Origin of the sequence: Neptunomonas sp. XY-337 (assembly GCF_004959845.1) — a bacterium.
In the GTDB taxonomy this organism is placed as follows: Bacteria; Pseudomonadota; Gammaproteobacteria; order Pseudomonadales; family Balneatricaceae; genus Neptunomonas; species Neptunomonas marina.
The window spans coordinates 57,672-115,342 of sequence record NZ_SPLL01000007.1 but is presented as its reverse complement, the minus strand read 5'-3'; the positions used below and the strand labels follow the sequence as shown (position 1 = coordinate 115,342).

Sequence of the window (57,671 nt, the reverse complement as noted above, 5' to 3'; positions counted from 1 at the left end):
GCAGAAAATCTTAGCCAGTTACTGAAAGACGCCAGCATTCCTCACGCGATCTTCTCTGATACGGTGCCCGAGCCAACCGAAGACTCAATCACCGCCGGTGTCGAAACCGTAAAAGCAGGTTACGACGCGACAACGCCCTTCGACAGTATTATCGCACTCGGTGGCGGCAGCCCGATTGACTCTGCTAAAGCGATCAGCATCCTTGGCAAGTTTGGTGGCCAGATGCGCGACTACAAGTTCCCCCGCGATGTGAGCGAAGAGGGCTTGCCGGTCATCGCTATTCCGACCACCGCGGGCACAGGCTCAGAGGTAACCCGCTTTACCATCATCACTGACGATAAAGTGGACGAAAAAATGCTATGCGTGGGGCTTGGCTTTATGCCCGCCGCTGCGCTCGTTGACTACGAGTTAACGCTCTCTGTTCCGGCACGCGTCACTGCCGATACCGGCATCGATGCCTTGACGCACGCGATGGAAGCTTATGTCAGCGCCAAAGCAAACCCTTACAGCGACCAGCAAGCCTTAGCAGCCATGCGCTTGATCGGGCCAAACCTTCGCAATGCCTATTTCGAGCCACATAACCACCCCGCGCGTGAGGCGATGATGCTGGGATCGACGCTGGCGGGCATCGCCTTTTCAGCAGCCTCCGTTGCGCTAGTGCACGGGATGAGCCGCCCCATCGGCGCGTTTTTCCATGTTCCTCATGGCATGTCTAACGCCATGCTACTGCCAACGATTACGGCGTTTTCAATCCCTGCGGCAGTCTCACGCTATGCCGATTGCGCGCGCGCAATGGGTGTGGCTCAAGCGCAAGATAGTGATGATGTCGCCAATGAAAAGCTGCTGACTGAACTACGCGCAATCAATAAAGAGCTAAGCGTACCGAGCTTGGCGGAGTTCGGTGTTGCAGAGGCCGAATTTTTTGAGATTCGCGAAAAGATGGCAGAGCAAGCACTCGCCTCCGGATCACCTAACAATAACCCCCGTGTACCGACGGTCGCCGAAATGGTCGATCTCTATGAACAGGTATGGAATCAGGAGTAATCCATATGACAACGCCTATCGGCAACTTTATCAACAACCAGCTCACCCCAAGTGATTCAGGCCGCACAGCGGCGGTCTTTAACCCCGCAACGGGACAGCAGTCGGGCAGTGTGTGTTTAGCTTCAGCAGATGAAACACGCGCTGCGATTGCCGCAGCACAAACCGCATTCCCGGCATGGTCCAAGACACCACCGGTGATCCGCGCCCGCGTCATGTTTCAGTTCAAAGCGATCGTTGAAGCGCGTCGCGACGAGCTTGCGAGACTCATCTGCTTGGAACACGGTAAAGTGTTCTCCGACGCCCAGGGTGAGATCACCCGCGGCCTTGAGGTCATCGAGTTTGCATGCGGTATTCCACACCTTTTAAAAGGTGAGCACAGCCTAAATGTTGGGCGCGAGGTTGATTCGCACTCCATGATGCAGCCACTCGGCGTATGCGCTGGTATCTCGCCGTTCAACTTCCCCGCTATGGTGCCGCTTTGGATGTTCCCTGTCGCGATCGCATGCGGCAATACCTTTGTGATGAAGCCTTCAGAGAAGGATCCAAGTTCAACGCTATTGCTGGCGCAATGGCTTGCTGAAGCAGGGCTGCCTGAGGGCGTATTCAACTTAGTCAATGGCGATAAAGAAGCGGTTGATGTGTTGCTTACCGATGAGCGCGTGCAAGCGGTTAGCTTTGTGGGCTCAACCCCTATTGCCGAGTATATCTACGCAACAGCCTCTGCACATGGTAAGCGTTGCCAAGCCCTTGGCGGTGCGAAAAACCACATGATCGTAATGCCAGACGCAGATCCAGACCAGGTCGTGAACTCACTGATGGGAGCGGCTTATGGGTCGGCGGGCGAGCGCTGTATGGCGATATCAGTAGCGGTTTGCGTGGGAGATGAGGTCGCTGACCACCTCGTTGAGCGGCTGCAAGGTGAGATAGCAGAGCTACGCGTAGGCCCGGGGTTCGGTACTGAGCCCGAGCCGCATATGGGGCCAGTTGTAACTCAACAGCATCAGCAGAAGATCCTCTCCTATATTGATGCGGGTGTCGCTGAAGGCGCCAAACTACTGGCGGATGGCCGCGATTGCCAAGTGGCAGGACATGAGGAGGGGTTCTTCGTTGGCCCAACCTTGTTCGACCATGTCACTACCGCCATGTCGATCTATCAAGAGGAGATCTTTGGCCCTGTTCTGGTTGTGGTGCGCGTAGCGGACTTCGAGACCGCGCTGCAGATGATCAATGATCACGAATATGGCAACGGTACAGCCATCTTTACCCGCGATGGTGATGTGGCTCGCCAATTTGAGGAAAACGTCAAGGTGGGTATGGTCGGTGTCAATGTACCCATTCCAGTACCCATGGCCTTCCACTGCTTTGGCGGCTGGAAGCGCTCAGCCTTTGGGCCGCTAAATATGCACGGCCCTGATGGTGTGCGTTTCTTTACACGCATGAAAACGATCACCAAGCGTTGGCCAACCGGAATTCGCTCGGGGGCTGAGTTCTCAATGCCAACAATGAAGTAGCGCTAAGTATGCAGGTGGCCTAAGTGTCACCTGCACAATCTGCGATATACTGGCACTTTTTATCGTGAGGATGTTAACGCGTTTATGAGTAACCAACGCCGCGAAAAAGGCTCTTCCATTGTGCGCGTACTTGAGATTATCGAGACGATTGCGCAATCAGAGCAGCCGCTCTCCTCTGCGGACCTTGCCTATCAACTCGATATTCCCCGCGCCACGGCACACCGATTAGTGCAAACACTCGAGTCTGAGGGGTTTATCCAGACCAACATGCGTGGCAACCTCATCCCCGCCGACCGTTTCCATAAGGTTGCCCTCGGGGTTTTATACACTGGCCGCTACAAGGCCCAACGCCGCGCAATACTGGAAAACTTAGCCCAGCAAACCGGCGAGACCTGCGGCATCTCGATTCCTGATGGCACCGAGATGATCTACTACGACAGAGTAACCTGCAATTGGCCCATTCAAATCCACCTGCCAGTGGGTACACGCTCGCCCGCTTGGTGCACTGCTAGCGGCAAGCTCTACTTGAGTACCCTTTCTAAAGCGAAAGTGGAAAAGTTACTCCAGCTTCTACCACTGGAACAGAAAGCGCGGAACACGTTGATCACCCCTGACGCGTTGATGGATAACTTAGTGACTATCTACGAGGCCGAGCTCGGCACTGATAACGAGGAGTTTATCGATGGTATGGTGGCGTGCGCCGTACCGATCAGAAATGATCGCGGCCAACTGATCGCCAGCTTATTTTGCCACGCGCCCGTGATTCGTAAGAGCTTGGACGATTTGATGGCGTATGCGCCCGTCATGCGTAAAGCGGCCGATGAACTGAGCCAAATCTTCAGTAGCTCCAATAAAAACCGGCTCGACCAATAACAAAAAGGGTGTTGCTGCACCGAGGCAAACAACACCCGATGGTGTGCGCTACAGCAGCGCACACAACCTAGGAAAATGATCTTCAGTAACCTTAGCGGCTAGCTAACCAAGCCTCTAGCTCATCTGCACCGCCAATGTGTTGGCCATCGATATAGACTTGCGGCGTTGTGCCTTGGCCAGAGATCGCATTCAAAGTTGAGAAGCTCACTCCATTTTTACCCAGCTCGATCTCTTCGTAGCTCAAACCGCGCGCTGTCAGCGCTGTTTTAGCACGTGTACAGTGGCCGCAACCGGGTTTCGTCAACATCGTTACGCGCTTAGGTAACTCACACTCTGGGTTTAAGTAGTTCAGCATCGTATCCGCATCGGACACCTCGAATGGGTCGCCCGGAACGTCGGCTTCGATAAACATCTTCTCGATCACACCATCGCACACCAGCATGGAGTAGCGCCAGCTGCGCTTGCCAAAGCCAAGGTCGTGCTTATCAACCAACATACCCATACCCTCTGAGAACTCACCGTTGCCATCAGGGATGAACGTGATGTTTTCCGCATGCTGATCTTCAGCCCAGCTGTTCATGACGAATGTATCGTTCACAGACAAGCAGATAATGCTATCGATGCCCTCTTTTTTGAAAACAGGCGCTAACTCGTTGTAGCGCGGTAAATGGGTACTCGAACAAGTTGGCGTGAAGGCACCTGGCAATGCAAAGACGATAACGCTTTTGCCTTTGAACAACTCGTCCGTGGTGACATTAACCCAATCATTACCCACACGCGTTGGGAAAGTGACCTGTGGGATTGTTTGACCTTCGCGATTCTCTAACATAAAAAGCTCCTTTGGATTTCAATGGGCCGCGCCATAACTCGCTACCGTTAGACACACTATAGACCGCTGGTTTCACAAAATGTAATTAATTAAAATTAATCCATTAATAGATATTAGCTATTGAAAGCGCGAATCTGACCGGGAGGCACCCCCATCACCTGACGAAACACGCGGCGAAACGCTGTCTCGCTCTGATAACCAAGCCGATCTGCGATTTGCGCCACGCTCAGCTCACGAGCCCGCAAGTACTGATAAGCCAGTTGCATACGCCACTGCTTCAAATACTCACCGGGGGGACACCCCACTACCGCTTTAAAGTGCTGGCTAAAAGCGGTGCGTGACATACCAGCCGCTTGCGCTAATGTACTTAAGCTCCAAGCCTGTTCAGGTGTATCATGCATGCTCACCAATGCACGCGAGAGCCGAGGATCGCTCAAACCACCAATAACCCCCGATGTCACCTCCATAGAGCCCACCACAACGCGCAACATATGGATCAGCAGCACATCCATAAGATGGATAAGTACTTGCTGATAACCACAATGCGCCCCCTCTACCTCTTGGCATAGCAGCGTCAAAATCGGCGCCAGCTCGGGTTGTTCACTTGCAGCCGGTATATGCAATAGCATCGGCAATGATTCGAAAACCATATTCAGGTGCATAGGGCCGAAGCGATAGCTCAACGCTAGCCAACATGATCTCTCACTGGCCAGAACCTCTGCCGCATCCGCATTTGGCAGCCAAATCAGCTCACCCTTAACGACCGTATGCTGTTGGTCGTCGATAGAGATATTTAACTCACCCTCAAGTACATATAACGCCTGCGAATGCACTTGATTTAAGCGATCGGAACGATGCTGCAGAGCGCCAAGGGTCGTGCCCTTTAAAAAGCGAGCATCGCTGGGTTGGGGCTGAAACAGTGCTAGCAGAGAAGTCAGACGATCCATAAAAAACCTGTACGATTTGATACAAAATACGGATTAAATGTATCACTAAATACATAAAGAAGCAGCTAGACTAAGAACACTTAACATCATAGAGGTACCACATCATGACACCACTTATTCCTCGCCAAGCTGTGCCAGCATTGGATATCAATACCCTGAACGGGCCTTGGTCACTGGCCGATCAAGCGCCAGGCCACTTCACAATGATTGTGTTCTATCGCGGCCTACACTGCCCTTTATGCAAACTGTATCTACGCGAGCTGAACCGTACGCTGGATGAGTTTTCACAACGCGGCGTTAACGTGATCGCCCTTAGCAGCGATACCAAAGAGCGCGCTGAAACGGCGCATAATGAATGGGGCATCGAGCACATTACGCTCGGCTATGAGCTATCCGATGAGCAAGCGATCGCGTGGGGGCTGTATCGCTCAGAAGGGCGCGGCAAAACATCGATAGGCATTGAGGAGCCTACGCTGTTCTCAGAACCGGGGCTGTTCCTCGTGCGACCAGACGGCACTCTGTACTGGAGCCAAGTCAGCACCATGCCGTTTGCACGACCACACTTCAAAGAGATCCTCACCGCGCTCGATTTTGCCATCGATAAGGGCTATCCAGCACGCGGTGAAGTGGTTTAACAGCGATCAGCTTTGCTGACGCTTTAGATAGGCCGCTCTACGTGCCTGTGACTGCGCAAGAATCTTTTTGCGCATCGCAGGTGTTGCCGACGTCCACGCGAGAATTTCATCAATGGAGCGATAGCAGCCAAGACAAATATCCTCACGATCTAAACAGCAGTTGCGTACACAGGGCGATGTGTATGCGTCTTCATCCATTGCATTACCTCTCTATTTCCCAGAGAAGCCTCCCATCATGCCGCGGATCGCAGCAGGTACATCAGCAGGCAGTACGATTGTCTTAGCATTGTCTGATGTCGCCACTTCCTGCAGCGCATCCACATACTTCTCACCTAAGATATACATCACGGGCATTTCATTATCTTTAATCGCCTCGGAAACACGCTCAATAGCCACTTGGCTCGCTTTAGCTAACACCACTTGTGCTTCTGCATCTCGGCGAGATGCCTCTAAACGCCCTTCGGCTTCAAGGATCGCGGCAGACTTCTCGCCATCGGCACGCGTAACCGTCGCACGGCGCTCACGTTCTGCAGCCGCTTGCTCTTCCATCGCACGCTGCATTGTACCCGAGGGTGTAATATCTTGGATTTCAACGGTTTTTAGCGTGATACCCCAATCCGAAATATCATCCGAGATACCGCCTTTAAGTTTTGCTTTAATCTGCTCACGCGAAGAGAGCGCATCATCCAAACCCATCTCACCGATGATCGAACGCAAGGATGTCTGCACCAAGTTTTGAATCGCAATAATATAGTTCTCTACACCATAAACAGCTTTCTCTGGTGCAACGATATTGATGTAAGCCACAGCGTTAGCGATGATTACCGCGTTGTCGCGGGTGATTACCTCTTGCGAGGGAATATCCAGAACAATATCTTTTGTGGTCACTTTATAAGCCACCTGATCCATATAAGGTACGATCAGATTAAGACCCGGCCCCAGCGTACAATTATATTTGCCCAACCGCTGCACAACCCACTTGGAACCTTGGGGAACAATCTTGACCCCCATCGCCAACGTGATGATCACCAAAAAGAGGACAACACCTGCAATACTTAAGCCTTCCATAGTACAAACTCCGCAAATAAATTAACGCTTTTCAACCAGTAACGTATTACCCGACAGCTCAATGACGCTCACGCGATCACCCAGCTCCACGTCACTGCTACAAATAAACTCCCACTCATCATCGCCCAGCAGCGGTGTGGTAAAGCGCACGCGCCCGCGATGATGCTCACCAGGGCGGCGGATAACCTGCCCCACTTGCCCAGCAATCGCTTCCTTTGCCATCCCTGCGCGTGTCTTATCGCGCATTTTAGGGCGCAGCAGTAAAAACCACAGCCCAGCCAGGGCAGACGTCAAACCGGCCCAAATCGCCACCTGCCAACTGAGTGAGAGATCAGGGTCGACTGCTAATACGCCGCCCACAATGATCGCCGCGATACCAAACCAAACGATCGTAAAGCTTGGGATAAAAATCTCTGCAGCAATCAGCAGCATCCCTAGCACCAACCAGTGCCAATACAACACCGTGCCTTCCATCGTATGCATGACTCCTTTCTAAAATGTGACAAGCACACCTCTCGTAGCTGCGCTCGCCGTTAGACGAACCGTCCAATCTAAGATCAGGTATCAAGGTTCGTCACCTGATACCTGACGGTACTACATAACTCTTGCCGCGCGTACCCATTTTCCGGCAAGAGTTGAGGTCAGCCGGTGCTTTCTTGCAGTTCCCTGCTTGCTACCGGAGGCTCTGTTTTCGCACTCTCGTTGCTCGGTTTTACCGCAATATCCTGCTCTTGCGGCACCGGAGCGACATGCTTACCCAACCGGTACAAACCCACATCATTGAGTAAGCGATCATCCAGATGAGCGGTGGACTGATACGTGTAGTGGTTTTCAATAGCCTGCTTGCAACGCAGATAAGCCGCAGTAAAAAGGCCTAGAAATGTCATAACGGACTCCTTAAATAAAAGAGCCGGGATAACTTCTACAGAGGGGATTAACCAAAAACGCCGCGAAGTTATCCGCGGCGTGAGTGAAATTAGGACCTAGCCGCAAGACACAAAAAGCCGCGCTTCCAATGCACCATCGAAGCGAAGCGATGGGAAATAGAATTGGCGTTTAAGCGTGTCATGGCTAGCAAAGTCCTTTTGAGAGTAAATAACCACTTGCAAATGTTTTGCAAGAACGATCCATTAGAGATACTGCAGCATTAGCTGTCAACTACTTTTTCTAGGAAATGCAATAACTTCTCGCCCCGTTTCCAGCATTTCGCTAAACTAGCGCCCTGTTTTTATCCCCTATCGACCATCAATTCATCGGTGTTTTATGTCCGCTTTCGGCTCTCTGGGACTGTGTCCTGAACTTCAATTCACGCTACAAGAGCTGGGCTACCGCCAGCCTACCCCTATTCAGGAAGCCGCCATTCCCATGGTACTTGAGGGGAATGACTTGATTGCCGAAGCGCAAACAGGAACCGGGAAAACCGCAAGCTTTGCGCTGCCAATGATTGAGCAGCTGAGCCGCCAACCTCAAGGCCCTGAGTACTATCCGATCCGCGGCTTAGTGCTGGTACCTACTCGTGAGCTGGCAATCCAAGTTGCTGACGCGACACTAGCCTATGGGCTAGCGCTCGGAATGCGCGTTATCTCCATTTATGGCGGCGTGCGCTTTGATAACCAGATTCGCAAAATGAAGCGCGGCGCAGATATTTTAGTGGCAACGCCAGGGCGTTTACTCGAGATGCTACGCCAGAAGAAATTCACGCTCGATCACTTGGAGTTTTTAGTGCTCGACGAAGCTGATCGCATGTTAGATTTGGGTTTCATCCATGACCTCAGGGCGATTTTATCCTTCACCCCCGCACAGAAGCAGACTCTCCTCTTTTCGGCGACCTTCACACCTGCGGTCGAAAAGCTCACCGACGGGCTCTTGAATGCTCCCGAGCGGGTCAGTGTTGCGCCGCGTAATGCCACCAGCAAAAAGGTCACCCAGCACGCATTTGCTATCGACAATCGCGACAAAACCGACATTCTGAGCTACCTGATTACGGGCTGTGGCTGGCAGCAAACCTTAGTTTTTGCTCGCACTAAACGCCGTGCCGAACAAGTGTCACAAGCCCTGCAAAAAGAGGGAATCAATGCCGTTTCCATCCACGGAGATAAAAATCAACGAGAGCGCAGTGCAGCGCTCGCTGCATTTACAGCCGGTGAAGCCACCGCTTTGATTGCAACGGATGTAGCGGCGCGAGGGCTTGATATTGAGGGACTACCCCGGGTTATCAATTACGATATTCCGCAGCAAGCCGAAGCCTATGTCCACCGTATTGGGCGCACTGGACGTGCAGGACAAACGGGCATCGCGTTCTCGTTTTGCTCACCTGATGAAAAAGCACTGTGGGCGGATATCGGCCAATTGATTGGCAAACAGATACCGCTGCAACCCGTTCCGCTGGTCGAAAACGGTAAGCTGGTGATGCAATCAGCTCCCCCTGCCCCGCGCCGAGGCCAAAAAAATCGGCGCCCTAAACCTCATAAAGCGGCTAACAAACCAGCAGCAAAGGGAAAAGCCCAGAGCGCCAACAAGCCAACCCGCCAAAAGCCAGCGGCTGATACTAAGCCTGCGAAGAAACCGGGTGCTCGCCGCTCCCTCTTTAAATAGACCTGAAACGCGAGAGACACCATGGGTTTGTGGATCCCTTTTACGCTCTTTGCAGCGTTTATGCAGTCTTGGCGTAACGCCTTTCAAAGCCAATTAAGTAAAGAGGTGAGCACTGCGGGCGTAACGCTCGCCCGTTTTATCTACGCAAGCCCACTGGCTGTATTGTATTTGGTTATGCTGTATCAAGTATCGCCGGCCCCGCTACCCACCGTCACCACCAAGCTTAGCGTGATGGTCATACTCGCTAGCGTGTCACAAATCGTGGCCACCGCACTCATGGTGAAACTGTTCCAGTTACGTAATTATGCTATTGGTGTTGGGCTGGCAAAAAGCGAAGCAATTATCGCTGCCACACTCGGGGCGCTATTCTTTGCCGCCCCCTTAAATATGCTGGCATGGGTTGGCGTTATTGTTGGGGGTATTGCGGTGTGGCTGATGAGCGCGGCGGGTTCTTTTAAAACGCTCTCATGGCGTACCGTGCTGCTCGGTGTTGGCAGCGGCCTTGCGTTTGCACTGACCACATTATGGGTCCGTGAGGCCAGCCTGATACTTGCTTTGCCTTTTCCACACGGGGCTGCATGGGTGCTAGTCGCGGTGATTTCGCTGCAAACATTAATGCTGCTAGCTTGGATCGGCTGGCGTGAGCCTGAAACGTTACACGCGCTTTATCAGCGCCCCAAGAAGACATTTTTGATCAGTTTATGCAGTTGTTTAGGCTCTCTAGGTTGGTTTACCGCTATGAGCTTAGAAACGGTTGCATTGGTCAAAACGCTGGGGCAGGTTGAAGTGCTATTTACCCTCCTAATATCAGCACGTTTTTTTAAGGACGCACTCGCCCCTCGCGATCTCTTAGGGTTAGGGCTGATTGTGGCTGGTGCCGTTTGCGTTATCATCGCTTAGCAAATCATTGTGCATTGCAGCAAAATAAATCACTTACAGGTCAACTAGTTAATTAACAAAATATCTAAGTAAATAAAAGACTTAGACTAACGGCCATTGGCCGGGCCCTAAATGCTGTGCTATTTCTATTTGCAAGGCCACCTCGTGTGCCTATAAAATAATCAAAAATTGTGCACCGCAAAAAAAATGGCCTGCGTTGTTGTTCCTATGCTTTGGCCTGACTAAACCAACACTGGTGAGGATTCTTCTATGCTGTATCAAGTGCACCATGCCATGAATCAATCCGTTCAGCCGATCCATCTTTGGGCGCAGGCATGGAAAAAACAACTCAAGCTTCCTTGGATGCTTCCGTTTACATTTAGCTCGGCAACGCGCACAACGCTAGCCACGCTTGAGCTGATCGAACGACTGACCGATAACTATGAAAAGCCTGCATTTGGCTTAAATGAAACGACTATCAATGGTGAAACCGTGCGTGTCCGTGAAGAGGTGGTTCATTCACTACCCTTCTGTGATCTGTTGCACTTCCGTCGCGCTGGCAAATACAAGCAGCCCAAAGTGCTCATCGCAGCCCCGATGTCAGGGCACTATGCAACGTTGCTACGTGGCACAGTTGAGCAATTTTTACCAGATCACGAGGTATACATTACCGACTGGCAAAATGCTCGTGACGTACCGCTGCGCGAAGGCGGCTTTAGCTTTGATGACTATGTTCGTTATCTTATTGAGTTCTTAGATCACCTTGGCCCTGACACACACTTAATCGCCGTGTGCCAGCCAAGTGTGCCAGCAATTGTCGCTACCACAGTGATGGCTGAGCGAGACAATCCAAACCAACCACGTTCGCTGATCTTAATGGGCGGACCAATCGATACCCGCGTTAACCCAACCGAGGTCAACGATTACGCGTCAGGCAAAGACTTAGAGTGGTTTGAAAATAACGTCATCTGCACCGTTCCGGGCGACTTCCCAGGGGCAGGCCAAAAGGTATATCCAGGCTTTATTCAACTATCTGGCTTTATGAGCATGAATATCGACAGCCATGTTCGTAAGCACTTTAAGTTCTTCGGTGACTTAATCAAAGGCGATGGTGATAGCGCTGAAGCACACCGTAGCTTCTATAACGAATATCTCGCGGTGATGGACCTGCCCGCTGAATTTTATCTAGATACGATTAGACGCGTATTTCTGGAACATCGTCTTCCTAAGGGCGAAATGACGTTCGAAGATAAACTCATCGATACGAGTAAAGTCACTTTTCCTTCACTACTCACCATTGAAGGTGAGGATGACGACATCACAGGTAAAGGACAAACCAAAGCGGCACATGATGTATTGAGCGGTCTACCAGAAAAGCAACGCCAACATTATGTTCAACCCGAGGTTGGCCACTATGGCATTTTCAACGGACGTCGCTTCCGCGAAGAAGTGGCACCAACCATCAAGACATTTATCCAAAACTGCGGCAAATAAGCCCACATCCTCCGCGCTCATGCGCGGAGGCTCTTTTTATCCGAATATCTCTCTTGCCCCACCTCGAAACAAAAAAAGACTCCTTTAAAAGACAGTTTTATATAAACAAAGAAGTCGTCCGCACAATTTAAAATTAACAAAAGATTAACAGAAAAAAATATATTCAAAAAAGCAGAAACTTTCGAACAAAAATCAATATAAACAACAAACAAGCATTTTATTTAAAATCCTCTTCTATACTGAATCTCACACTTTTCACCTCAAGTTTAAATTCGTTTTGCCGAATTAATAAACACTAATAAACCCAATAAAAAGTGACCATATGAGCTCAGTAAAATTAAAACCTCTGTATTTTGCTCTGTCTGCGGCACTCTATGTCCCTCACGGGATGGCTGTAACAAACACCAACGTTGTTAAAAGCCTTAACGCTGCTTCCAATCCAATCGACTCGGGTGAGATCTTTGCTTATAACATGGCATGGAGTTGCCCTGGTTCTGTTAGCCCTGCTGACGACTGCTTGAATATGCGTATCGCTGACACGCTGCCTGAGTATGTTCAAGCAACGGCATTGCCATCATCTGATGGCAAGCTTGCCAAGGTGTGTGTACAGGCACCTCTGGCGCCATTACCCGACTTTTCCAGCTGCTCCCAACCCGGTGTCAGTACCTCTTCACCGGTGGCAGCCGGATCTACGCTTCACTTCGTGTTTAACAGCCGTATCACGGCAGGTGATTCGGGCTCTCTCACACTAGAGACCCGCTTTGAACCAGGTAGCACTCCAGATGGGCGTTCGGTCACCAACGATGCAACGATCACCGCCGAATGTGATAGCGCAGCAGATCCCGGCTGTAGTGATCCAGCGCCTCGTACCAGCACCAGCGACCCGATCACAGCATCAGCAACGGATGAGACATCTATCGTCAAATCCGTGCTTTCTGAAGGTGCCATCACGTACGATACCAGCTACCGCATTCGCGTTTGTCCAAGCAGCGATAACATCGGTTTTATTACGCCTGAAAACCTAGTGATCGAAGATACACTACCGGACGGCGCAAACTTTGTTTCAGCATCTGTTGCGCCAAATAGCGGTACAGGCACCGCAGGTGACCCGCTCACGTGGGAGATCATCAGTTTATCCAGCTGCCAAAATATCGATGTTGTCGTTAACTATCCATCAGGCGGCACCAACACAACCGGGGCTAGCAAAACCAATACCGCCACCCTCGACTACGAGATCAACAGTACGCCCGCGACAACACTGTCAGATGATGCTGTTATCACCCTAGACAACCCAAATCCGTCTATTTCAGCATCGAAAAGCGCCTCCGATCAGTTCGTTAACCCTAACCAGACGATGAGCTACACCATCACTGGGCGCAACAACGGTAACATCCCCTTGGGGATGACGATTGCAGACACTATTCCAAACCAATGCGATGTCACCACACTCGACGTGCGCAATGCTGATACCTATATCCTCAACATTGATACTAACGGGGATGGCGTTAGCGACCGCACCGATACCGAAGCCGACGCAGGTAGCACACACACCTATTCAAGCGGCGACATTACCTTTTCAGTAGGTGAAACGCTGATTAGTTTTAGCGCAGCATTCGGTAGCGCGGGTTCGCCTTCCGTGCCATTTACAGGCAGTAATAGCCGTTCAGTCACCATCGCTTGTGATGTGATCAACCCAGGTATCGATGGAAGCACCATCACCATGCCTGCACCTATCACAAATACCGCAACCATCGATGGTGCGAACGGCGGTGATGTCGCTCCGCAGCAAACACCATCCCGCACCATTACACTGCGTGACCCTGCTGCAAACCAAACCATTGCACCTGATGCGATCAAAACGCAAAACCCATCTGGTGTCATAACGCCTGGGAATAACGCAACGTTTGAAATCGCGATGACCAACAGTGGTAACTACTCGTCTGCTCCGGAGCAGGCGGACTTAACCGACCCAGTCTTTGCAGACCTGCTACCAACCGATATGAGCTATGTCAGTTCAACCATCGTAGGTTCAGCCCCTGCAAGCTGTGCAACACCACCCGATATTAATGTCATCAACGACTACAACAGCACTGGCCGAACTCTAGTCATTTGGGATTGGACGGGTAAGAGCTGTACTCTCAGCCGCGGAGAAACCGTCACTTATAACCTGGTATCCACCGTTGGCCCAACTACGCCAGCGGGCAGTGTGACCAACAATGTGGCCTTCCTTGGTTCTAGTAACACCGAAACACGCGGTACCGAGCAGTGTTCAGTATCGGGCGGTTTTGTTGCAGACACACTAACAGGCACACTTGATGGAGCCACAGGTACAGCTGATGCAAGCCAGCTCTGTCATGCCGGCAGCCGCTCATTTACTGTGCAACGTGTTACCAATGTTATCTCCCGAAAAGCGGTACGCGGCTCTTTGGATAACACATGGTTATACAATGCGGATGAGCCAAACAATGTTGGCCGTACTCACCATGAAGGTGGCGTTTTCTGGCGTTTAGAAGTGGAAAACACGGCAAATATTCCGCTGGATAACATCGAGCTAATCGACATCATGCCGTTTGGTCCAGATATCAGCCCAGATGGCACCTCAAATACAGGTGTCGGTACAGGTGCAGCTTTAGATAGTACCTGGGACCCTAACTTCGTGAAAGATATTGACCTCTCTTCAGCGCCCGCGGGCACTAAGGTCTACTACACACAAGCAATTAATCCTTGCCGAGCGAATATTGTTAATGCAGCTGGCTGTAACCCAATGACAACACTACCGGACGGCACACCGCTCTCCAGCGAAGCTGTCATTCCAGCGGCGGGAGCACCGGGTGAATGGTCCGATGTTTTGCCCAACATACCTAGCCGAGTTCATGCGTTCCGTATCGTTTACCCAACGAGCTACGAACTGCCACCGGGTGAAACACTGGTATTTGAGTACTCCCAGTTTGGGATCGCTGATGCACCAATCACCGACTGCCCAGCCGCAGCCAACTCTTCGTGCTCAAACATCGCTTGGAACACATTTGGCTACAGCTATGAAGAGGCCGATATCAACCTAGCTAACGCCTCTGCGCCAACGCGTGTAGGTATTGTGGTACAGCCGATTCCAGCAGGCACCGCTGCGCTGGGCGATTTCGTTTGGCACGACACGAACGAAGATGGCGTACAAGACAATGACGAGCGTAGCAACGGCATCAATGATGTACTGGTACAACTCTTCCGTGACCCGAACGGTATTCCTAATGATGGTGACGAAGTACTTGTTGTTGATACCAACACCATTAACCACCCCGTTACAGGTCTACCAGGCTACTACCACTTCTCGGGTCTGACGCCGACAAGTGGCGGTGAGCGCTATATCGTACGCTTTGGTATTCCAAATGGTATGACTGGCTCTCCACAAGACAGTACGAGCGATGGCAACGACTCAGACGGTGCTCAAAATGGCACCATGTTTGAAGTAACAGGCATTACGCTAGCAAGCGGTGAAGACCGTCTGGACATCGACCAAGGCTATTTCGCAAACCCTGCGATCTTTAGTATTGGTAACCGTGTTTGGTTGGATAGCAACGCAGATAGCATCGACAACGATGGCGTTGGTAATGCAGCTGAGAGCAGCACAGGGCTGGCCGGTATTACTGTTGAACTATGGGCCGCTGATGGCTCTGGCACTGCCCTCGCAACAGCAACAACCAACAGCACGGGCCACTACTTGTTCCCTAACCTGAGTGCAGGTGACTATCGCGTTGTTATTCCAGCGGCTGCGAAACCTGCTGGCCTATTTGCAAGCGGTGTCTCGATCACCAATGCCGGTTTGCAAGAGTCTTCGCCAGTTTCGGGCAACAGCGATATCGATGTGCATGATCACGGTGAAGAGATCAGCGCACCGGTTGGTAATATCCCTGCCAATAGCATTGTGAGCTCCACTGTGACACTCGGCCCACTAGCGGGTGAGCCTATTAACGAAGCCGGCACAGATGGCCCTGAACAAACACCTGGCTACTATGACTTTGCTCCAGATAACCGCAGCAACCTATCCGTTGACTTCGGCTTCTATGCGCTAAGTGTGGGTAACCAAGTATGGTTCGATACCGACAACAATGGTGTACGTGATCCAGCCGAGCTGCCCGTTGTGGGGGTAACAGTGGAAGTGCTTAACCCTGATGGTTCCGTTGCCGGTTCAAGCGTCACGGATGCCAATGGTTTCTGGCGTGTTGATGGCCTACCCGCTGGCAGTGGCTACCGTGCACGTGTCACCGCCGCAGCCTTCGGTGTTGGTGCCCCACTTGAGGGTTATGTCAGCAGTACGTGGCATGCGCTTAGCGTCGATCTTGATAAAGATACCTACGATCATGGCCTAGATAGCGATACCCCTGAGGTAGACGGCATTCGCACACTGCCCTTTACCCTATCGCCTAGTAACCTACCTACGACAGAAGTCACAGGTAGCGGCCAAGGCGCTAACGGTAGCAATGGTGATAACGCTGATAACCTAACCGTGGACTTTGGCTTTACCCTGCCGGGAACACCACAAACGCCAGACTCGCCTATTAAGATGCCACCAACGCAAATTCCAGTCATGCCACTCTGGGCATACGGAATCCTAGCGGGCTTACTGGGTTTATTTGGCCGCCGCAAACTGGCGAATCGCTGATAAGCATTGCTAATTAAATAAGCAAAACAAAGGGGCTATACAGCCCCTTTTTTATTATCCTCGTTTCAACTTGAGGGCTTAGCTAGAGTCCTACATCGGCAAGGCGTATGATGGCAACTCCCTATCTCGACCTTACGCAAGGAGCGTGCCGTGGCTTCCATCAATCTGTCTAGCATCCATCAGTATCCGATTAAATCATGCGCCCCCGTTTCGATGACGCGTGCTGTTATCGATGAGCTGGGGGTCACAGGTGATCGCCGCTACCTCGTTGTTGATGCCACCGGAAGATTTATCACTGCACGCAAACACCCAAAACTGATCCAGCTACAGGCAACACTGTTTGATGGCGGCATTGCGCTCGCAGCTGAAGGTGCAGCAACACTGTTCCTGAACCAACGTGACTTTCCCGACCATTACCGTCCTGTGACCGTTTGGAAGCAAACAATTGAGGCGCAAAGCTGTGGTGCGTTAGCCGACAACTGGATTAGCACGTTTCTTGGCATTGAGTGCCAGCTCGTCTTTTTTGGACCCCGCAGCTTACGCCCCATCCGCAGACAACCTGAGCGCCAAGTCAGCTTCGCTGACGGCTACCCACTCTTGCTGACATCCACAGCATCACTAGAGTGGCTGCAAGAGCGCTGCGCTGAGCCCTTTGTGATGGAGCAATTTCGTCCCAATATTGTTGTCACCGGTAACGAGCCATTTAGCGAAGATAGTTGGCAGATGATCCGCATAGGGGAGGTCACCTTTCAGGTTTTCTCACCCTGTGAGCGCTGCAAACTGACCACTCTGCCGCCGCGCAGTACAACTTTCAACCCAAAGCAAGAACCGCTACGCACCATGCTCACTTATCGTCGAGCTCACGAGGGTGGCGCTTTGTTTGGGCAAAATGTTATCGCCCAAAACAGTGGAGTTATTGAAGTCGGTATGCCGGTAGAGGTTCTCGAAGCGGCACCGGTCGATATTGTGCGTGCAGTAGACAACTAAGCCAGCCTTCAATAGATAACGCTTAAATCACAGCTCACGGCTTCTCAATTGTCGTGATTCACTCTATTATGTAACCAGTTACGTAATAAGATACATTATATGAAAAACCATGACATCATGCGCCAGTTCGGCAGCCTATCGCTGGGCAGCCGCCTCAAGCGTCTATCTGATCAACTGTTCCAAGACGTGATCGAGATCTATCAGCGCAGCGACATACCGCTAAGCCCAACCTATTTCCCGCTATTTAACTTGCTGGCACAGCACGGTAGCGCGAGTGTCACGGAAGCAGCAGAGCAGCTTAACGTTAGCCACCCCGCTATCAGCAAGATGGCGCGCAAGATGCTGGCCGAAGGCTGGCTCTGCAAAACACCAGACCCCAAGGACGAGCGCCGCCAACTCCTTGCGCTGTCTTCCCAAAGCGAACAGCTATTAGTTTCCATACAGCCTGTCTGGCACGAGATACGTCACTACCTAGATAGCCTGATGGCACAGCACCAACACTCGTTACTCAACGCACTCGATGAGTTCGAAAATGATCTTCGTAAGCACGGCTTCGTTGAACCGGTGTTGCAACAACTCGGTCAGCAGCGCGCCGTCGCGCAAATTGAGATACTGAATTGGAGCCCAGAGTACCGAGAGCACTTTCGTAGTCTCAATCTCGCTTGGCTGGATAAGTACTTTGATGGCGAACTCACTGAACACGACCGTAGCGCACTCGATGAACCTGAAAGTTACTATCTATCTCGGGGCGGCTACATCTGGTTTGCACGTGTAAAAAACGACATTGTTGGCTGTGTCGCTTTGGCTTGCCATGGCAATGGCTGCTTCGAGATCTCGAAGATGGGGGTAACCGATCAGCTACAAGGCTATGGCATTGGACGCCAGTTGTTGCTAACGGCGCTAGATAAAGCACGTACTTTAAACGCCACTCACCTTTACTTAGAAAGCTCAACCAAGCTCGAGCGCGCTATCGCTCTCTATCGGCACATGGGTTTTCGCGAGATGCCCCATCCTAATGGGCGCTCGATCTATCCCCGTTCCGATATCTATATGACACTTCAGCTTCATCAGGAGGCCCATTGATGACAACGGCTACCTCTGTCGGCGCATTACGCAGTGCCGAGTTCATCGCCGGTGCAAAGGCCACGTTCCCACTGATCGTTGGCGCGATTCCGTTCGGAATTATCTTCGGTACATTAGCCGAGCCAAGCGGGCTATCTGCACTGGGTGCACTAGCGATGTCACTATTTGTTTTCGCAGGTTCTGGGCAATTTATCGCGCTGGGGTTATTGGCTGCCGGCGCATCGATCCCCGTCATTATTGCTACAACATTTATCGTCAACCTCCGCCACTTGCTCTATGCCGCTAACCTAGTGCCCAAGGTACGCCACCTGCCGCAAAGGTGGCGCGTGCTTATGGCTTTTGGGCTTACGGATGAGACCTTTGCAGCCGTCAGCAGCCGATACCTACGTCGTGACGATATCGAGACAGCCCATTGGTTTTATCTAGGCTCTTTTTTGGCCATGTACGGTAACTGGGTGCTTTGCACTGCCATTGGTGTCGCACTGGGAGAGCTCTTTCCTGATATGACCCAGTGGGGGCTAGATTTTGCGATGTCCGTCACGTTTATTGGCATGGTTGTCCCTTATTTAACTTCACGTCCGATGTGGGCTGCTGTCATCGTGGGCGGCATGATGGCGATCGCGACCGCGGCACTGCCACATAAGCTTGGCTTAATTATCGCGTCACTGTGCGGTATTGCCGTTGGCCTATCTCTTTTCATGCTTGAAAAGCGCAAGCAACAAGATTTGGAGAACCATTTATGAGCAGCGCAGAACTCACGCTGATCTTCGGAATGTTCGTCGTTACGTTTGGGGTACGCTATGTGCTTTTCGGTATGGCTGGGCGCATCCACTTCCCGGCATGGTTAAGTAGCGCATTGGGGTTTGTGCCCCCAGTGGTGCTAACCGCAATCATTGTACCCGCTGTACTGATGCCCAAGGGCACACTTTGGGTAAGCCCCAATAACCCCTGGTTACTCGCTGCCCTATTCGCTTTTCTGGTAGCACTCGTACGCAAAGACTTACTCACCACCATTGTGGTGGGCATGCTCGCGTTTATGCTGCTGCGCTTTGGTATCGGGCTATAGTTTTCAACATGAAAAAACACCGCAATTGCTGCACATGCGCAGCAAATAAAACCACAATTATAGATATATGCAAAACATAACATCTATTAAAAACAAAAATAACCTAAAAAATCTCACCAATCTGGTGCTAGTCTGAATAACACATTGGAACAAGGCGCACAGTGTGCGGTTCAAAAAGAAGAAACCACCATAGGAGAGATCATCATGCTCATCGGTGTACCTAAAGAGATTAAAAATCACGAGTATCGTATCGGCATGACGCCTGCTGGAGTGCGTGAAGTAATTGCCGCTGGTCACGAGGTTATGATTCAGCGCGATGGCGGAGCCGCTATTGGCTTAACGAACGAACAGTACGAAGCCGCGGGCGCGAAGATTATTGATACTGCTGAAGAGATTTTCGCCACAGCAGATATGATCGTTAAGGTCAAAGAGCCGCAGCCAAACGAGTGCAAGATGCTCCGCTCTGGTCAGCTGCTCTTCACCTATCTCCACTTGGCTCCAGACCCAGAACAGACCCGTTTGCTGGTTGAGTCTGACGCGGTTGCAATCGCTTATGAAACCGTCACCGATAACCACCGAGGTTTGCCGCTACTCGCCCCAATGAGTGAAGTCGCTGGCCGCATGGCTATTCAAGCCGGTGCTCACTCGCTCGAGAAAGCACAGGGTGGTTTGGGCACGTTACTCGGCGGCGTACCTGGCGTTGCCCCTGCCAAAGTCGTTGTCATTGGTGGTGGCGTTGTGGGTATCAACGCAGCACGCATGGCGATGGGCTTAGGTGCTGACGTTACCGTTCTTGATCGCTCGTTGCCGCGCCTGAAGCAGCTAGACGAACTATACGGACCGCAGCTCAAAACGCTTTACTCCAGTGCAGAATCGATCGAAACAGAGGTGGTACAAGCCGACCTCGTTGTTGGTGCCGTACTCATTCCTGGCGCCGCTGCACCCAAATTAGTGACACGTGAGCATCTTAAGAAAATGAAGAATGGCTCAGTGCTGGTTGATGTGGCTATTGACCAAGGCGGGTGCTTCGAAACCTCTAAAGCGACCACACACCAAGAGCCTATCTATGAGGTCGATGGTGTCATTCACTACTGCGTTGCAAACATGCCGGGCGGTGTCGCTCGTACATCGACCTTCGCACTGACGAACGCAACGCTACCGTTTATTCTGAATCTTGCCAATAAGGGTTATCAGCAAGCGCTTAAAGATGACGAGCATCTGCGTAACGGCCTCAACGTTCACCGCGGCAACGTCACCTACCAAGCGGTTGCAGAGGGCCTTGGCTACCCTTACCAAAGTGCTGAAGAGGCGATCGCTTAAAGCACGTCTCATTTCAGCTTCCACAAAAAAGCCCAGCATCGCTGGGCTTTTTTAGTTTCAACACGCCGGTTAGTTCAGACGCTCAAAGACCGTCGCAACCCCCTGCCCCATGCCGATACACATTGTGGCTAAGCCCAACGTGCCGTCCTGTTGTTCAAGGACATTCAGCAGTGTTGTTGAGATACGCGTGCCTGAGCAACCTAGCGGGTGGCCCAACGCAATCGCACCACCATTCAAGTTAACGCTATCTTCCATGCGATCTGTCAGCTTCAACCCCTTCATGACCGCCAACGCTTGCGCCGCAAAGGCCTCGTTGAGCTCGATATAGTCGATATCCTGCATCGATACACCAGCACGCTTAAGCGCCTTCTGTGACGCAGGTACTGGCCCATATCCCATGATGGATGGATCACAGCCCGCCACCGCCATAGAACGAATCACAGCACGCGGCTTCAAGCCTAGCGCTTCGGCTTTCGCGGCTGACATCAGCAACATCCCAGATGCCCCATCAGAAAACGCGGAAGATGTACCAGCCGTTACAGTACCGACTTTAGGAACAAAGGCAGGCTTCAACTGGGCTAGCCCTTGCGCGGTGGTCTCGGGACGGATCACCTCATCGTAATCAAGCAGTGTTTTGAAACCACGCTCATCATGCCCTTCGATAGGGATGATCTCGTTGGCAAAGCGGCCCGCTTGCGTGGCTTCGTGTGCCAAGCGTTGGGAACGCGCACCAAACTCATCCTGCATCTCTCGGCTGATACCGTTCATTTTACCCAGCATCTCAGCGGTGACGCCCATCATCAGTGCTGCTTTCGCCACCTGCTTGGACATCTCTGGATTAACATCGATACCATGCAAGATGTCTAGGTGCCCCATATGCTCAACGCCACCAACCAAGAATAGATCGCCGTTGCCGGTCATGATCGATTGGGCAGCACTGTGCAACGCTGACATTGACGAGCCACACAAGCGGTTAACCGTTTGTCCACCAATCGTATGCGGTAGGCCACCCAGCACCAAGGCGTTACGCGCGATGTTAAAGCCTTGTTCTTTCGTTTGGTTAACACAGCCCCAAACCACATCTTCGATCTCAGCGGCCTGTACCGCAGGGTTACGTTGTAGCAACGCGTTCATCACCGCTGCTGATAGCGCTTCGGCACGCATATTGCGGAACGAACCGCCTTTTGAGCGTCCCATCGGCGTACGCACTGCATCAACAATGACAACATCATTTGGTTTTAAGCTCATCGTTATTTCTCCCCGCCGAAGTAGGTTTGTCCTGCCGCTGCCATCGCCAGCATCTTCTCTGTAGGTTGGTAGAGTGGTCCTAAATGGCTGTAGTTTTGCGCTAACTCACAGAACGCAGCCAAGCCCATCTGATCTAGATAGTGCAGCGCTCCGCCACGGAACGGTGGGAAGCCAATCCCATAGATCAAGCCCATATCCGCCTCCGCCGCCGAATCCACAATACCCTCTTCGAGGCAGCGGGCCGTTTCGATACACAGCGGTATCATCATACGAGCGATGATCTCCTCATCAGCAATATCAGCCGCATCGCCAAGCACGCCCGCTAACAGCTCATCCACTTTCGGGTCATCTAGCTTCTTCGGCTTGCCTTTACGGTCGGTCTCATAACGATAAAAACCTTCGCTGTTCTTCTGGCCAAAGCGGCCGAGCTGGAACATCCGGTCGATCACATTCTCGCCCTCATGCTCCATACGGTTAGGGAAGCCCGCCGCCATCACGCGATCTGCATGATGCGCAGTATCAACACCCACCACATCCAGCAGGTATGCAGGCCCCATCGGCCAGCCGAAACGCTCCATCACTTTATCGACTTTGCGAAAATCAGCGCCATCGGCAATCAATGCTGCAAAACCACCGAAATAGGGGAACAAGATCCGGTTCACAAGAAAGCCTGGGCAGTCGTTAACCACGATCGGCGTTTTACCCATCGCTTTGGCATAGGCCACGGTTTTGGCGATGGCTGCTTCGCTGGTTTTCTCACCACGAATCACCTCCACCAAAGGCATTTTGTGAACAGGGTTAAAGAAGTGCATGCCACAGAAGTTTTCTGGGCGTTTAAGCGCCTCGGCCAGAGCAGTGATCGATATTGTCGACGTGTTGGAGGTGATAATCGCATCCTCAGCAAGATGCGCTTCAACATCTGCCAGTACCGACTTCTTCACCTGCTCGTTCTCAACCACCGCCTCTACGACCAGATCAACCTGCTCGAAGTCACCATAGCTTAGTGTGGGAACAATACGGTTCAGCGTTTGAGCCATCTTCGCAGCGTCGATACGGCCGCGCTTGAGCTGCCCGGCAAGCAACTTGTTAGCCTCGTCCAAACCAAGCTGTAGCGCATCGGTGCGGATATCTTTCATCAAGATTGGCGTGCCCTTGGATGCCGACTGATAAGCCACACCGCCACCCATAATACCAGCGCCTAGCACCGCTGCCTGACGTACGGGTTCTGCTTGCGACTCATACTTTTTGCTCACCTTCTTAACGTGCTGATCTTTTAGAAACAGCCCCACCAGCGAGCGAGTTACCTCATTACGGGCCAGCTTCGCGAACCCTTTCGCCTCCACTTCTAGCGCTTTGTCGCGTGTCAGCGTACAGCCTTTTTGAACCGTCTTGAGCACTTGCATAGGCGCAGGGTAATGAGGGCCTGCTTTCGCGCCGATAACCCCTTTCGCGGACTCAAAGGCCATCATCTGCTCAACCGTGTTGAGCTTAACAGGCGAGTTTTTCTCGTCACGGCGTGCTTGGTAATCGAAACGGCCTTGCATACACTGGCGCACCAGATCGATGGCAGCCTCCAAAACGAGTTCGTGTTTAACGACAGCATCAACAGCCTGATCTTTGAGCGCGGCCTTTGCGCGTTTCTCAGCGCCGGTACAGATCCACTCGTTCGCGTTATCGATACCGATGAGACGCGGCAGTCGAACAGTGCCGCCCCATCCGGGATAGATACCTAGCTTCACCTCAGGTAGGCCAACCTTCGCTTGTTCCGACATCACCCGATAATCGGTTGCCAGCGCTAGCTCAAATCCGCCACCCAGCGCTAGACCGTTAATCGCGCTTACCGTCGGAGCGGGCAAGTCTTCGATACGGTTAATGAGCTTCTGAAGGCCCATCAGGTGGGTCACGATCGTTTCTTCATCGTGATCAAACATCGCATTGAATTCGGTGATATCAGCGCCAACAATAAAGCTCTCTTTGCCGCTGGCAAAAACTACGCCGCCAAGGTCAGATTGTTTACTCACAATCTCTATCGCCTGCTCTAGCTCTGCAAGTGTCGCGCTACCTAGGGTGTTCACGGCATCAGACTTAGCATCGAAGATGACGCCGTAGATCCCTTCATCAAGCGCTTTAACTTGGATTGCTTGGCCATCCATTAACATAGGAAAACCCCACTCGTTAGTGTATCTGTTTATTTTTTTAAGGATTCAGTCAGTCTATCCACTCATAGCGGCTAAACAATGACACTTTCCTCCAGCATAACTGACGTTACGATTCAGTAGCCCTTTGCGGGGCAAAATCCGTTACAAAGAGCAGATCTTAGACTGGCATTTTTATTCAACATGCCTTGTGTAACACCATAGCAAAGACGCTCATGCCACCGCATGGAAATCAGTAAAAGAGCACCACCACAGGCAACGCAGAAAGCCTATTTCAATGCACGGGTAAAAAATCTGTGGATAAGATTTTCGTACAAGCCCTTGACTTGAGATAACACCAGTAATGACGCGGCTTTATCGAACATAATAAGTTTCTAATAAAAAACAAAGAACAACTGATCAATTAATAACCATAGCTCTACTACATTCGTTGCTATTTTTGCTACTTTTTTTCATTCATAGGATTGACATTTAATTGCAGTAAAAGCGCGAAAGACTTTTCAGAAGAAACTGAAAAAAACCCCATTGACATCCAAACAGGCAACAAAAATAAATCTTAAGCCATTGATTTAAATATACTATTTCGTTTTTCAAAGGAGTCAAAACTTACCCACAGAAGTTGTGAACAACTTAGGTAAAATCCTCTGCATAACTCCCGCAGGGCCTATCATTACGCGCTTTTACCATACCGAACACTTGCTGAACGCTCTTAGTGGCTGTCTGGCTGCTCAGTCAGGGTTCCTAAAAAAAATGACCGTTTACAGGTATAAAAATGTTGCCTAAGCAATACAGTTAGTAAGATCTACGCCTGTTGCAGTCTCGTAACATATCCCCACTTTCTGGGGATAACTCAATGAATAACTTTTTCCTTAAACGCTCATCATCGCCCTAATTTACTGTGAGATTCAGCGCATTTTGTGCCCTTTTGTCACCACGCAAAAAAAAGCGTGTGACCTATACAGGGCACACGCTCAAGTGACGTTGTATTGCAGGGTGTTTAGATATCAGAAAAAACGGGGGCACGTTTCTCCATAAAGGCGCTGAAAGCCTCTTGTGCCTCTGCCGAGGACAAGCGAGCAGCAAACTGCTCGATCTCAGCTAGCAACACTTTCTGTAACAGCTCGCCTTGATGCTCACGCAGCATCGCTTTACTTTGACGCACAGCAGCCGGTGCCAGCGCCACCAGACTCTGAGCCGCGGCCTGTGCATCGGCCATTGGGCTATGCGACGCTGCATTGATCAAGCCAAGCTGTGCAGCGCGCTCGCCAGAGACGGCGTCGCCCTTCACCAGCAGTTCAAATGCCAATCGATGCCCTAGCTGCTGCGGTAAGAGTAAACTCGTGCCACCTTCCGGTACTAAGCCAAGACGCGCGAAGGGCAATTGTAACTTAGCATCGGCTGCGGCATAGACGAGATCACAGTGCAACAGCATCGAGGTACCGATACCAATAGCATCGCCCTCGACAGCCGCGACCAGCGGTTTAGTGAAGGTTGAGATGGTCTGCAAAAACTGCGTTGGCGCAGCAAGTGCCGCGGGGTCTTGTCGCGATGCCGCCGCAACAAACTCGACGATATCGTTCCCAGCAGAGAAGCAGCCGCCCTCCCCAGTTAAGATCACCGCCCGCACCGAGCGCTCCTCCTGAGCACCGCGCAACGCTTCAGTCAACGCCTGATACATCTCTAACGTCAAAGCGTTACGCTTCTCTGGACGAGCAATGGTAATGGTCTGGATCTGACCCTCTTGTGAGGTTTTAATACTCATGAAACCTCCCGTTGCGGCTTGAGCGCGTAACCACGGCTGAGATTGGCAAAATCGACGGTTGCATCAACATATTCGCTGTGTAGGTCCGCCACCAGCTTCGCCACTGGCGGTACATCATCGATAGACCCCACACCTTGACCCGCAGACCAGATAGTTTTCCACGCTTTTGCCCCCTCTTTTGGCGCGGTTAGCTCCTCACCAAGGTTGATCTCTTTGGGGCTGGCGTTCTGTTCACCTGACGCTTTGCCCGTTTTAGGATCAAGGCCAGCAGCAACAAGGCTTGGAGTCAAAAAGTTAGCAGGAATGCCGGAAATTTCTGGCGTGTAGGTGATGTCAGCTGCATCTGAGTCCACGATCATCGCTTTGTACTCGGCAACGGCTTGGCTCTCTTGCGTATTGATAAAGCGCGTTCCCATATACGCCATATCCGCGCCATGCATCTGCGCGGCAGCAACATCGCGACCCGTAGAGATACAGCCGGCCAAGATCACGGTGCCGCTGAAGAACTGGCGAATCTCATTCACAAATGCGAAGGGGCTTAAGACACCGGCGTGTCCACCCGCGCCACCACAAACAGCGATCAGGCCATCCACTCCGGTGGAAGCCGCTTTCTTAGCATGGCGCAGGTTAGCCACATCATGAAACACTTGGCCACCGTAGCTATGCACCGACTTAACTACCTCAGGCACAGCACCCAATGATGTAATGATAAGTGGCACTTCATGTTTTACACACAGCGCGAGGTCCGCCTCCAAACGAGGATTTGACCCATGCACAATTAAGTTGACACCAAACGGCGCGGCTTTCTGGCCGGTGCTCTCCTCGAACGCCGCCAGCCGCGATTTGATATCCACCAGCCAGGCTTCAAAATCTTCGCTAGAGCGCTGGTTTAGCGCAGGGAAGGTGCCAATCACACCCGCTTTACAACTTTCTACAACAAGGTCAGGGCCTGAAACGAGAAACATAGGTGATGCGATAACAGGCAAGGTAAGATGTTCTTGAAACTGACTCGGGATACTCATTCAATTGACTCCAGAGGTTTTGAGGATTGATATAGTTCAGGCAGGTGACGTTTAACCACCTCACCATCTTGCGCCCAACTGCGACAGCTATTGAGCAGAAAACGTGAGCCAACGCGCAGCACATCATCACCCAGCGTTGGCCACAGGCTTTGAATGGCGGTTGTCGCCAGCACGGGTAACAGTTCGGTGATATGGGTACAACCTGCAACACCCGCGACTCGGTCTTGGGCTTCTTTGTGCCAGCCGGGACCAATTTGTGCGCCCACTAAGCGCCCAAACGCTTTCGCAGCCGCAGGGCAGTTTTTAAAGGGGGAGGCATCGATAACGGCATCTGCCGAGACGATGGTGAAGGTTGCGTCGATCGTGAGGCGAGCGGAGATATCGTGAAATGGCTCACCTGCCGAGACAAAACCACCGCGCTCCAAGTTATCAACCGGCGCGGTTTTAACATCGGTCATTCGGGCTTCAATATCCCAAAGGCCATCATCACGCTGGTACCCATCGCTAATAATCTGGCGCCGATGAGTTAATTGGCGCCTCATAGGTTTTGCTAGCGGCATTGAGGTCCCTCCGGTTCTAGTCAGCAAGCAACGCTCAACACCGCCAAACAAACGCCGCAAGGCGCCGGCCATGCTAGCTTGCCGGCGTATCCTTCAACATGCGACGTAACACCTTACCCACATTGGATTTAGGCAAATCGTCAACAAACTCGATTTGGCGCGGCACCTTATAGTTAGTTAAGCGTTCTTTGCACCACCGAATGATCGCTTTCTCATCCAAATTGGTATCTTTACGCACCACATAAAGCTTCGGCACCTCGCCACAACGTTCATCCTTTACGCCAATCGCTGCGCACTCCACAACACCTTCGTGAGAGGTCACAACATCTTCGATCTCGTTTGGATAAACATTGAAACCAGAAACGATGATCAGGTCTTTGGCGCGGTCAACGATACGCAAACGGCCATCGTCGTCCTGTACCGCAACGTCCCCAGTGATCAGGTAGCCATCATCGGTAAAAGATGCGGCCGTTGCATCATCACGCTGCCAGTAGCCCTGCATCACTTGCGGACCTTTCACACATAGATCCCCCGGCGTACCCGCCTCCACCGGCTTACCATCCGTTCCAATGATGGCAACGTCGGTTTCAGCCAACGGCCAACCGATAGTGCCTACTGCAATCGCATCCGGCGGGTTGATGGCTACCGCCGGGGAGGTTTCGGTCAGGCCGTACCCCTCCATAATTTCGCAGCCTGTCGACTTACGCCACGTATCTGCCGCGGCATGAGTGAGGGCCATACCGCCAGAGATGGTGATAATCAGTTTAGAGAAATCGACTCCCGCAAAACCTTCGTTATTACATAGCGCAACGAATAACGTATTAAGGCCAATAAATGTGGTGGGCTGCCAACTGTTTAGCTCTTTAACAAACCCTGGAATATCGCGCGGGTTGGCAATCAATACGCTATGGCCACCATCCTCCATTATCACGAGGGACAGCGTGAACGCGTAGATATGATAAAGAGGTAAGGGGGATATCGCCGTCTCCGACCAACCCTCTTTTGCTCGGCTGATCAACTCGCGTCCTTGCAACATATTGGAGATTAGATTGCCATGGGTCAGCACCGCTCCTTTTGATACGCCCGTTGTACCGCCCGTGTATTGCAAAACAGCGGTATCGCTGGTGTCAACGGTCACCGGAGTTGGCGCTTCACCTTCATACTTCAGCAGCGCTTCGCGCAACGGCTGCTCCATAGGCAGATCGTATGCAGGCTCCATTTTCTTTACGTATTTAATTGCAGCATTAATCAGCGTGCGCTTAAGGAAGCCATGCAGATCACCCACTTGGGTGACGAAGATATGCTCGATACTGGTTTTATCGATAATCTTCTCAGCGTTATGCGCCATGCTGGCATGGATAATCAGCGCCTTGGCACCAGAATCAACAAACTGATGCTCCAACTCTCTTGGTGTGTAAAGCGGGTTGGTGTTCACGATCACTAAACCCGCCCGCATCGCACCGAACAGAACGATGGGATACTGAATCAGGTTTGGCAGCTGTATCGCGATGCGATCACCCGGCTGTAAATTGGTCTCTTTTTGCAAATAAACAGCAAAAGAGTTGGCTAAGCGATCTAGCTCGCCATAGCTCAGCGTTCGGCCAAAGCTGGTAAACGCTGGTTTATCTGCATAACGTTGACAATGGCTGCCGATAACATCCAGTAACGTTTGATAGCCGCTGGGGTTCAGCGATTCCGGAATCCAACTCCCACGAGTGTGATCCATAGGTAAGCCCCCTTTTGATTATTCTTATATGTGGGCAGAGACTGGCTCTGCTTCACTCATCCCGTACTAAGTTACAGTATCTACTATATTAGAACGGAATAAAAAGAAGCAGCTAAGTCCTGTACTACGCTCGGTATTAGCGTGTGCGACCTTTAACTTAAGCCACCGGGAAAACCGATGCTAAGCGAGTCGCCAACATAATATCGCCGTCCGCTTTGATGCGTCCCATCATAAAGGCCTGCATACCATCGGTTTCACCAGACATCACTTCAGCGAGCGTGTCAGCATCCATGTGTAGTGTGACGCTTGGGTCGTCATGCTCACCCTGCGCAACATTACATTCACCATCAGCCACTGCCACATAGTAGGGCTCGCCATCAGTGATCTGATACTGAAAAACCGCATCCAAACCTGCCGCGGCGCCGCTATCAAAGTTGTTTTGCATCTGTGTGAAAAGAGCATTTAGGTCAGACATGTTATATCTCCATCAATATCGTTAAACGCGGGTACTCCGCTATTGGAGTACCCAGACACTACGTTTTAATTAAAAGGCAAAGTCATCTGGCGCTAACGCCATCAACGGATCAATATCAGCTTTGACAATTTCGGCGTGGCTGCGCGTACGTGGCAGTATCCGCTTGTAATAGAAGTCAGCGGTTGTGATTTTGGCGTTGTAGAAGCCCGCCTCAGAGCTGCCATCGGCAAGCGCTTGGTGTGCCACCAGCGCCATCTGCGCCCAGAAGTACGCCAACACCACATAGCCCGAGTACATCAGGTAGTCGACAGCTGCTGCCCCGACCTCTTCGCGATCTTTCATCGCTTTCATGCCAACCTGCATGGTTAACTCGCCCCACTCTTTATTGAGTGCTGCAAGCTCTTTCACAAGATGGCCAATATGCTCGTCATCCGCATGGGCTTGGCAGAACTTATGCACGATTTTCGTGAAGTTTTTCAGCGACTCGCCCTGCGTCATCAGAACTTTACGCCCCAAGAGATCCAATGCTTGGATCTGTGTCGTGCCCTCATAAAGCATCGCGATTCGTGCATCACGTACGTTTTGCTCCATGCCCCACTCGCTAATAAAGCCGTGGCCACCGTAAACCTGCAACGCATGGTTCGCGGACTCAAAACCTACCTCGGTGAGAAACGCTTTCGCAATCGGCGTTAAGAACGCCAATAGCGCATCTGCATCGGCTTTCTCTTGGGCTTCGGCTTGCTTGGTTTTATCCACCAACAGCGCGGAGTAATAGATCATCGCGCGGCCACCTTCAGCAAACGCCTTTTGCGTCATCAGCATATTGCGCACAGCAGGGTGAACAATAATTGGATCAGCGGGGCCATCGGTGTTTTTCGCGCCACTCAACGAGCGCATCTGTAAGCGATCTTTCGCGTAGACCAACGAGTTCTGGAAACCCCACTCAGTGTGTGCAAGTCCCTGAATCGCAGTGCCTAAACGTGCGGTGTTCATAAAGGTGAACATGCAGTTCAACCCTTTGTTCGGCGGCCCGATCAAAAAGCCCGTCGCGTTATCAAAGTTCATAACACAGGTCGCGTTGCCGTGTATGCCCATCTTGTGCTCGATCGAGCCACAGGTAACGCCGTTACGCTCACCACTCTCTGGCATAAACTTCGGTACGATAAATAGCGAAATACCTTTCGTACCTTCTGGTGCATCAGGAAGACGAGCCAGCACAATATGGACAATGTTCTCAGCCATATCATGCTCACCTGCCGAGATAAAAATCTTCGTGCCCGATAAGCTGTAGCTGCCATCAGCATTGGGCTCAGCTTTCGTGCGCAACATCCCAAGGTCAGTGCCGCAGTGTGGTTCTGTTAAGCACATCGTGCCGGTCCACTCGCCACTCACCAATTTCGTCAGGTAAGTTTCTTTCTGCTCAGGGCTACCATGCTCAGTTAAAGTGTTCATCGCACCATGACTCAAGCCGGGGTACATACTCCAAGACCAGTTGGCGGTACCCACCATCTCATTGAGAATCGTGCCGATCGACTCAGGCAAGCCTTGACCACCATGCTCAGGATCGTGCGCCAATGATGGCCAGCCGCCCTCCACATATTGTTGGTACGCTTCTTTGAAGCCTTCAGGGGTGGTTACTTCACCCTCATTAAACTGGCAACCTTGTTGGTCGCCGATCTGGTTTAGAGGGGCTAATACGCGCTCAGAAAACTTGGCACCCTCTTCAAGAATGGCATTCACCATATCGGGGGTCGCCTCTTCACAGCCAGGGAGCGAGGCATAGTGTTCCTCAGCCGCTAGCACTTCGTTGAGCACGAACTGCATATCACGCAAGGGGGCTTTATACTCAGGCATGGCGCTTCTCCGCTTGTTATTATCTACGTTGGGTCCATTAAGTTGATGGACATAAGCATCGCCGAACTGTTCCTGCTGACCAATAACAAAAGATGCCAATATCACTAGCATTATCTGTCAAACTGCCAAAAATAGGCGCAATAACAACAATTAACCAATTTCGTTCAATAACAATTTACTTCATAACCATTTTCAAAACTGTTCATCACCGCCCATGCGTCACGCTATGAATCGCGCTAAAATAGCCACTCACTACGGAGACGTTATGCACCATCTTGTTGTTATTGGCTATGTTTGGCCTGAACCCAACTCCTCAGCAGCTGGGTACCATATGCTATCTCTTATTCGGGCGTTTCAAGACTGGGGCTGGCAGGTCACCTTCGCAAGCCCTGCGGCGGCGGGCGAGCACCGTTTCGCACTGACAGAGATTGGCGTTGCTGAAGTGAGTATCGCGTTAAACTGCAGCAGCTTCGATAGCTGGATCAAAGAGCAGGCGCCTGATGCTGTGCTCTTTGATCGCTTTATGATGGAGGAGCAATTTGGCTGGCGTGTTGCGAAAAACTGCCCGCAGGCGCTACAGATCCTCGATTTAGAAGACCTCCACAGCTTGCGTGACGCGCGCCAGCAAATACTCAAGCAGCAGCTGCGTGATGGGCCAGTTGCGTTTCCCATGCTGATGGATCAAGCTCAGCTTTATCCACAGATGGCCAGCAGCGATATGGCAAAGCGTGAGATTGCCGCCATCCACCGCGCTGACCTAAGCCTCGTGATTTCACACGCAGAGCTGCAGTTGCTCACCCGTGAGTTTCATGTTCCACCGCAGCAACTGCTGCACTGCCCTTTTATTCAGCCGCCAGCGCTGGCTGATACACCCAGCTTTGCAAACCGCCAGCACTTCGTTTCTATTGGCAACTTTCGCCATGCCCCCAACTGGGACGCAGTACGCTGGCTAAAAGAGTCGATTTGGCCACAGATACGGCAGCAACTGCCGCAAGCACAGCTGCATGTTTATGGTGCGTATCCACCCAAAAAAGCCACGCAGCTTCATAACGAACGTGACGGCTTCTTGGTGAAAGGCTGGGTTGAAGATGCCCACCAAGCGATTGCCGCAAGCCGTGTGTTGCTGGCGCCATTGCGCTTTGGAGCAGGCATAAAAGGCAAACTGCTTGATGCGATGCGCACCGGAACCCCCTCAGTAACGACCCCGATAGGTGCCGAAGGGATGCTAACAAGCGCCGACTGGCCCGGCGAGGTGTGCGATACCGCCAGCCATTTTGCGGATGCAGCGGTTACGCTGTACAAGGATGCAGACCGCTGGCAGCAAGCCCAGCAAACAGGATGGAGTGCTCTAGAAAAACACTTTGATGCTGCACTCATCCGCTCACAGCTGTACGCGCGTATTGTAGCGCTAATCCAGCCTGATCAGCTTGCGCAACACCGCGCCCAAAATTTTACCGGCCAGATGCTGCAACACCATCAACACCGCAGTACCCAGTTTATGTCGCAATGGATTGAGGTGAAGCAGCAACTGAGCGATCTAAAAGCAGACACTCAAACGGATTAACTACGCCTGCCGAGGATCTGTCGCCACTGCGATCTCGCGTGACTGATGCTGATCACGAAACGCGTGCAGCGCCGGGTAATCTGCCAACACAAACAGATTACGAAAATCACACCAATCCAATAAGCAGTAGAGGCAGATAGCCAGATAATCCCACTGAGCAAACTGCCCCTCTTGTACCGCGGTTTCCAGTAGCGGCAACACCTGCTGTAGGCGCTCATCCTGCAAGCGCGTTACCAGCGTTTCATCGGTTGTCTCGATCCCTGAACGCATCACCATCATTTTGATAACAAACGCATCGTTGGCTGCATCAATCAGCGTCATGGTGTTTTCTTGCTCCCAACTCAAAGCCGGTAGTGCCAGCTTGTCGGTCAGATAACGATAGATCACACGAGAATCAAACAGCGTCTGCTCACCATCCACCAGCACAGGGATCTTCATGGCAGGGGTGAACTTCTCCAGCGCGACGCGCCCCTCTGGAGAGTAGATATCTAACGCGGTAAACGTATAGTCGCGCCCCTCCAACAACATACGGGTACGGCGAACATAAGGTGATGGGATAGAACCTACTAACTGCATTGGAATCTTCTCCTGATACATAACAATAGGAACACAGTGCAGCTTACGGATGTGTCATATATCCGTCACATTAATATGCTGCAATGCGCCTCCTCTGAAAACAATCACCTTACCTTAGTTTGCGACGGATTGGACTCTATGGGCGACCATAAACTGATTTTTGTCGGTCCAGTGGGCGCAGGGAAAACCACGGCGATCGCAACATTAAGCGATCACGACATCATCTCTACCGACGCAAAAGCGACTGACATCACAGGCCAGCGAAAAGCAACCACCACCGTGGCGCTGGACTACGGTAGCCTGAAAGCAGGCTCCCAAAAGATCAAACTCTACGGCGCACCTGGGCAGATCCGTTTCAGTTTCATGTGGGATGTGCTCGCCAACGAGTTAGCTGCCGATACGGCTGCGGTGATATTGATGCTGGATAACACCCGCAACGCACCACAACGGGATCTCGCTTTCTACGTTAAGGAATTTAAAACGCTTATCGAGGACTCGCAGCTTATCGTTGCGATTACCCACACAGACGAAAAGCCAACACCCACCCTAGCCCACTACCGCACTTGGCTTGAAAAACTGGGCGTTAGCGCATCGGTGCTCTTTGCCGATGCCCGCGATCACGAGCAGCTACTGCAGTTATTGCACAAAGCACTACCCGAAGTCGTCGCCGCTCCAAATATGCCAGTGATTCCCACGAATCATGATGCAACGCAGTCAGCGCCAGCGCCTTATCAAGAGAGTATTAAAATGAAAGACACTATTCTCAACGACGTGATGAAAATACGTGGCGTGACGGGCGCCATCTTGGCAAATCCAATGGGTGATATTCTCAATAGCAGCAATGAGGACCCGGCCCTTGAGGAGTATCTGGGCTATATCGCGGGCATGATCCCCGCGTTTCAAAGTGCCTCATCCTTCGATACCGCACGCAGTATCCACCTCAAGAGTCAGCAAGGCGAAAGCCTAACAGTGTTCATCGAACAAGAGCAGATTCTTGGCGTGCTATCGGCACAGCGTGCCTCACTGCGCTCTGTCAAACAGCAGGTCGAAGACCTATTACAGTGGAGTTGATCCGGTGAAACTACTAGAAGAGTTCCAGTTACTAGGCGGCGTACGCCACGTTTGTCTTGCTGAGCAAGGGGAAGTAGCACTCTCGACATTTCCAAGCCTACTCAACGAGAGTTTAGCGGGAGCAGCCCGCGTGATGAACATGATGCTATCCAGCACGCCTGATAAGCACAGCGGTTTCTCAGAGGTGCATATCGAGATGGATGACTCCCAACTGATGGCTATCACCCTAGATGACACACACCAACTGATACTGATGACAGATCGTGAGATCAACTACGCCCTTGTTGGCACGGCAGTACGTGCCGCCAAACCGCGTTTACGGCAACTGGCGCAAACCGCCACCACAGGACAACCGCAAGTAGCCCCAGTAGATGCGCCAAAAGAGCCACCAAAGCTCACCGAGATCGCACAACCCAGCGCAGCTCATGCAGAACCACAACAACGCTTCAACCAGCATATCAGCGCCCTTGAGCCCCTGCTTGCTGAGTTTGTGGGCCCAGCAGCCAAAGTGCTGTTGCAACGCGTACGCAGCAGTTGGCCACAGGGGGAGAGCAATCTCAGTGTGCGAGACCTCCCCGCTTTTTGCCAACAACTCGCTAAATACCTAGATACCGACGAGCAGCAGAGCCAGTTTCTGCGTAAAGCTCGCACCTCCCTACAAGGAAACGTGTCATGAAATCGATTCGTCACCGCCTAGAGCGAGCGTTAATGATCGCCGCGCTCGTACCTGTACTGTTAATTGCGATCTACGTTTATTTTGCCACGCAAAATACCCTCAAAGATTCTGGCGTACGCAACATCGAGCAGCAGGTCGCACTGCTTGCCAGTAGTGTGCAGGCGACGCTCAAGCATGTTCCGGGCGATCTTTTTTATCTGCGTGACTCCAACTCTTTTCACCATTATGGCCGCGCATTGGTGATCAATGATGCCGCTACGCTGGAGAAATTAGGCCGTAATATCGCGCGCGACTTTCTCAGCATCGCAAAGAACCGCCGCATCTATAACCAACTACGCTTTATCGACGCGAACGGCCAAGAGCGGATCCGCGTGGAGCATGATGAGTCAGCAGGAACAAGCCGCATACTGCAGCCAGAGCAACTACGCGATAAAAAAGACAGCCCCTACTTTATCGCGGCCACTGAGCTTAGTTTAGGGGAGTTCTCAATATCAGAGATCAACCTCAACCGCGAAGATGGCCGGCTAGAGGAACCTGCAAAACCAACCATCCGTTACGCTACACCGGTGTTTGCGGTAGGTGACCGCTTGGTGGGCGTGCTTATCCTGAATGTGGATGCGAATGCGTTTCTACAACCGATCAGTACCACCAGCGAACCGGATGGCCTAACCTTCGCACTCGTTAATGACGCGGGGTTCCTGCTGAGCAGCCCGCGCAAAGAGCTGAACTGGGGTGGGCCAGATGACTTTGCTCACGGCTTTAATGTGCAAGACTTACTGCCAACCTTACCACCAGCCAACACGCTTTCCGAGCAAGGGTCTATTGAAACCGGCGAGCAGCTGGTTAGCTACCAAACCATCAGAACGGCAATTAGCGGCCAGCCTATTGGCCAGCTGATCGGCTTCGCACCCAAGTCGTTTATCCTGCAGTTGCTGGACTCGTTCTTAATTGTGTTTGTGCTGTTTGTTGCGTTGGCCTTAGTGATCGCGGCGATCATTGCTCGCCTGACCTCTCGCACCTTAACAGCGCCACTGATCAACCTGACTGAAGCGGCTGAAAAGCTCAGCAAAGGTGAGATCGATACCCCTATCAACGTCACCAGTGACGACGAGATCGGCTCACTTGCTGCAGCATTTGAGCGGCTGCGCAGCTCCATTAAACTGCTGATGAAACTAGGCTAGGCGTCTTGGTTTATTAAGGCGGCAATGCCTTGCGTATGGGCCGCCTTAATAACCAGCACGTCGCAACTCAAACGATCCAAAATACGCTCGGCGGTGTTGCCCAGCAAAGCACCGGCGATGCCCTCTCGGCCATGGGTGCCAATCACCACTAACTTGGCCTGCTCTTGCTGAGCCGCTGCGGGTATCCAGTACTCGGGAGGGCCTTCACCAATCAGTGGCGCGGTACTAGAAAGCGATAACTTTGCCAACGTCGTGCTGATCATTTGCTCCGCGTTTGCACCTAGCGTTGTCGCGCTCTGGCTTTGGGCATCAGAGGAGAGCATAGGCGGCGGGTAAGCACCCACAACACGGCAGTGCGCCTGTGCTTGATGTGCAATAAAACTACCTAAGCGCAACACATCGTGGCTTAAGTGATCGTCTGCAAGCTGCGCAGTCGGATCTACGGCAGCCAAGATAGTCCCCTGCTGCCAACTCATGTCGTGCTTTACCAAAAGCACAGGACAAGGCATCCGTCTAAGGAGCTGCCAATCGAGCGGCGTCCAAAAGTCCCGGTGGCTCTCATCGCAGCCTTTGATAATCAGCATCTGCTGTCGAGTTTGCCAGCACGCCTCTATCTCATCGAGTAATTTAGAGGCGTTACTGTAGTGCTGCTCCACCGCAATACCCGAGACAATAATTTTGGCCACGATCTGCATGATTGGCCGATCCGGTAAGACGCTCTCGCGCCACATAAGATCTAATGATGCGCCGGTTTTCTGCGCGATCAGCAAACTGCGCTGTAACGCCGTTTCAGCTAACGGCGAGCTATCAAGCACCACCAAAATACGCGAGTTAACTGCCATGATTATGAATCTCCCTCTGGACGGCGCTCACGGCGCAACAGGCAAGTCAAAGCGGGAAGCAAGATCAACGCACCCAGCATGTTCCAAAGGAACATAAAGGTCAGCAAAATGCCCATATCGGCTTGGAACTTAATCGGCGAAAACACCCACAACACCACACCTATCGCTAGCGTCAGCCCCGTAAATGCCACAGAGGAGCCGGTGGTTTTCAGCGTTTCAAGGTACGCATCGGGTAGCGAGCGCCCCTCAAGCAAAAAGGTGTTCAAGCGCGAATAGATATAGATCCCGTAATCCACACCAATTCCCACACCTAAGGCAATTACCGGTAGCGTGGCCACCTTCACCCCGATACCCATCGCCGCCATCAATGCCTGACATAAAATAGAGGTCAACATCAACGGCGCGATAATACAAACCACCGTGCGCACCGAGCGGAACGTCAGCAAGCACAGTAAGCTCACAACGCCATACACCCAAGCCAGCATCTCGTATTGAGCACGGCTGATCACTTCATTCGTGGCCGCTTCAAAACCGCTGTTACCCGCAGCCATCTCAAAGGAGATGTCCGAGCTGTTGTGCTGCTGCGCAAACCGCTCTACCGATTCAGAAACGCGGGAGAGCGTTTGCGCTTTATGGTCATCTAAGAAGATGATCACCGGCAGTAGCGAGCAATCACCATTCATAAAGCCTGCTGGTACATAGGAGAGCGAGGCGTTGATCACAAACTGATTCCGGCTCACGCTACGCCATTTCAAGCTCCCCTCGTTTAAGCCTGCGGTCACCCGCTTGGAGACATCAGCCAACGACACACTGCTTTGCACCCCTTCAACCTGCGCCATGTAGCGCTGGAAATAATCCACACGGCTCAGCGTTGCGAAGCTAGAGCACTGCTCAGCGGGCGTGGACACCATCACCACGAAGATATCGCTAGAGGTTGCATAGTTTTCAGTGACGAACAGGTTATCAAGGTTGTAACGTGCATCTGCCCGCAGCTCTGGCGCGCCTTTATCAAGATCACCTATCTGTAAGTTTTGGCTCCCCCAAAGCCCCACTACCAACACTACCAGCGCGGTAGCGGTGGCAACTGCGGCCCCTTTGGGGGTTGCGAAAACAGACAGATGACGCCAATGCTGCCCGGCATTCGTGCGGCGTGCAGCTTGGCGAATCGCACGCTGACCCACGCCGGTATAAGACATCAACAGGGGCAGTAACAGCAGGTTGGTAATGATAATCACCGCAACGCCAACGGAGGCTGCAACGGCCAGATCCTGTATGACCTGAATCTCGATAACTGACAGGGTCACAAAGCCCAAACCGTCAGACAGTAGCGCCGTCAAACCAGGGATATAGATGGCTCGAAACGCCCGCCGAGAAGCCAGCCATGCATCCGCCCCAGCCACTTGCTCCAGACGAATGGTATTAACCACCTGTACCGCGTGGCTAACGCCAATCGCGAAGATCAAAAACGGTACCAGCATGGAGTATGGATCCAGACCATAACCAAACCAGCGCAGCAGCCCCAACTGCCAAACCACAGCCACCAATGAGCAGATAATCGGAATCAAAGAGCCGGCGAAGCTACCGCTATAGATAAATAGCAGCGCGAGCGTGATCACAATGGCGATGGCAAAGAAGACCGCCACCGACTGCGCACCTTCGATCAGGTCGCCAACGATTTTGGCAAAGCCAACAATGCGAATCTGAATATCATCATTTTGGTATTTGTCGCGAATCAGCGCTTCGAGCTTCTGTGAAAAAGCTTGGTAGTTCAGTTTCTCGCCCGTTTCTGGGTCACGATCAAAAAGGGGGACTTGGACAATGGCCGATTTAAAGTCGTTAGCAACCAGCAGTCCGACCTGCCCTGAGCGCAGAATATTTTGTCTGACTTTCTCTAACGACTGCGGTGAGCCATCATAGTCGGGCGGAATGATCGGGCCGCCGACGAAGCCCTCCTCCGTCACTTCTGTCCAGCGCACATTAGGGGTCCAGATCGACTTAAGTGCCGAGCGATCAACCCCTTTGATAAAGAACGCCTCATCGGTCACCTGCTGCAGCACTTGCTGGAAAGGCGCCGAGAAGATATCACCCGTACGGCTCTGCACCACAATTTTTACGCTGTTGCCTAAGCCAGAGAGGTCATCGCGGTGGCGCAGATAGTTCTGCACATAGGGATGGTTGGTTGGGATCATCTTTACAAAGCTGGCATCAGGGCGAATTTGAATCGCTTGATATCCCAACGCAAGAGTGATCACCAAGAATAACAGCAAGAAGGTGATGCGGCGGTGGAACAGCACCCGCTCAATCAGTTGCTCAGAGCGTTTAATCGGCCCTAAAAGCGTCTGTTCAACATTATTCTGCGCCATGGCTATCGTCTCCCTGCATCAGCCGAACTACGCCCGTTTCACCCACCAGCACCCAGAACGGCTCCACAGCGGCTGCTTGGCTGATAGATGCTCGGCTCGATAAACGTTGGCTCGCCAGCGCATCAGGCGCATTACCGGTTGCCACAAAACCACCGCTACCGGCAAATAGCAGCGTGGTATCTGCAATCGTAGCGGCCGTTAAAGAGGCCGTTGTTTCCAGTAATACTTGCTGCCACTGCTCGCCAAAGTCATCGCTATAGAACAGATGTCCCCGCAGGCCCATCACATAGACCCGCTCAAGATCGGCTTGCTCGTATGCTTGCAACTTGAAGAATGAGCCCTCATAAGGCGAGGCGAGCGCCTCCCAATGCTGACCTTGGTCTAGCGAGCGGAATAGTACACCCGCTTCACCAGCGATGAATAAACGACCAGCGATCTGCGCCATGGAATTTAGGTGAAAGCGATCAATATTCGGCACAACATGTGACTCAACCTGCCAACTATCGCCACCATCGCTAGTACGTAGTAACAGCCCATAAGCGCCGAGAATAAACCCGTGTTGCGCGTCCGAGAAAAAAACATCGAGCAGCGGGTAGGTTGCGCCCTCTTCCTGTGCAAACAAGGCATCATCAAGCATGACCGCAAAATCATCGGCGCTCACCTCAGGTGTACGAGGATCCGTGCCCGCTGCGTTTAAATGCTCATAGCGCGCCACTTGCCATTGATTAACGACGTTGCCATCAGCAACGCGCTGCCACGTCTCGCCGCGATCGCTTGAGCGTAAAATTGCGCCATCGTGACCCACTGCCCAGCCATTGTTGCTATCTGCAAACGCCACCGCCGTTAGCAATACGCTCACCGGCACATCTGCCTGTTGCCATTGTTCACCCTGATCATCTGACCAGATAATGGTGCCCTGCTCACCCACCGCCACCAGCCGTGAGCCCACACGGGTAATATCTAGCAATAAAGAGCGTTCGGGGTGGATGGCAATCTGCGCGGGTTGTTCAAGCCGGTCTGACGCCACGGTTATCGAAGAGAGGGGTAAAACTAGCAACAAGAGCAGTAGCCAATACAATGGATACCCTTGCATTCTGAGGCAGTTTTTCGAGAGCATTGAGCCACCGGTTTATTATGATTATTGTTTGATCGACTGTTGTCAGGCGGTGTAACGGTCGCATCAACTAAAAAGATTTTAACTGGGGATTCAAGTTACAATTATTGCGACCTTAGTATGAACGCAATTGCGACCTAAACTTAAACTAAAGCGACGCGAGAATCGCTCATATCACACCGAAACATGCCGTAGCTCAAAGGATCTTTTTTCTCGCCGCGCCCCACAATAGCAGAACTTACCAATTTGGGTGACATTATCGATCATATTCGCTGATTTCTCTCATCACAGCACTCTTGTTTCCTATAGTAAACATTGATTTTTTTTTGACTTTATAGTTAATTCACCCTGTCAACAAAAAATATAACTATGTGTCCCGGAATCGAAAACCGATCAGAGGCACGGAGAGGGTATACTTCCGATGAAAAAATTCACGCGCACACTGCTGTCTGTTGGTCTTGCAGCTAGTCTCTACGGGGCTTCAGCTCAAGCTGATACGATTAAAATCGCGTTGGCAGGCCCAGCAACAGGCCCTGTTGCTCAGTATGGCGACATGCAGAAAATTGGTGTCATGGCTGCTATCGAAGATATCAACAATGCAGGTGGTATCAACGGCGATAAGCTGGAAGGCGTAATTTACGACGACGCTTGCGATCCAAAACAAGCGGTAGCGGTTGCTAACAAAATCGTTAACGATGACATCCAATTGGTTGTTGGTCACCTTTGCTCCTCCTCAACAGAGCCTGCTTCTGACATCTACGAAGAGGAAGGTATTCTGATGATCACAGCAGCATCCACCTCTCCAAGCATCACGGAAAAAGGCCATCAAATGGTATTCCGTACGATCGGTCTGGATAGCTTGCAGGGCACATTGGCAGCTGAGCACATCTTGAACAACGTTAAGCCAAAAACGATTGCTGTTATCCACGACAAGCAGCAGTACGGTGAAGGCCTAGCAACAACGGTTAAGTCTGCGCTGGAAAAAGGCGGCTTGAACATTACGATGTTTGAAGGTGTAACAGCCGGTGATAAAGACTTCTCTGCTCTAATCGCGAAACTGAAAAAAGAAGGCGTTGACTTCGTATACTACGGTGGCTACCACCCAGAACTTGGTCTTATCTTGCGTCAATCAAAAGAGAAAGGCTTCAACGCTCAATTCATGGGCCCAGAAGGTATCGTAAACAGCGACCTTGCGAAGATTGCTGGCGAAGCATCTGAAGGCGTTCTGGCAACAGCTCCTAAGAGCTTTGACCAAAACCCAGTTAACCAAGCGCGTGTTGAAGCGATCAAAGCGAAAGGTGAAGATCCAACAGGTCCATTCGTATTCACAGCTTATGCTGCTGTTGAGCTGATGAAAAATGCGATTGAGAAAACAGGTGGCACTGATCCAGAAAAAATGGCTGAGCACCTTCGCTCTAACCCACTGGATACAGCGATCGGCAAAATCGCTTACGATGCTAAAGGCGACCTAACTGAGTCTACTTTCCAGGTTTACCAGCTGCACAAAGATGGCTCTAAAACTGCAGTAAAGTAAGTCTTCACTAAACACAAGAACACCTTGATATCGCGATCCGGTATCAAGGTGTTCTGCTATCCGGGTCCCGAAACATGACCGAAACTTTTCTTTATTTAATTCAGCAGCTTATCAACGGGCTGACGATCGGGTCCACATACGCGTTGATCGCAATAGGCTATACAATGGTCTACGGCATCATCGGTATGATCAACTTCGCACACGGAGAGATCTACATGATCGGCTCTTACATTACGTTTATCGTAATTGCCGGTCTGCTAGGTATGGGCATGGTAAGCCTACCGATCATTCTGATCATCGCACTGATTGTGGCTGTTATCATTGCCAGCACGTATGGCTGGACGGTTGAGCGCGTTGCTTATCGCCCTCTGCGCGGCACAAACCGCCTTATCCCACTGATCTCTGCGATCGGTATGTCTATTTTCCTACAAAACTATGTCGTTCTGGCTCAAGGCTCACGTGACGTTGCGCTACCACCACAGATTTCAGGTGGCTGGACGTTTGGTGATCCTAGTGTGTTTGAGGTGTCTTTCTCTTACATGCAGGCACTTATCTGGGTTGCGACTTTTGTGGCGATGACAGCACTGACGCTCTTCATCTCCCGCTCGCGGATGGGCCGCGCTTGCCGTGCATGCTCTGAAGATTTAGGCATGACCAACTTACTGGGTATTGATACCAACCGTACCATCGCATTGACCTTTATTATCGGTGCTGCCTTGGCCGCGGTTGCAGGTCTGCTGCTGGGTCTTTACTACGGTGTGGTGAATCCGTTTGTTGGCTTTATCGCCGGTTTGAAAGCTTTCACCGCTGCTGTACTGGGTGGTATCGGTTCGATTCCTGGTGCCGTGCTAGGTGGCTTGATTCTGGGTGTAACCGAAGCATTAACCTCCGCATATTTCCCATCTGAGTATAAAGATGTCGTCTCGTTTGGCTTGCTGGTACTTATCCTGCTGTTCCGCCCTTCGGGTCTACTAGGTAAGCCTGAGGTGGAGAAAGTCTGATGCAAAATAGTAAGTTTTTAAGCGCGATTTTTGCCGCGGGTGTCACCTTTGTTTTAGCGTGTCTCATGTTGGGTGTGAAGCTCAATACAGAGGGAACGACGCTACAAGTGGAAGGCGCCTCTGCTGAGCAGTGGACGTGGATTGGTTTAGGCATAGCGGTGGTATTTTTATCACAGCTTTTCTCTGCACAGATTGATGCCTTCTTCTCAGGCTTGCCCAAGCCACAGCTAGCTAAAGTGCTACCTGAAGCAAGCGTCATGGCGCGCCTGAAGCCTTGGCTACTTGCCGCGTTGATCGTTGGCATGTTGGTTTGGCCATTCATGGTTTCCCGAGGTTCCGTAGACCTAGCCACTCTCACCCTGATCTACATTATGTTGGGCTTAGGCCTGAACATTGTGGTCGGGTTAGCCGGTCTACTTGATTTAGGCTTCGTTGCTTTCTACGCCGTCGGTGCGTACACCTATGCATTGCTGTCGATGTACTTCGGCCTGTCCTTCTGGATCTGCTTACCATTAGCAGCGGCACTTGCTGCCCTATTTGGCTTCATACTAGGCTTCCCCGTTCTGCGTCTACGTGGTGATTACCTTGCCATCGTAACGCTAGGCTTTGGTGAGATTATCCGTATCTTGCTAAATAACTGGACAGCAGTGACTGGTGGCCCGAACGGTATCTCTGGCATCGCGAAACCAACCCTGTTTGGTCTTGAGTTTACCCGCCGTGCGAAAGAGGAAGGCGCAATGACCTTCCATGAGTTCTTTGGCATCAGCTACTCAAGCTCTTACAAAGTGATCTTCCTATACCTCATCGCAGTTGTGCTGGTGATCTTCGTGGTCTATCTGATCAACCGCCTGATGCGCATGCCCATTGGCCGCGCTTGGGAGGCACTACGGGAAGATGAGATCGCTTGTCGCTCGCTTGGCCTTAACCGTACAGCGATCAAACTCTCTGCGTTCACCATTGGTGCATCTACAGCAGGCTTTGCAGGTTCGTTCTTCGCTGCGCGCCAAGGCTTTATCAGCCCAGAGTCCTTTATCTTCATTGAGTCAGCAATCATTCTAGCGATTGTGGTTCTAGGCGGTATGGGGTCGCAAATTGGGGTTATCTTGGCAGCGATTGTCATGACGATTCTGCCGGAACTGGCTCGTGAGTTCTCCGAGTACCGAATGCTACTGTTCGGATTGTTGATGGTCATAATGATGCGCTGGCGCCCTGAAGGCCTCGTACCCATGAAACGTCCTCACTTGGAGCTGAAGCAATGAGCCAACTGTTACTTGATGTAAACGGCCTGACCATGCGCTTCGGCGGTTTGGTTGCGGTCAACAAGGTGAACCTTGCGGTAAAAAACCGCCAGATCGTATCGATCATTGGCCCTAACGGTGCCGGTAAAACGACCGTTTTTAACTGTTTGTCTGGATTCTATATCCCGTCTGAAGGCAGCGTTATGTTTAACGGTGGCGAGATTGCGGGCATGAAGGATTTCCAGATTTCGCGCCAAGGCTTGGTACGTACGTTCCAGCACGTGCGCCTTTTCTCGAAGATGACCGTGATCGAAAACATGCTGGTTGCCCAGCACCGCCACCTCAACACCAGCCTGCTGGCAGGTCTGTTCAAAACAGGTAGCTACAAGCGCCTCGAACAGGAAGCCATGGACCGTGCCGCATACTGGCTAAAACAGGTGGACCTGTTGGAGTTTGCTAACCGCGAAGCGGGCAACCTGGCCTATGGTCAGCAGCGCCGTCTTGAGATCGCGCGTTGTATGGTGACTCAGCCTGAGTTACTGCTGCTAGATGAACCAGCAGCAGGCCTTAACCCGAACGAGACCAAAGAGCTGGATGAGCTCATCATTCGCTTGCGCGACGAGCACGAAATTTCAGTGCTACTGATCGAGCACGATATGGGCTTGGTTATGGGTATTTCAGATCATATCTACGTTATTGCGCAAGGTACGCCGCTTGCCGATGGTACCGCCGATGAGATCAAGAATAACGATGACGTTATCAAAGCCTACTTGGGAGAAGAGTAAGATGCTGAGTATCAAAAACATCAACACTCACTACGGCCCAATTCAGGCGTTGCATGATGTCTCCGTTGAGGTCAAACAAGGTGAGATCGTTACCCTGATCGGTGCCAACGGTGCAGGTAAAACCACGCTGATGATGTCCATCTGTGGTGACCCGCAGGCCACCTCAGGCACTATCCATTTTGATGGTGAAGAGATTACCGGCCAGCAAACCTCGAGCATCATGCAGAAAGGTCTTGCGATCGTCCCCGAAGGGCGTCGTGTCTTTAGCGGTATGACCGTTGAAGAGAACCTTTTCATGGGTGCATACCACCGTGATCGCCGCGAAGCGGAGATGACAGCCGAGCACGTCTTAGCACTGTTCCCGCGTTTGCGCGAACGGTATAGCCAACGTGCCGGTACCATGTCGGGTGGTGAGCAGCAGATGCTAGCCATTGGCCGCGCAATGATGTCGAAGCCACGTATGATCTTGCTAGACGAACCCTCTCTGGGTCTGGCGCCTATCATTATTCAACAGATCTTCGATATCATCGAAAAGCTCCGTGAAGAGGGCGTTACGATCTTCCTCGTAGAGCAAAATGCAAACCAAGCATTGCGGATCGCTGACCGCGGTTACGTGCTGGAAAATGGCCGCGTTATCATGGAAGACACCGGTGCTGCGCTACTGGTGAATGAAGATGTTCGTAAAGCTTATTTAGGCGGTTAATCTACCGTTTTCTAAAAGCCGCTTTTCAGCGGCTTTTTTTATGCCCGCATGCCACTCCCCTCACCTTCATATATTGTCCAATGTAACTGAATGCAGACATAAAAAAGCCGATCTATGTGCTACATTGAAACATCCGTTTGATGATAACCAGTGGATGTTCTTCGTATGAAAAAGGAGTTCTACGACTACCTCAAGGTACTCGCAGCCAACGATGGTTCTGACCTGTACCTCTCGACCAATGCCCCACCATGCGGCAAGTTTCAGGGCACGCTCAAACCCCTCAACAAAAAGCGCTTTGCGCCGGGAGAAATTGAGCAGATCGCCATGGCGGTCATGGACAAAGAGCAGCAGGAGGAGTTTGCACACGAGCTTGAAATGAACCTTGCGATCTCAGTAGAGGGCGCGGGCCGTTTCCGTTTGAATATATTTCGCCAACGTAATGATGTCTCGATTGTAGCGCGGAATATCAAAACCGAAATCCCGCAGATGCAGGATCTTGGTCTGCCTGAAGTGCTGAAAGATGTCATTATGTCCAAGCGTGGCCTCGTGTTGTTTGTGGGCGGCACAGGCTCCGGCAAATCAACATCGTTGGCCGCTCTGATCGATCATCGTAACAGCAACTCAGGTGGGCATATCATCACGATTGAAGACCCTATCGAGTTTGTCCACAACCACAAAAAGTCGATCATCAACCAACGCGAGGTGGGCGTTGATACACGCAGCTTCCACAACGCTCTCAAGAACACTTTGCGCCAAGCGCCTGATGTTATTCTGATTGGTGAGATTCGCGATCGAGAAACCATGGAGCATTGCTTGGCGTTTGCCGAAACCGGCCACCTAGCGATCTCGACACTGCATGCAAACAACGCCAACCAAGCCTTTGACCGCATTATCAACTTCTTCCCAGAAGAGAAGCGCAACCAGCTGTTAACTGATCTCTCGCTCAATGTGCGGGCTATTATATCGCAACGTTTGATCCCAACCGTGGATGGTAAGCGCTGCGCTGCCATCGAAATTCTCCTAGGCACATCGACCATCAAAGATCTGATTTTGCGTGGTGACATCGATGGTATCAAAGAGATTATGGAGAAATCCGAAGCGCTTGGCATGCAAACGTTCGACTCCGCTCTGTTTAAACTCGTAGTTGAAGGGCGAATCAGTGAAGAGGAAGCGCTGAAGAACGCAGACTCCGCCAATAACCTGAGATTGCGCTTGAAGTTGCGTAATGAGGTACCAAGCGAGGCAGAAAGTAGCGGTGGCTTCTCATTGGAGGATATTGTCGAAGAGGAGGAGACCGAAGAGGAGGAAGATTCCGGTATTGCCCACCGCCTCTGACGTCAAAGTACGCAAAGATTGTGTCTTGCCTGCGCTTTGGCTACATTACGCGGCAAGATACAACGAGGTGCCTCCATGAACGATATTATCGACCAATTACATGAGCTAAACGAAGACCGTTTCTCCAGCATGGAGTTACCAGACGAGGACTTACTGGTCGAGCTTGAGGAGGAGATGCTACTGCCTATCCCAGCCGACCTCAAAGAGTACCTTCTCTACGGTAGCGATGTTGTATTTGGCTCACTCAGCCCTGTCACAGCAAGCGACCCAAATGCACATACCCACCTACCGGAGGTGACTGCCGTGGCTTGGTCTCGGGGCTTACCACGCGACTTGATGCCGATCTGTGAAGACTTAGAGGGTGGCTACTATGTGATCGCATCACAGGGCGCTATCTGCCACTGGCACAGCTCAGGCGAACTAGAAGAGACCAAATGGGAGACGCTTTGGGAGTGGATAGCAGAGGTGTGGATCAACAGCTGATCCACTAGAGAGTAATACCGCGCTGGCGTAATTCAGCCACTAAAATGCTTTCAAGCGAAGCCAGTTGCCCCTCTTTCAGTTCCAACACGTGCAGATCGAGTGCTTTGAGGCGCTCGATCTTTTCACATTTCCAGCGCACATAACGCGCCTCATGCTCAGAATGCCAGCACTCGATCATAAGCCCCGCAGCTGGTAGATAGAAATCTGGCCGTAGCGACGCAGCATCACTTAGCGCCCGCCGATAACTGAAAACAACGCCAGCAAGGTAGAGCCAGTTTGCGGCCACTAGTTCCAACCGCGAGCAAACAACACGCCCATCTAAGGTGTGATAGTGCGCTGGGAACATCGTCATCATCTCGGCATCAAGACTATCATCCGCAAACCCTAACGCACCGGCTAAATCACCACTGACGCCCTTAACAGCGGCTACCACGGCAGGATAGCTCATCACCTCCTCGGGCCACAATGCATAGGGAACATCGCGTACACTTTTACGCTGGGCAGCGCCTTGAGCGATACCTCGGGCCGTGACTCGCCAACCCTTTCCATCACGTATAAGCCACCCTAGCTCAGCGAAAATCAAATTGATTGTCCGAGGTGAGAGCCCCAACTGCTGCGCGACGGTGGTGGCTGTCACCTTCTTGCCGCTATAGTCGGGTAATGCAACATTCCCCGCTATTTTAAGCGCCTCAGGCCAAACAATATAAGCACCAAATTTACGGCTCTGACGAACCTCTCCTTGCTGCTCACGCCCCTGTGAGGTCAACTCCCACTGCTCACCTAAGCGTACAATCCAACCGAGCAGCTCGAGCTCTTTAAAAAGTTCGGTTGTGGGTACCCCAAGGCGCTTTGCTAAGGCAGATGTCGAAATTTTATCGCTGAAAGTCATATCAAGCTGAACACAGAAGCCGCTGTAAAAATAAAATATTACCCCTAATATGCCCATAAGGGTAACCTGTGAGCAAGCAGAACAATGATGATATAACCAACCCGCGGAATCGACCGACTCAGTTCCGCTAAAGCCATATTTAAGTGCCTGTTTTGTGCAACATTTTCGCTGCTACCACTTACCAAGGCAGCAGGAACTTAGTAAGTTAACCTCCCTAGAGTTGTTACTCGACCGACGATTTAGCTGATGCAGGAGGCACCATGAACCCACGCGTAATCACCGCCAATGAAGCAGCCGAACTTATTCATGATGGCGCAACTATTGCGACAGCGGGGTTTATTGGCATCGGGTTTGCCGAGGCCCTCGCCAAAGCTCTCGAAAAGCGCTTTCTTAAAACCGGAACACCCACTGACCTCAGCTTGGTTTATGCAGCGGGCCAAGGCGATGCTGAACTGCGTGGTCTCAACCATTTTGGCCACGAAAAGCTGATTCGCCGTGTCATCGGTGGGCATTGGGGGCTGGCCCCCTCTCTCGGTGAACTCGCGTTGCAGAATAAGATAGAGGCTTACAACCTGCCTCAGGGCGTGATTTGCCATCTGTTTCGCGATATCGCTGCCGGTAAGCCCGGCACCATCACCCATGTTGGCTTGAACACCTTTGTTGATCCGGACGTTGACGGCGGCAGAGTGAACAGCTGTTCAACCGATGCGATAGTCGAGAAAATTTCGCTTAACGGCACTCCTTACCTGTTCTATAAAGCCTTCCCTATCGATATCGCATTTTTACGCGGCACAACGGCGGATAGCCACGGCAATATCTCGATGGAGCATGAGGCTCTTCCCCTGGAGGCTCTCGCTATTGCTCAAGCGGTACGCAACAGCGGCGGTAAAGTGATTGTGCAGGTAGAGCGGGTCACTGAACGCCACCAGCTCACCCCAGACCGAATCCGCATCCCCGGCATTTTAGTGGATCATGTGGTTGTGGCGGACCGACAAGATCACCCACAAACCTTCGCCGAGCAGTACAATCCCGCCTACTCTGGCGAGATCAATATCAACAGCGAACACAGCCATGTCCCATTATCGACACGCAAGGTGATCGCACGCCGTGCACTCATGGAGTTGGGTAAAGATACGGTGGTTAACTTAGGCATCGGTATGCCAGAGCTCATCTCCATGATTGCAGCCGAGGAGAAGCGGCTAAATGACTTCACACTGACCGTCGAACCCGGCGGTATTGGCGGGCAACCTGCGGGCGGGCTAAGCTTTGGTGCTGTTGCCAATGCCGATGCGATTATCGATCAACCCTCCCAGTTTGATTTCTACGACGGTGGCGGCCTGCATCAAGCTTTTTTGGGTATGGCGGAGGTTGATAGCCGTGGCTGCGTCAATGTCAGCCGCTTCGGTCGGCATTTAGCCGGCTGTGGGGGATTTATTAACATCTCGCAGAATACGCCAAACCTCTATTTTTTGGGCAACTTCACCTCGTCAGGCCAAGAGATAGAGATCCATGATAATCGCCTTGAGATAAAACAAAACGGCAAGATCACCAAGTTCCGCAACCAGGTTGAGCAAATCACCTTTAACGGCCAGTTTGCGCTAGAAAAAGGGCAAAATGTCCTATTTATCACCGAGCGAGCTGTCTTCAAGCTGACACCTCAGGGCGTTAAATTAATTGAAATCGCACCGGGTGTGGATATTCAGAAAGATATCCTCGACCTTATGGAGTTTAAGCCCATCATTGAGGAGTACCGCACCATGGACCCTCGCCTTTTCAACGAAGGCCCGATGCATGTCCAGCACGTCGGCAGTATGCCCATGAGCCACATGCGAGACACCTGGAAACGCATGATGGATGCAAGCGATAATAGCGACCTTGCTTAATCTGCAGCACAAAGGAACACCATGCGTTTACTCACTCTTGTTCGCCACGCTAAGTCGAGCTGGAAAGACCCTGATTTAACCGATTACGAGCGGCCATTAAATAAGCGAGGCCGACGCGATTTGCCACATGCTGCACAGCGCTGCAAAGAACAGCTGCCGCCGCCAGATATTATTATTGCCAGCGGCGCGGTCCGTACGTGGACCACAGCAACCGCGATACACCAACATTTCGACCTAGCCGTACCGCTGATAAAAGACGATAGCCTCTATCTCGCCTCAGCCGAAGCGATGGCCGCGCTCCTTATGGGCCAGAGCGACCGCCATGTAATGCTGGTAGGACACAACCCAGGCCTTACAGAGCTGGTCTATGCACTCAGTGGTGAAACCATCGATAAATTTCCCACCAGCGCCATTTTGCATCTTCATCTAAATCTCGATGATTGGGCCGACCTACACTTGGACTGTGGCATAATTAGCCACTTCGATTACCCCAAGCTACACAAATAGCGCGCTTTTCCCCGAGCCATTAGCGCTGCGATTACGCAGGGAACGCCACGCAGTCAGGAGGCACTTTGAGCCAGCATCTGGAGACCTTTGCTTACACCGCAAATGTTGTCGCACCGATCTTCTTTATCGTCTTTCTAGGTTTTTTACTCAAGCGCACTCGCATTATTGATGATGCGTTTGTTGCAACAGCCTCGAAACTGGTTTTCGTGGTCACGTTGCCTGCACTCGTTTTTATGAGTATCAGCCGCACGAATTTCCATGCTGTCTTTAACCCACAGATGCTGAGCTACATTACGATCGCCACCTTGATGGTGGTGGCACTGATTAGTTGGCAAGCACAACGTTTGATACAACGGCCAGAGGACGTGGGCGTTTTTATTCAAGGCGCTTTTCGCGGCAACTATGGCATCGTCGGGCTCGCCGTGAGCTTGAATATTTATGGTGACGAAGGCCTAGCCAAAGCCTCTTTGATCTTGGCGTTGATTATTCCACTCTACAACAGCCTCTCTATTATCGCGCTCACACTGCCAATGAAGCAGCAAAACAACTTATCTGCCGCGAAGGTGGGCATAGAGATTCTTAAAAACCCCCTGATTATCGCCGTGTTACTCGCGCTTCCCTTCTCTTACTTCGGCTTTACGCTACCCAACGTGATCAACCGAACAGGGGATTATTTTGCCGATATAACACTGCCGCTGGCCCTGATGGCCGTTGGCGCATCTTTAAACTTAAAAAGCCTCAAACACACGTCATCTATGGCGTTTTGGGCCACAGCCACAAAGCTGGTATTGATCCCATTCGTGCTGACATGCGTAGCAGCATTACTTGGCTTTGCCGATCAAGATGTTGTGTTAATGTTCGTGTTATTCGGCACACCCACGGCTGCTGCAAGCTTTATTATGGCTAAAGCGATGGGCGGGAACGCAGAGCTTGCCGCCAACATCATCTTAACCACTACATTGGGATCTATTGTCAGCCTTGGCGCCGGCATATTTATTCTGAAAATGCTGCAATTTCTGTAGATATGCAGACGGTAAAGGGCCATGCCACCAACTGAAAGCGATAACGATGCTAAATCTATTTAAAGACCAGACCATTAAGAAGCTAAAGCGCGCTATTGAAGAGGGCGATACCCAAACCGTCAGCCAAACCTTCAAGAAGCTCAAGCAGGCGGAACAAGCAGCCCTTGCACCAGAGCTTCTTAGCCTGGCCATTACAGCGGCTCAACCCGCCGCTTTAGAAACCTTACTAAGCGCAGATATCAGCCCCAACACCACCACTGAGCATGGCACACCCTCGCTCCTTTTAGCGCTTGAGCAATCGGATAGCCTGCGCTTAATTACACCGCTACTACAAGCGGGAGCAAACACCCAAGGGCTAGATCTACCGCTACGCTGCCTTGAGGTATGTCGCGACGAAACACTCATGATGCATCTAAATCGGCTACAGCAACACGGGGTGGGTCTCGATGCCCACAGCGAAGCATTGTTTGCGCACGCAGCAGCTAAGAACAATGCCGAATTGATTAAGTTCTTGGTGCAATCTGAAGTCACTATGCCTTCAGAGTGGCCTGCGGGCACTCCCGAGACGATTATCGCGCTCGCGAAACGCTGTGAAGAGGATCAACGTATCCAAAAGCTGATGTTGCAACGGTAACTTACAAAAAGTCGCATCCGCGGTTATCTGTGCTTAAATGAATTGTATGCATAATAACAAATATACGGTCACGCATGAGTACACGAATAGAACACGACCGGCTGGGCGATGAACAGGTTCCCCAACACGCATGGTACGGTATTCAGACGCTACGCGCCTTGCGACATTTTCATGCAAGCCATGCACCTCTTAGCCAGTTTCCTGACCTTATCCACAGCTACTGCCTCATCAAAGAAACGGCTGCCGGCCTCAACTATCACGACGGCAAGCTCAGCCTGAGCAAGTACAAGGCACTGCTCAACGCCTGTAACCGTATTAAAGCCGGCGAGCTACACGACCAGTTCGTTGTGGATATCGTACATGGCGATGCGATCTCAGCAATCAACACCAACTGTAACGAGGTGATCACCAATCTAGCGCTCACAGAGATGGGATTAAAGCGCGGCCAATACTACGCGCTCAACCCCAACAAAGATTGCAACCGCGCCCAGTACCCAAGCGAGAACTATCAGCTTGCAACACGCATCTCCCTCATCAACGGCCAGCGTGCACTCATAACGGCACTCGAGAGCTTAATTGTACTCGCACAACACAAAGAGGGGCTCTTAAGCCGATGGCTGCAACAAGGCCCACAACAATTGGATCCCGGCGTGCTGGCGATAAGCTATCGCTTCGCTGAACACCGCAAAGACCTAAAAGGCTGCACCGAACAGGCTGACTTGCTTATTCAAGCACTCGGACGGTGCAACCCCGAGCAATGTGAGCTAACACGTCAATGCCTGCCCATACTAGCTAACTTGTCGAGCACCCCACTCAGCTACTCGCAAGAGGGTTCATCACTGATCTCGCTGCTCGCTGATCTTGCCACATTGCATACCCAGATCGCCCAGTTACTGCTGCACCTGTGTGAAGATATCGCACAGCTACATCGTTCAAGCAGCCTTGTCGCAGGCTCCAGCGATCCCTGGACCAACCATAACGCCCTGCAAACAGCCTTACGTGTTCTAGGCCAAGAGGCCACCGCTAGATTATGCCTATCTGGGCCAGCTCCGTTCGCAGTGATCGCTCCGATGCTGGCCTGCGACGCGCAGCTAACGACGCGGATGCTTGTAGCTGCTCTGTATAATGTTGGGCAACGCTGTATCAGGCCCATCAAACTGCACCTAACACTAGCGCCAACACCCCTTCACAAGACTACTGCTAGCGCACCGTCGATAAGCTATGATAGTGCGAGCCATGTTAAAAAGCAGGCCGATTCAAGCGCGTTAAGCGGCTGATTTACATACATTAAGCTCGATAATGCAGCTCAGTTAAGTGGTTTGGTAGTATGAACAACGACAAGATCCTTTTTATCTATACCGGCGGTACCATTGGTAGCTGGCCAACCCCTCAAGGCTATGTCCCCAAGCATGGCTTCGATGCGCTAATCGACCAACAATTAGGGGATGCCGCACACGAAGCGCTGGGCAACTATGACCTAGTCGAGCTAGATGAGCTCCTCGACAGTTCCAACATCCAGCCCAATGATTGGACGCGCCTCGCCGAGATGGTAGTACGCCGCTATGAAGATTACAGTGGCTTCGTTATCTTGCACGGCACCGATACGATGGCGTATAGCGCATCAGCGCTGTCGTTTATGCTACGCGGGCTAACAAAGCCTGTTATTTTGACCGGCGCTCAAATTCCACTCAGTCAGCCACGTACAGATGCGGTGCGTAACCTGCTTGATGCCGTTCACTATGCGCGCCATTCAGCATTACATGAAGTTGCCATCTGCTTTGGTGGGAGGCTGATTCGCGGCAACCGCGCCACTAAGGCACACACGTCCGCACTGCAAGCGTTTGACTCACCGAACTTCCCACTACTGAGCGAGGCAGGCATCCAACCTTTGCCTGTCAGCAGCAACCTGCCCGAGCAGCCATTGCGCTTTATGCTCCCCAGCAAACCAAGCCGCGTAGCCCAGCTCGCCCTTTACCCCGGCATTATCGATGAACAGATCGACGCGGTACTTAATAACCCGGATATCGCGGCTGTAGTACTGCAAACATTCGGCGCAGGTAATCCACCAGATCGCAACCAGCACCTGATGAACCGGCTAGCCGAGGCAAACCAACGGGGAGTGATTGTGGTGAATAGCACCCTGTGCCATGGCGGGCCTGTTGTACAAGGTACCTATGCAACCGGCGCACGCCTGAAAGCGCTAAATGTCATTTCCGGCCAAGATATGACGCTAGAAGCGGCGTTTTGTAAGCTGCACTATCTACTGGGCCGTAACTTACCGACCCAAGAGGTGCGCGAGTTGATGGGGCAATCTCTAGCAGGAGAGGTCACCCTTGCAGAGGACTAAACACGCTGCGCGGGTGTTGTAACACCCAGCAGTGGAATCTCAATTTTAGGGCAATGATCCATAACAACCGTTAACCCAGCGGCTTGCGCTCTCTGAGCGGCCGTTGGGTTTATCACCCCTAATTGCAGCCATACGGCACGGGCACCAACTGCGATAGCCTCATCAACGGCCTCGCCCGCCGCATCGGCATTGCGGAAAATATCGACCATATCGATCGGCTCGCTGATATCCGCTAGCGACGCCAATACCGGCTGCCCGAGAATTTCACCTCCCGCTTTCGCCGGATTAATTGGCCATACGGTGTAGCCCTGCTCAAGCAGGAACGCCATCACCCGATAGCTGGCGCGGTGAGGTTTATCACTCGCCCCTACTAAGGCAATCGTGTTTGCACGCTCTAATAGCTGTTTAATCGTATCCGCGTTGCTCATCACTTACTCCTGTATACCGCATACGGCACAGTTGGCATCTTTGCGTAGTTTCAAGGTGCGCCATGCGGTTTCCTTAGCATCAAAAATCAACAAGCGCCCGGTTAATGATTCGCCAACGTTCGCCAACACTTTGAGAGCTTCTAGTGCTTGTAGAGAGCCGATAATACCCACCACAGGTGCCAACACGCCGGAATCAGCACAGGTTAGATTTTCATCATCGCTCTCTTTGTAGAGGCAGTGGTAGCAGGGGCTATCGTCTTGTTGTGGCTGAAAGACAGCGACTTGACCTTCCATGCGGATCGCTGCACCCGAAACCAACGGTGTTTTGCTCGCCACACAAGCACGATTAATGGCATGACGCGTGGTGAAGTTATCCGTGCAGTCGAGCACCAAATCGGCCTCAGTCACAAGACCCAGCAGTTCAGCCTCATCACAACGTTTTGCGATCGGTGTAATGCGGGTATGCGGATTAAGCTCCGCCAATGCTTGCGCAGCCGACGCCACTTTCGGCGTGCCAATACGCGCCGTTGTGTGTAGCACCTGTCGCTGTAAGTTGGTTAGATCAACTTCATCATCATCAACCAGCACGAGCTCACCAACACCCGCTGCAGCAAGATACATGGCAACAGGTGAACCCAGGCCGCCTAAGCCAACAACCAACACCTTCGAAGCGCGCCAACGCTCTTGCCCAGCAATATCCACATCGGGCAACATGATTTGGCGGCTGTAGCGCAGTAGTTCGTCATCTGTCAGCATGGTTTACCTCTCCAACACCCTAAAGTCACACGGTCGTTACCCGCATAGTCGGGCCGCGTTGCTACTTGGTCATAACCTAATTGGGTCAACAACAGACGTACAGCTTCACCCTGATCATAACCATGTTCAAAGAGCAGCCATCCGCTATCTGTTAGGTACTCAGTTGCCGTTGTCGCAATGTGCGTAATATCAGCTAGACCAGCTGCCTCGGCTACCAATGCAGAACGCGGTTCAAAGCGCACATCACCTTCGTTAAGGTGTTTATCGAGCGGATCAATATAAGGGGGGTTGCTCACAATCAGCTCAAAGCGGCCATCCAGAGGCTCAAACCAGCTGCCTTGCAGAAACGCAACCTGATCCAGTCCACAGCGGCGGCCATTGCGCTGCGCCAAAGCGACGGCATCAGGCATCAGGTCGCATCCAACAACGTGCCAATCCGGCCGTTCGCTGGCCAACGCGAGTGCAATAGCGCCGGTACCGGTACCTAGATCTGCCACTCGAAACGTCCCGTTTGGTAAACAGTCGAGTGCTGTTTCAACTAACACCTCGGTGTCAGGACGCGGTATTAGCGTCACGGGCGAGACTTCAAGTTCCAACGTCCAAAAGGACTGAACGCCCAAAATATAAGCGATCGGTTCGCCTTTAAGGCGTCTAGCGACCAGCGCATTAAAAGCGCTGAGCTGCGTTTCAGTCAGTTGCTTATCAGGCCAAGTCAAAAAGTAACTGCGAGACTGACCAATCACATGCCCCAACAGCAGCTCTAGATCAAGGCGCGGAGAGTCACTTAAACCGCTCAGCGCCTCTGGCGGGGTTAACGCATCAGCAATGCGCATCGGATCCGTTACTCAGACAACGCACCAAGCTGCTCAGCTTGGTATTCGTGCATTAGAGGATCGATCACCTCAGAAAGCTTGCCTTCCATCACCTCTTCAAGCTTGTAGAGCGTCA

53 protein-coding genes (2 of these 53 cut by a window edge) are annotated in these 57,671 nt (G+C 51.9%); 30 read left to right on the top strand and 23 right to left on the bottom strand.

Annotated features, from left to right (window positions below; all coding sequences use genetic code 11):
- The 3 genes from E4L36_RS15360 to E4L36_RS15350 all read left to right on the top strand — a co-directional run.
- Positions 1–1,044, top strand: partial view of an iron-containing alcohol dehydrogenase gene (locus E4L36_RS15360; RefSeq protein ID WP_136681336.1) — the 3' portion only. The gene continues 138 nt to the left of window position 1, outside the view; the window shows 1,044 of its 1,182 coding nt (coding positions 139–1,182); the start codon falls outside the window, past its left edge; its stop codon occupies positions 1,042–1,044.
- A 5-nt stretch (positions 1,045–1,049) separates the two neighbouring features.
- A complete protein-coding gene (locus E4L36_RS15355) occupies positions 1,050–2,555 on the top strand; it encodes a CoA-acylating methylmalonate-semialdehyde dehydrogenase (protein ID WP_136681335.1) in 1,506 nt (501 codons plus the stop codon).
- Positions 2,556–2,639: 84 nt separating this feature from the next.
- On the top strand, positions 2,640–3,428 hold the full coding sequence (locus E4L36_RS15350; protein ID WP_136681334.1) for an IclR family transcriptional regulator: 789 nt from the start codon (positions 2,640–2,642) through the stop codon (positions 3,426–3,428).
- A 91-nt stretch (positions 3,429–3,519) separates the two neighbouring features.
- On the opposite strand, the gene E4L36_RS15345 is transcribed toward E4L36_RS15350, so the two are convergent.
- Together E4L36_RS15345 and E4L36_RS15340 are read right to left on the bottom strand one after the other, a co-directional pair.
- Positions 3,520–4,257: a glutathione peroxidase gene (locus E4L36_RS15345; protein WP_136681333.1), complete on the bottom strand. Its 738-nt coding sequence runs from the start codon at positions 4,255–4,257 to the stop codon at positions 3,520–3,522.
- Between the two features lie 113 nt (positions 4,258–4,370).
- Positions 4,371–5,204 (bottom strand): helix-turn-helix domain-containing protein, encoded by an 834-nt coding sequence (locus E4L36_RS15340; RefSeq protein WP_136681332.1) that lies wholly within the window; start codon positions 5,202–5,204, stop codon positions 4,371–4,373.
- A 104-nt stretch (positions 5,205–5,308) separates the two neighbouring features.
- Here E4L36_RS15340 and E4L36_RS15335 point away from each other — a divergent pair, with 104 nt between their 5' ends.
- Complete coding sequence (locus E4L36_RS15335) at positions 5,309–5,839, top strand: peroxiredoxin-like family protein (RefSeq protein WP_127694804.1); 531 nt, start codon at positions 5,309–5,311, stop codon at positions 5,837–5,839.
- A 6-nt stretch (positions 5,840–5,845) separates the two neighbouring features.
- Here the strand turns inward: E4L36_RS15335 and E4L36_RS15330 are convergent, their stop codons facing one another.
- The 4 genes from E4L36_RS15330 to E4L36_RS15315 form a co-directional block, all read right to left on the bottom strand.
- Complete coding sequence (locus E4L36_RS15330; protein ID WP_136681331.1) at positions 5,846–6,037, bottom strand: DUF1289 domain-containing protein; 192 nt, start codon at positions 6,035–6,037, stop codon at positions 5,846–5,848.
- 12 nt (positions 6,038–6,049) lie between these two features.
- On the bottom strand, positions 6,050–6,907 hold the full coding sequence (locus E4L36_RS15325; RefSeq protein ID WP_127694802.1) for an SPFH domain-containing protein: 858 nt from the start codon (positions 6,905–6,907) through the stop codon (positions 6,050–6,052).
- Between the two features lie 21 nt (positions 6,908–6,928).
- A complete protein-coding gene (locus tag E4L36_RS15320) occupies positions 6,929–7,390 on the bottom strand; it encodes an NfeD family protein (protein ID WP_240656994.1) in 462 nt (153 codons plus the stop codon).
- Between the two features lie 158 nt (positions 7,391–7,548).
- Positions 7,549–7,794, bottom strand: coding sequence for a DUF1127 domain-containing protein (locus E4L36_RS15315; protein WP_127694801.1), 246 nt, complete (start codon positions 7,792–7,794; stop codon positions 7,549–7,551).
- Positions 7,795–8,170: 376 nt separating this feature from the next.
- Here E4L36_RS15315 and E4L36_RS15310 point away from each other — a divergent pair, with 376 nt between their 5' ends.
- From E4L36_RS15310 to ald, 9 genes are all read left to right on the top strand, one after another.
- On the top strand, positions 8,171–9,502 hold the full coding sequence (locus E4L36_RS15310; protein ID WP_136681330.1) for a DEAD/DEAH box helicase: 1,332 nt from the start codon (positions 8,171–8,173) through the stop codon (positions 9,500–9,502).
- Between the two features lie 21 nt (positions 9,503–9,523).
- Positions 9,524–10,402, top strand: coding sequence for a DMT family transporter (locus E4L36_RS15305; protein WP_136681329.1), 879 nt, complete (start codon positions 9,524–9,526; stop codon positions 10,400–10,402).
- A gap of 249 nt (positions 10,403–10,651) precedes the next feature.
- Positions 10,652–11,875 carry a polyhydroxyalkanoate depolymerase gene (gene phaZ, locus E4L36_RS15300; RefSeq protein WP_136681328.1) on the top strand — a complete coding sequence of 408 codons (1,224 nt, stop codon included), beginning with the start codon at positions 10,652–10,654 and terminating at the stop codon, positions 11,873–11,875.
- Positions 11,876–12,197: 322 nt separating this feature from the next.
- Complete coding sequence (locus tag E4L36_RS15295) at positions 12,198–16,532, top strand: SdrD B-like domain-containing protein (protein WP_136681327.1); 4,335 nt, start codon at positions 12,198–12,200, stop codon at positions 16,530–16,532.
- A 150-nt stretch (positions 16,533–16,682) separates the two neighbouring features.
- Entirely contained in the window at positions 16,683–17,519 is an 837-nt protein-coding gene (locus E4L36_RS15290) for an MOSC domain-containing protein (protein WP_136681326.1), read from the top strand.
- Between the two features lie 99 nt (positions 17,520–17,618).
- Positions 17,619–18,602, top strand: a complete 984-nt coding sequence (locus tag E4L36_RS15285) for a bifunctional helix-turn-helix transcriptional regulator/GNAT family N-acetyltransferase (RefSeq protein ID WP_240770801.1) — start codon at positions 17,619–17,621, stop codon at positions 18,600–18,602.
- On the top strand, positions 18,602–19,345 hold the full coding sequence (locus E4L36_RS15280; RefSeq protein ID WP_136681325.1) for an AzlC family ABC transporter permease: 744 nt from the start codon (positions 18,602–18,604) through the stop codon (positions 19,343–19,345). Before E4L36_RS15285 ends, E4L36_RS15280 begins: the two co-directional genes overlap by 1 nt.
- On the top strand, positions 19,342–19,668 hold the full coding sequence (locus tag E4L36_RS15275; protein WP_136681324.1) for an AzlD domain-containing protein: 327 nt from the start codon (positions 19,342–19,344) through the stop codon (positions 19,666–19,668). Before E4L36_RS15280 ends, E4L36_RS15275 begins: the two co-directional genes overlap by 4 nt.
- 204 nt (positions 19,669–19,872) lie before the next feature.
- Positions 19,873–20,988 carry an alanine dehydrogenase gene (gene ald / locus E4L36_RS15270; protein ID WP_127694793.1) on the top strand — a complete coding sequence of 372 codons (1,116 nt, stop codon included), beginning with the start codon at positions 19,873–19,875 and terminating at the stop codon, positions 20,986–20,988.
- A gap of 69 nt (positions 20,989–21,057) precedes the next feature.
- On the opposite strand, the gene fadA is transcribed toward ald, so the two are convergent.
- From fadA to E4L36_RS15230, 8 genes are all read right to left on the bottom strand, one after another.
- A complete protein-coding gene (fadA, locus tag E4L36_RS15265) occupies positions 21,058–22,236 on the bottom strand; it encodes an acetyl-CoA C-acyltransferase FadA (RefSeq protein WP_136681323.1) in 1,179 nt (392 codons plus the stop codon).
- Between the two features lie 2 nt (positions 22,237–22,238).
- The gene (gene fadB, locus E4L36_RS15260; protein ID WP_136681322.1) at positions 22,239–24,395 is read right to left on the bottom strand and encodes a fatty acid oxidation complex subunit alpha FadB; all 2,157 of its coding nucleotides are present in this window, start codon (positions 24,393–24,395) and stop codon (positions 22,239–22,241) included.
- 994 nt (positions 24,396–25,389) lie between these two features.
- Positions 25,390–26,154, bottom strand: coding sequence for an enoyl-CoA hydratase-related protein (locus E4L36_RS15255; RefSeq protein WP_136681321.1), 765 nt, complete (start codon positions 26,152–26,154; stop codon positions 25,390–25,392).
- On the bottom strand, positions 26,151–27,176 hold the full coding sequence (locus E4L36_RS15250; RefSeq protein ID WP_136681320.1) for a nitronate monooxygenase family protein: 1,026 nt from the start codon (positions 27,174–27,176) through the stop codon (positions 26,151–26,153). The genes E4L36_RS15255 and E4L36_RS15250 overlap by 4 nt, the downstream gene beginning before the upstream one ends.
- Positions 27,173–27,718, bottom strand: coding sequence for a DUF2889 domain-containing protein (locus E4L36_RS15245; RefSeq protein ID WP_240770799.1), 546 nt, complete (start codon positions 27,716–27,718; stop codon positions 27,173–27,175). Before E4L36_RS15245 ends, E4L36_RS15250 begins: the two co-directional genes overlap by 4 nt.
- A 91-nt stretch (positions 27,719–27,809) precedes the next feature.
- Positions 27,810–29,462, bottom strand: coding sequence for an AMP-binding protein (locus tag E4L36_RS15240; RefSeq protein WP_136681318.1), 1,653 nt, complete (start codon positions 29,460–29,462; stop codon positions 27,810–27,812).
- Positions 29,463–29,619: 157 nt separating this feature from the next.
- Positions 29,620–29,937: an SCP2 sterol-binding domain-containing protein gene (locus tag E4L36_RS15235; protein ID WP_127694786.1), complete on the bottom strand. Its 318-nt coding sequence runs from the start codon at positions 29,935–29,937 to the stop codon at positions 29,620–29,622.
- Positions 29,938–30,006: 69 nt separating this feature from the next.
- On the bottom strand, positions 30,007–31,791 hold the full coding sequence (locus tag E4L36_RS15230; protein ID WP_127694785.1) for an acyl-CoA dehydrogenase C-terminal domain-containing protein: 1,785 nt from the start codon (positions 31,789–31,791) through the stop codon (positions 30,007–30,009).
- A 265-nt stretch (positions 31,792–32,056) separates the two neighbouring features.
- Here E4L36_RS15230 and E4L36_RS15225 point away from each other — a divergent pair, with 265 nt between their 5' ends.
- Positions 32,057–33,355: a glycosyltransferase gene (locus tag E4L36_RS15225; protein WP_136681317.1), complete on the top strand. Its 1,299-nt coding sequence runs from the start codon at positions 32,057–32,059 to the stop codon at positions 33,353–33,355.
- Here the strand turns inward: E4L36_RS15225 and E4L36_RS15220 are convergent, their stop codons facing one another.
- Positions 33,356–33,931: a glutathione S-transferase family protein gene (locus E4L36_RS15220; RefSeq protein ID WP_136681316.1), complete on the bottom strand. Its 576-nt coding sequence runs from the start codon at positions 33,929–33,931 to the stop codon at positions 33,356–33,358.
- Between the two features lie 138 nt (positions 33,932–34,069).
- Between E4L36_RS15220 and E4L36_RS15215 the strand changes: the two genes are divergently transcribed.
- The 3 genes from E4L36_RS15215 to E4L36_RS15205 are packed head-to-tail and all read left to right on the top strand — an operon-like array spanning position 34,070 to position 36,859.
- Positions 34,070–35,002, top strand: coding sequence for an ATP/GTP-binding protein (locus tag E4L36_RS15215; RefSeq protein WP_169051560.1), 933 nt, complete (start codon positions 34,070–34,072; stop codon positions 35,000–35,002).
- A gap of 4 nt (positions 35,003–35,006) precedes the next feature.
- Positions 35,007–35,678 carry a hypothetical protein gene (locus E4L36_RS15210; RefSeq protein ID WP_136681314.1) on the top strand — a complete coding sequence of 224 codons (672 nt, stop codon included), beginning with the start codon at positions 35,007–35,009 and terminating at the stop codon, positions 35,676–35,678.
- Positions 35,675–36,859, top strand: a complete 1,185-nt coding sequence (locus E4L36_RS15205) for a HAMP domain-containing protein (RefSeq protein WP_136681313.1) — start codon at positions 35,675–35,677, stop codon at positions 36,857–36,859. The genes E4L36_RS15210 and E4L36_RS15205 overlap by 4 nt, the downstream gene beginning before the upstream one ends.
- Here E4L36_RS15205 and E4L36_RS15200 read toward each other — a convergent pair.
- The 3 genes from E4L36_RS15200 to E4L36_RS15190 are packed head-to-tail and all read right to left on the bottom strand — an operon-like array spanning position 36,856 to position 41,157.
- On the bottom strand, positions 36,856–37,701 hold the full coding sequence (locus E4L36_RS15200; protein WP_136681312.1) for a universal stress protein: 846 nt from the start codon (positions 37,699–37,701) through the stop codon (positions 36,856–36,858). The genes E4L36_RS15205 and E4L36_RS15200 overlap by 4 nt on opposite strands.
- Before the next feature lie 2 nt (positions 37,702–37,703).
- Positions 37,704–40,064 (bottom strand): MMPL family transporter, encoded by a 2,361-nt coding sequence (locus E4L36_RS15195; RefSeq protein ID WP_136681311.1) that lies wholly within the window; start codon positions 40,062–40,064, stop codon positions 37,704–37,706.
- Positions 40,051–41,157, bottom strand: coding sequence for a YCF48-related protein (locus E4L36_RS15190; RefSeq protein ID WP_206064598.1), 1,107 nt, complete (start codon positions 41,155–41,157; stop codon positions 40,051–40,053). Before E4L36_RS15190 ends, E4L36_RS15195 begins: the two co-directional genes overlap by 14 nt.
- 442 nt (positions 41,158–41,599) lie before the next feature.
- Between E4L36_RS15190 and E4L36_RS15185 the strand changes: the two genes are divergently transcribed.
- The 7 genes from E4L36_RS15185 to E4L36_RS15155 all read left to right on the top strand — a co-directional run bounded on the left by E4L36_RS15185 (position 41,600) and on the right by E4L36_RS15155 (position 48,257).
- Positions 41,600–42,712: a branched-chain amino acid ABC transporter substrate-binding protein gene (locus E4L36_RS15185; RefSeq protein ID WP_127694776.1), complete on the top strand. Its 1,113-nt coding sequence runs from the start codon at positions 41,600–41,602 to the stop codon at positions 42,710–42,712.
- A 74-nt stretch (positions 42,713–42,786) separates the two neighbouring features.
- Positions 42,787–43,713 (top strand): high-affinity branched-chain amino acid ABC transporter permease LivH, encoded by a 927-nt coding sequence (gene livH / locus E4L36_RS15180; protein WP_136681309.1) that lies wholly within the window; start codon positions 42,787–42,789, stop codon positions 43,711–43,713.
- On the top strand, positions 43,713–44,972 hold the full coding sequence (locus E4L36_RS15175; protein ID WP_136681308.1) for a high-affinity branched-chain amino acid ABC transporter permease LivM: 1,260 nt from the start codon (positions 43,713–43,715) through the stop codon (positions 44,970–44,972). Before livH ends, E4L36_RS15175 begins: the two co-directional genes overlap by 1 nt.
- Positions 44,969–45,736 (top strand): high-affinity branched-chain amino acid ABC transporter ATP-binding protein LivG, encoded by a 768-nt coding sequence (gene livG / locus E4L36_RS15170; protein WP_127694773.1) that lies wholly within the window; start codon positions 44,969–44,971, stop codon positions 45,734–45,736. Before E4L36_RS15175 ends, livG begins: the two co-directional genes overlap by 4 nt.
- Before the next feature lies 1 nt (position 45,737).
- Positions 45,738–46,439 (top strand): ABC transporter ATP-binding protein, encoded by a 702-nt coding sequence (locus E4L36_RS15165; protein WP_136681307.1) that lies wholly within the window; start codon positions 45,738–45,740, stop codon positions 46,437–46,439.
- Between the two features lie 165 nt (positions 46,440–46,604).
- Positions 46,605–47,774, top strand: coding sequence for a PilT/PilU family type 4a pilus ATPase (locus E4L36_RS15160; RefSeq protein WP_136681306.1), 1,170 nt, complete (start codon positions 46,605–46,607; stop codon positions 47,772–47,774).
- A gap of 75 nt (positions 47,775–47,849) precedes the next feature.
- A complete protein-coding gene (locus E4L36_RS15155; protein WP_127694770.1) occupies positions 47,850–48,257 on the top strand; it encodes an SMI1/KNR4 family protein in 408 nt (135 codons plus the stop codon).
- A gap of 4 nt (positions 48,258–48,261) precedes the next feature.
- Here E4L36_RS15155 and E4L36_RS15150 read toward each other — a convergent pair whose 3' ends face one another.
- Positions 48,262–49,146, bottom strand: a complete 885-nt coding sequence (locus tag E4L36_RS15150) for a hypothetical protein (RefSeq protein ID WP_136681305.1) — start codon at positions 49,144–49,146, stop codon at positions 48,262–48,264.
- Positions 49,147–49,406: 260 nt separating this feature from the next.
- Here E4L36_RS15150 and E4L36_RS15145 point away from each other — a divergent pair, with 260 nt between their 5' ends.
- The 6 genes from E4L36_RS15145 to E4L36_RS15120 all read left to right on the top strand — a co-directional run bounded on the left by E4L36_RS15145 (position 49,407) and on the right by E4L36_RS15120 (position 55,539).
- The gene (locus tag E4L36_RS15145; RefSeq protein ID WP_136681304.1) at positions 49,407–51,029 is read left to right on the top strand and encodes a CoA-transferase; all 1,623 of its coding nucleotides are present in this window, start codon (positions 49,407–49,409) and stop codon (positions 51,027–51,029) included.
- Between the two features lie 21 nt (positions 51,030–51,050).
- A complete protein-coding gene (locus E4L36_RS15140; RefSeq protein WP_136681303.1) occupies positions 51,051–51,536 on the top strand; it encodes a histidine phosphatase family protein in 486 nt (161 codons plus the stop codon).
- Positions 51,537–51,601: 65 nt separating this feature from the next.
- Positions 51,602–52,558 carry an AEC family transporter gene (locus E4L36_RS15135; RefSeq protein WP_136681302.1) on the top strand — a complete coding sequence of 319 codons (957 nt, stop codon included), beginning with the start codon at positions 51,602–51,604 and terminating at the stop codon, positions 52,556–52,558.
- A 46-nt stretch (positions 52,559–52,604) separates the two neighbouring features.
- Positions 52,605–53,192 carry a hypothetical protein gene (locus E4L36_RS15130; protein ID WP_136681301.1) on the top strand — a complete coding sequence of 196 codons (588 nt, stop codon included), beginning with the start codon at positions 52,605–52,607 and terminating at the stop codon, positions 53,190–53,192.
- A gap of 74 nt (positions 53,193–53,266) precedes the next feature.
- Positions 53,267–54,469: a lyase family protein gene (locus E4L36_RS15125; protein WP_136681300.1), complete on the top strand. Its 1,203-nt coding sequence runs from the start codon at positions 53,267–53,269 to the stop codon at positions 54,467–54,469.
- Between the two features lie 50 nt (positions 54,470–54,519).
- The gene (locus E4L36_RS15120) at positions 54,520–55,539 is read left to right on the top strand and encodes a type I asparaginase (RefSeq protein ID WP_136681299.1); all 1,020 of its coding nucleotides are present in this window, start codon (positions 54,520–54,522) and stop codon (positions 55,537–55,539) included.
- Here the strand turns inward: E4L36_RS15120 and E4L36_RS15115 are convergent.
- The 4 genes in view from E4L36_RS15115 to prfA are tightly spaced (at most 8 nt apart) and all read right to left on the bottom strand, a layout consistent with a single transcriptional unit that may run on beyond the window.
- The gene (locus E4L36_RS15115; protein WP_136681298.1) at positions 55,536–55,967 is read right to left on the bottom strand and encodes a CoA-binding protein; all 432 of its coding nucleotides are present in this window, start codon (positions 55,965–55,967) and stop codon (positions 55,536–55,538) included. The two genes, E4L36_RS15120 and E4L36_RS15115, sit on opposite strands and share 4 nt — an antisense overlap.
- Before the next feature lie 3 nt (positions 55,968–55,970).
- The gene (locus E4L36_RS15110) at positions 55,971–56,723 is read right to left on the bottom strand and encodes a molybdopterin-synthase adenylyltransferase MoeB (protein WP_136681297.1); all 753 of its coding nucleotides are present in this window, start codon (positions 56,721–56,723) and stop codon (positions 55,971–55,973) included.
- Complete coding sequence (prmC, locus tag E4L36_RS15105; protein WP_136681296.1) at positions 56,717–57,556, bottom strand: peptide chain release factor N(5)-glutamine methyltransferase; 840 nt, start codon at positions 57,554–57,556, stop codon at positions 56,717–56,719. The genes E4L36_RS15110 and prmC overlap by 7 nt, the downstream gene beginning before the upstream one ends.
- A gap of 8 nt (positions 57,557–57,564) precedes the next feature.
- Positions 57,565–57,671, bottom strand: partial view of a peptide chain release factor 1 gene (prfA, locus tag E4L36_RS15100; protein ID WP_127694759.1) — the 3' portion only. Its footprint extends 976 nt past the window's final position; the window shows 107 of its 1,083 coding nt (coding positions 977–1,083); its start codon lies beyond the right edge, outside the window; it ends in the stop codon at positions 57,565–57,567.

What these genes read in the sequence shown, in the direction of transcription:
- E4L36_RS15355 (WP_136681335.1), top strand. Translation starts at nt 1,050, where the DNA reads ATGACAACGCCTATCGGCAACTTTATCAACAACCAGCTCACCCCAAGT.
- E4L36_RS15350 (WP_136681334.1), top strand. Translation starts at nt 2,640, where the DNA reads ATGAGTAACCAACGCCGCGAAAAAGGCTCTTCCATTGTGCGCGTACTT.
- E4L36_RS15345 (WP_136681333.1), bottom strand. Translation starts at nt 4,257, where the DNA reads ATGTTAGAGAATCGCGAAGGTCAAACAATCCCACAGGTCACTTTCCCA.
- E4L36_RS15340 (WP_136681332.1), bottom strand. Translation starts at nt 5,204, where the DNA reads ATGGATCGTCTGACTTCTCTGCTAGCACTGTTTCAGCCCCAACCCAGC.
- E4L36_RS15335 (WP_127694804.1), top strand. Translation starts at nt 5,309, where the DNA reads ATGACACCACTTATTCCTCGCCAAGCTGTGCCAGCATTGGATATCAAT.
- E4L36_RS15330 (WP_136681331.1), bottom strand. Translation starts at nt 6,037, where the DNA reads ATGGATGAAGACGCATACACATCGCCCTGTGTACGCAACTGCTGTTTA.
- E4L36_RS15325 (WP_127694802.1), bottom strand. Translation starts at nt 6,907, where the DNA reads ATGGAAGGCTTAAGTATTGCAGGTGTTGTCCTCTTTTTGGTGATCATC.
- E4L36_RS15320 (WP_240656994.1), bottom strand. Translation starts at nt 7,390, where the DNA reads ATGCATACGATGGAAGGCACGGTGTTGTATTGGCACTGGTTGGTGCTA.
- E4L36_RS15315 (WP_127694801.1), bottom strand. Translation starts at nt 7,794, where the DNA reads ATGACATTTCTAGGCCTTTTTACTGCGGCTTATCTGCGTTGCAAGCAG.
- E4L36_RS15310 (WP_136681330.1), top strand. Translation starts at nt 8,171, where the DNA reads ATGTCCGCTTTCGGCTCTCTGGGACTGTGTCCTGAACTTCAATTCACG.
- E4L36_RS15305 (WP_136681329.1), top strand. Translation starts at nt 9,524, where the DNA reads ATGGGTTTGTGGATCCCTTTTACGCTCTTTGCAGCGTTTATGCAGTCT.
- phaZ (WP_136681328.1), top strand. Translation starts at nt 10,652, where the DNA reads ATGCTGTATCAAGTGCACCATGCCATGAATCAATCCGTTCAGCCGATC.
- E4L36_RS15295 (WP_136681327.1), top strand. Translation starts at nt 12,198, where the DNA reads ATGAGCTCAGTAAAATTAAAACCTCTGTATTTTGCTCTGTCTGCGGCA.
- E4L36_RS15285 (WP_240770801.1), top strand. Translation starts at nt 17,619, where the DNA reads ATGAAAAACCATGACATCATGCGCCAGTTCGGCAGCCTATCGCTGGGC.
- E4L36_RS15280 (WP_136681325.1), top strand. Translation starts at nt 18,602, where the DNA reads ATGACAACGGCTACCTCTGTCGGCGCATTACGCAGTGCCGAGTTCATC.
- E4L36_RS15275 (WP_136681324.1), top strand. Translation starts at nt 19,342, where the DNA reads ATGAGCAGCGCAGAACTCACGCTGATCTTCGGAATGTTCGTCGTTACG.
- ald (WP_127694793.1), top strand. Translation starts at nt 19,873, where the DNA reads ATGCTCATCGGTGTACCTAAAGAGATTAAAAATCACGAGTATCGTATC.
- fadA (WP_136681323.1), bottom strand. Translation starts at nt 22,236, where the DNA reads ATGAGCTTAAAACCAAATGATGTTGTCATTGTTGATGCAGTGCGTACG.
- fadB (WP_136681322.1), bottom strand. Translation starts at nt 24,395, where the DNA reads ATGTTAATGGATGGCCAAGCAATCCAAGTTAAAGCGCTTGATGAAGGG.
- E4L36_RS15255 (WP_136681321.1), bottom strand. Translation starts at nt 26,154, where the DNA reads ATGAGTATTAAAACCTCACAAGAGGGTCAGATCCAGACCATTACCATT.
- E4L36_RS15250 (WP_136681320.1), bottom strand. Translation starts at nt 27,176, where the DNA reads ATGAGTATCCCGAGTCAGTTTCAAGAACATCTTACCTTGCCTGTTATC.
- E4L36_RS15245 (WP_240770799.1), bottom strand. Translation starts at nt 27,718, where the DNA reads ATGAGGCGCCAATTAACTCATCGGCGCCAGATTATTAGCGATGGGTAC.
- E4L36_RS15240 (WP_136681318.1), bottom strand. Translation starts at nt 29,462, where the DNA reads ATGGATCACACTCGTGGGAGTTGGATTCCGGAATCGCTGAACCCCAGC.
- E4L36_RS15235 (WP_127694786.1), bottom strand. Translation starts at nt 29,937, where the DNA reads ATGTCTGACCTAAATGCTCTTTTCACACAGATGCAAAACAACTTTGAT.
- E4L36_RS15230 (WP_127694785.1), bottom strand. Translation starts at nt 31,791, where the DNA reads ATGCCTGAGTATAAAGCCCCCTTGCGTGATATGCAGTTCGTGCTCAAC.
- E4L36_RS15225 (WP_136681317.1), top strand. Translation starts at nt 32,057, where the DNA reads ATGCACCATCTTGTTGTTATTGGCTATGTTTGGCCTGAACCCAACTCC.
- E4L36_RS15220 (WP_136681316.1), bottom strand. Translation starts at nt 33,931, where the DNA reads ATGCAGTTAGTAGGTTCTATCCCATCACCTTATGTTCGCCGTACCCGT.
- E4L36_RS15215 (WP_169051560.1), top strand. Translation starts at nt 34,070, where the DNA reads ATGGGCGACCATAAACTGATTTTTGTCGGTCCAGTGGGCGCAGGGAAA.
- E4L36_RS15205 (WP_136681313.1), top strand. Translation starts at nt 35,675, where the DNA reads ATGAAATCGATTCGTCACCGCCTAGAGCGAGCGTTAATGATCGCCGCG.
- E4L36_RS15200 (WP_136681312.1), bottom strand. Translation starts at nt 37,701, where the DNA reads ATGGCAGTTAACTCGCGTATTTTGGTGGTGCTTGATAGCTCGCCGTTA.
- E4L36_RS15195 (WP_136681311.1), bottom strand. Translation starts at nt 40,064, where the DNA reads ATGGCGCAGAATAATGTTGAACAGACGCTTTTAGGGCCGATTAAACGC.
- E4L36_RS15190 (WP_206064598.1), bottom strand. Translation starts at nt 41,157, where the DNA reads ATGCAAGGGTATCCATTGTATTGGCTACTGCTCTTGTTGCTAGTTTTA.
- E4L36_RS15185 (WP_127694776.1), top strand. Translation starts at nt 41,600, where the DNA reads ATGAAAAAATTCACGCGCACACTGCTGTCTGTTGGTCTTGCAGCTAGT.
- livH (WP_136681309.1), top strand. Translation starts at nt 42,787, where the DNA reads ATGACCGAAACTTTTCTTTATTTAATTCAGCAGCTTATCAACGGGCTG.
- E4L36_RS15175 (WP_136681308.1), top strand. Translation starts at nt 43,713, where the DNA reads ATGCAAAATAGTAAGTTTTTAAGCGCGATTTTTGCCGCGGGTGTCACC.
- livG (WP_127694773.1), top strand. Translation starts at nt 44,969, where the DNA reads ATGAGCCAACTGTTACTTGATGTAAACGGCCTGACCATGCGCTTCGGC.
- E4L36_RS15165 (WP_136681307.1), top strand. Translation starts at nt 45,738, where the DNA reads ATGCTGAGTATCAAAAACATCAACACTCACTACGGCCCAATTCAGGCG.
- E4L36_RS15160 (WP_136681306.1), top strand. Translation starts at nt 46,605, where the DNA reads ATGAAAAAGGAGTTCTACGACTACCTCAAGGTACTCGCAGCCAACGAT.
- E4L36_RS15155 (WP_127694770.1), top strand. Translation starts at nt 47,850, where the DNA reads ATGAACGATATTATCGACCAATTACATGAGCTAAACGAAGACCGTTTC.
- E4L36_RS15150 (WP_136681305.1), bottom strand. Translation starts at nt 49,146, where the DNA reads ATGACTTTCAGCGATAAAATTTCGACATCTGCCTTAGCAAAGCGCCTT.
- E4L36_RS15145 (WP_136681304.1), top strand. Translation starts at nt 49,407, where the DNA reads ATGAACCCACGCGTAATCACCGCCAATGAAGCAGCCGAACTTATTCAT.
- E4L36_RS15140 (WP_136681303.1), top strand. Translation starts at nt 51,051, where the DNA reads ATGCGTTTACTCACTCTTGTTCGCCACGCTAAGTCGAGCTGGAAAGAC.
- E4L36_RS15130 (WP_136681301.1), top strand. Translation starts at nt 52,605, where the DNA reads ATGCTAAATCTATTTAAAGACCAGACCATTAAGAAGCTAAAGCGCGCT.
- E4L36_RS15125 (WP_136681300.1), top strand. Translation starts at nt 53,267, where the DNA reads ATGAGTACACGAATAGAACACGACCGGCTGGGCGATGAACAGGTTCCC.
- E4L36_RS15120 (WP_136681299.1), top strand. Translation starts at nt 54,520, where the DNA reads ATGAACAACGACAAGATCCTTTTTATCTATACCGGCGGTACCATTGGT.
- E4L36_RS15115 (WP_136681298.1), bottom strand. Translation starts at nt 55,967, where the DNA reads ATGAGCAACGCGGATACGATTAAACAGCTATTAGAGCGTGCAAACACG.
- E4L36_RS15110 (WP_136681297.1), bottom strand. Translation starts at nt 56,723, where the DNA reads ATGCTGACAGATGACGAACTACTGCGCTACAGCCGCCAAATCATGTTG.
- prmC (WP_136681296.1), bottom strand. Translation starts at nt 57,556, where the DNA reads ATGCGCATTGCTGATGCGTTAACCCCGCCAGAGGCGCTGAGCGGTTTA.